The sequence below is a fragment of the Hydrogenophaga sp. FW305-3-2-15-A-LB1 genome (assembly GCF_058787875.1).
Genome location: NZ_JBYTAE010000024.1, coordinates 1 through 54011 on the forward strand (window position 1 = coordinate 1; position 54011 = coordinate 54011).

General features: G+C 68.6%; 58 protein-coding genes and 3 tRNA genes. 16 read left to right on the forward strand and 45 right to left on the reverse strand.

Annotated features, from left to right (window positions below; translation table 11 throughout):
- The first annotated feature begins 81 nt into the window (after positions 1–81).
- A complete protein-coding gene (gene proX, locus AC3WPZ_RS09380) occupies positions 82–1050 on the forward strand; it encodes a glycine betaine/L-proline ABC transporter substrate-binding protein ProX (RefSeq protein WP_492439329.1) in 969 nt (322 codons plus the stop codon).
- A 50-nt stretch (positions 1051–1100) separates the two neighbouring features.
- Here proX and gltS read toward each other — a convergent pair whose 3' ends face one another.
- Positions 1101–2330, reverse strand: a complete 1230-nt coding sequence (gltS, locus tag AC3WPZ_RS09385; RefSeq protein ID WP_382325301.1) for a sodium/glutamate symporter — start codon at positions 2328–2330, stop codon at positions 1101–1103.
- A gap of 16 nt (positions 2331–2346) precedes the next feature.
- Positions 2347–3744 carry a class II fumarate hydratase gene (gene fumC, locus AC3WPZ_RS09390; RefSeq protein WP_382325303.1) on the reverse strand — a complete coding sequence of 466 codons (1398 nt, stop codon included), beginning with the start codon at positions 3742–3744 and terminating at the stop codon, positions 2347–2349.
- A 151-nt stretch (positions 3745–3895) separates the two neighbouring features.
- On the opposite strand from fumC, the gene AC3WPZ_RS09395 reads away from it, so the two are divergent.
- Complete coding sequence (locus tag AC3WPZ_RS09395) at positions 3896–5449, forward strand: fumarate hydratase (RefSeq protein WP_444686751.1); 1554 nt, start codon at positions 3896–3898, stop codon at positions 5447–5449.
- On the forward strand, positions 5446–6246 hold the full coding sequence (gene murI, locus AC3WPZ_RS09400) for a glutamate racemase (RefSeq protein ID WP_444686752.1): 801 nt from the start codon (positions 5446–5448) through the stop codon (positions 6244–6246). Before AC3WPZ_RS09395 ends, murI begins: the two co-directional genes overlap by 4 nt.
- Here murI and AC3WPZ_RS09405 read toward each other — a convergent pair.
- The 4 genes from AC3WPZ_RS09405 to AC3WPZ_RS09420 form a co-directional block, all read right to left on the reverse strand.
- Entirely contained in the window at positions 6243–7541 is a 1299-nt protein-coding gene (locus AC3WPZ_RS09405; RefSeq protein WP_444686753.1) for an MFS transporter, read from the reverse strand. The two genes, murI and AC3WPZ_RS09405, sit on opposite strands and share 4 nt — an antisense overlap.
- 67 nt (positions 7542–7608) lie before the next feature.
- The gene (locus AC3WPZ_RS09410) at positions 7609–8229 is read right to left on the reverse strand and encodes a DUF6806 family protein (RefSeq protein ID WP_382157245.1); all 621 of its coding nucleotides are present in this window, start codon (positions 8227–8229) and stop codon (positions 7609–7611) included.
- Positions 8230–8271: 42 nt separating this feature from the next.
- Positions 8272–8356: transfer RNA gene (locus AC3WPZ_RS09415), tRNA-Leu, on the reverse strand.
- 117 nt (positions 8357–8473) lie between these two features.
- On the reverse strand, positions 8474–10030 hold the full coding sequence (locus AC3WPZ_RS09420; protein ID WP_382325309.1) for a methyl-accepting chemotaxis protein: 1557 nt from the start codon (positions 10028–10030) through the stop codon (positions 8474–8476).
- Here AC3WPZ_RS09420 and AC3WPZ_RS09425 point away from each other — a divergent pair.
- The 9 genes from AC3WPZ_RS09425 (at position 10020) to AC3WPZ_RS09465 (ending at position 17006) form a co-directional block, all read left to right on the forward strand.
- A complete protein-coding gene (locus AC3WPZ_RS09425; RefSeq protein WP_382157231.1) occupies positions 10020–10259 on the forward strand; it encodes a hypothetical protein in 240 nt (79 codons plus the stop codon). The two genes, AC3WPZ_RS09420 and AC3WPZ_RS09425, sit on opposite strands and share 11 nt — an antisense overlap.
- 78 nt (positions 10260–10337) lie before the next feature.
- The gene (fliE, locus tag AC3WPZ_RS09430; protein ID WP_444686755.1) at positions 10338–10649 is read left to right on the forward strand and encodes a flagellar hook-basal body complex protein FliE; all 312 of its coding nucleotides are present in this window, start codon (positions 10338–10340) and stop codon (positions 10647–10649) included.
- Between the two features lie 5 nt (positions 10650–10654).
- Positions 10655–11539, forward strand: a complete 885-nt coding sequence (locus AC3WPZ_RS09435; RefSeq protein WP_444686756.1) for a FliM/FliN family flagellar motor C-terminal domain-containing protein — start codon at positions 10655–10657, stop codon at positions 11537–11539.
- A 6-nt stretch (positions 11540–11545) separates the two neighbouring features.
- Positions 11546–11932, forward strand: coding sequence for a FliM/FliN family flagellar motor switch protein (locus AC3WPZ_RS09440; RefSeq protein WP_382325314.1), 387 nt, complete (start codon positions 11546–11548; stop codon positions 11930–11932).
- Positions 11929–12711, forward strand: coding sequence for a flagellar type III secretion system pore protein FliP (fliP, locus tag AC3WPZ_RS09445; RefSeq protein ID WP_382325316.1), 783 nt, complete (start codon positions 11929–11931; stop codon positions 12709–12711). The genes AC3WPZ_RS09440 and fliP overlap by 4 nt, the downstream gene beginning before the upstream one ends.
- Before the next feature lie 12 nt (positions 12712–12723).
- On the forward strand, positions 12724–12993 hold the full coding sequence (gene fliQ, locus AC3WPZ_RS09450; RefSeq protein WP_382325318.1) for a flagellar biosynthesis protein FliQ: 270 nt from the start codon (positions 12724–12726) through the stop codon (positions 12991–12993).
- Between the two features lie 10 nt (positions 12994–13003).
- Complete coding sequence (gene fliR / locus AC3WPZ_RS09455) at positions 13004–13777, forward strand: flagellar biosynthetic protein FliR (RefSeq protein ID WP_444686757.1); 774 nt, start codon at positions 13004–13006, stop codon at positions 13775–13777.
- A gap of 3 nt (positions 13778–13780) precedes the next feature.
- Positions 13781–14905, forward strand: coding sequence for an EscU/YscU/HrcU family type III secretion system export apparatus switch protein (locus AC3WPZ_RS09460; RefSeq protein WP_444686758.1), 1125 nt, complete (start codon positions 13781–13783; stop codon positions 14903–14905).
- A gap of 13 nt (positions 14906–14918) precedes the next feature.
- Positions 14919–17006: a flagellar biosynthesis protein FlhA gene (locus AC3WPZ_RS09465; protein WP_444686759.1), complete on the forward strand. Its 2088-nt coding sequence runs from the start codon at positions 14919–14921 to the stop codon at positions 17004–17006.
- Positions 17007–17013: 7 nt separating this feature from the next.
- On the opposite strand, the gene AC3WPZ_RS09470 is transcribed toward AC3WPZ_RS09465, so the two are convergent.
- Positions 17014–17976 carry a hypothetical protein gene (locus AC3WPZ_RS09470; RefSeq protein WP_444686760.1) on the reverse strand — a complete coding sequence of 321 codons (963 nt, stop codon included), beginning with the start codon at positions 17974–17976 and terminating at the stop codon, positions 17014–17016.
- A 122-nt stretch (positions 17977–18098) separates the two neighbouring features.
- Positions 18099–18983, reverse strand: a complete 885-nt coding sequence (locus tag AC3WPZ_RS09475) for a flagellin N-terminal helical domain-containing protein (protein ID WP_444686761.1) — start codon at positions 18981–18983, stop codon at positions 18099–18101.
- A 201-nt stretch (positions 18984–19184) separates the two neighbouring features.
- Between AC3WPZ_RS09475 and AC3WPZ_RS09480 the strand changes: the two genes are divergently transcribed.
- Positions 19185–19595 (forward strand): DUF7684 family protein, encoded by a 411-nt coding sequence (locus AC3WPZ_RS09480; RefSeq protein ID WP_382325326.1) that lies wholly within the window; start codon positions 19185–19187, stop codon positions 19593–19595.
- Between the two features lie 14 nt (positions 19596–19609).
- Here the strand turns inward: AC3WPZ_RS09480 and AC3WPZ_RS09485 are convergent, their stop codons facing one another.
- From AC3WPZ_RS09485 to flgB, 12 genes are read right to left on the reverse strand one after another with little or no spacing between them, the layout of a single operon-like run.
- The gene (locus AC3WPZ_RS09485; protein WP_444686762.1) at positions 19610–20686 is read right to left on the reverse strand and encodes a hypothetical protein; all 1077 of its coding nucleotides are present in this window, start codon (positions 20684–20686) and stop codon (positions 19610–19612) included.
- 14 nt (positions 20687–20700) lie between these two features.
- Complete coding sequence (flgL, locus tag AC3WPZ_RS09490; RefSeq protein WP_492439321.1) at positions 20701–21612, reverse strand: flagellar hook-associated protein FlgL; 912 nt, start codon at positions 21610–21612, stop codon at positions 20701–20703.
- 13 nt (positions 21613–21625) lie between these two features.
- On the reverse strand, positions 21626–23002 hold the full coding sequence (gene flgK, locus AC3WPZ_RS09495) for a flagellar hook-associated protein FlgK (RefSeq protein WP_444686764.1): 1377 nt from the start codon (positions 23000–23002) through the stop codon (positions 21626–21628).
- A gap of 3 nt (positions 23003–23005) precedes the next feature.
- Positions 23006–23404 carry a rod-binding protein gene (locus AC3WPZ_RS09500; RefSeq protein ID WP_382325332.1) on the reverse strand — a complete coding sequence of 133 codons (399 nt, stop codon included), beginning with the start codon at positions 23402–23404 and terminating at the stop codon, positions 23006–23008.
- Positions 23405–23416: 12 nt separating this feature from the next.
- Complete coding sequence (locus tag AC3WPZ_RS09505) at positions 23417–24559, reverse strand: flagellar basal body P-ring protein FlgI (RefSeq protein WP_444686766.1); 1143 nt, start codon at positions 24557–24559, stop codon at positions 23417–23419.
- 10 nt (positions 24560–24569) lie between these two features.
- Positions 24570–25232 carry a flagellar basal body L-ring protein FlgH gene (gene flgH, locus AC3WPZ_RS09510; protein ID WP_382325334.1) on the reverse strand — a complete coding sequence of 221 codons (663 nt, stop codon included), beginning with the start codon at positions 25230–25232 and terminating at the stop codon, positions 24570–24572.
- Positions 25232–26020 carry a flagellar basal-body rod protein FlgG gene (gene flgG, locus AC3WPZ_RS09515; RefSeq protein ID WP_382325336.1) on the reverse strand — a complete coding sequence of 263 codons (789 nt, stop codon included), beginning with the start codon at positions 26018–26020 and terminating at the stop codon, positions 25232–25234. The genes flgH and flgG overlap by 1 nt, the downstream gene beginning before the upstream one ends.
- 43 nt (positions 26021–26063) lie before the next feature.
- The gene (locus AC3WPZ_RS09520; protein ID WP_444686767.1) at positions 26064–26792 is read right to left on the reverse strand and encodes a flagellar basal body rod protein FlgF; all 729 of its coding nucleotides are present in this window, start codon (positions 26790–26792) and stop codon (positions 26064–26066) included.
- Between the two features lie 10 nt (positions 26793–26802).
- Positions 26803–27996, reverse strand: a complete 1194-nt coding sequence (locus tag AC3WPZ_RS09525) for a flagellar hook protein FlgE (protein WP_382157194.1) — start codon at positions 27994–27996, stop codon at positions 26803–26805.
- 17 nt (positions 27997–28013) lie between these two features.
- Positions 28014–28682, reverse strand: coding sequence for a flagellar hook capping FlgD N-terminal domain-containing protein (locus AC3WPZ_RS09530; RefSeq protein WP_382325340.1), 669 nt, complete (start codon positions 28680–28682; stop codon positions 28014–28016).
- Between the two features lie 2 nt (positions 28683–28684).
- Positions 28685–29104, reverse strand: a complete 420-nt coding sequence (gene flgC / locus AC3WPZ_RS09535; protein ID WP_382325342.1) for a flagellar basal body rod protein FlgC — start codon at positions 29102–29104, stop codon at positions 28685–28687.
- Between the two features lie 2 nt (positions 29105–29106).
- Complete coding sequence (flgB, locus tag AC3WPZ_RS09540; protein WP_382157188.1) at positions 29107–29469, reverse strand: flagellar basal body rod protein FlgB; 363 nt, start codon at positions 29467–29469, stop codon at positions 29107–29109.
- Between the two features lie 16 nt (positions 29470–29485).
- Between flgB and flgA the strand changes: the two genes are divergently transcribed.
- The gene (gene flgA, locus AC3WPZ_RS09545) at positions 29486–30160 is read left to right on the forward strand and encodes a flagellar basal body P-ring formation chaperone FlgA (protein WP_382325344.1); all 675 of its coding nucleotides are present in this window, start codon (positions 29486–29488) and stop codon (positions 30158–30160) included.
- A gap of 10 nt (positions 30161–30170) precedes the next feature.
- Here flgA and AC3WPZ_RS09550 read toward each other — a convergent pair whose 3' ends face one another.
- The 16 genes from AC3WPZ_RS09550 to fliF form a co-directional block, all read right to left on the reverse strand.
- Positions 30171–30896, reverse strand: a complete 726-nt coding sequence (locus AC3WPZ_RS09550) for a glycoside hydrolase family 73 protein (protein WP_382326502.1) — start codon at positions 30894–30896, stop codon at positions 30171–30173.
- Complete coding sequence (flgN, locus tag AC3WPZ_RS09555) at positions 30883–31308, reverse strand: flagellar export chaperone FlgN (protein ID WP_382157183.1); 426 nt, start codon at positions 31306–31308, stop codon at positions 30883–30885. The genes AC3WPZ_RS09550 and flgN overlap by 14 nt, the downstream gene beginning before the upstream one ends.
- On the reverse strand, positions 31305–31589 hold the full coding sequence (gene flgM, locus AC3WPZ_RS09560) for a flagellar biosynthesis anti-sigma factor FlgM (protein ID WP_492433463.1): 285 nt from the start codon (positions 31587–31589) through the stop codon (positions 31305–31307). Before flgM ends, flgN begins: the two co-directional genes overlap by 4 nt.
- Positions 31590–31641: 52 nt before the next feature.
- Positions 31642–32664, reverse strand: coding sequence for a flagellar motor protein MotB (locus AC3WPZ_RS09565; RefSeq protein WP_382325350.1), 1023 nt, complete (start codon positions 32662–32664; stop codon positions 31642–31644).
- Positions 32651–33571 (reverse strand): flagellar motor stator protein MotA, encoded by a 921-nt coding sequence (motA, locus tag AC3WPZ_RS09570; protein WP_382325352.1) that lies wholly within the window; start codon positions 33569–33571, stop codon positions 32651–32653. Before motA ends, AC3WPZ_RS09565 begins: the two co-directional genes overlap by 14 nt.
- Before the next feature lie 21 nt (positions 33572–33592).
- Positions 33593–34306, reverse strand: a complete 714-nt coding sequence (fliA, locus tag AC3WPZ_RS09575) for an RNA polymerase sigma factor FliA (RefSeq protein WP_382163946.1) — start codon at positions 34304–34306, stop codon at positions 33593–33595.
- A gap of 8 nt (positions 34307–34314) precedes the next feature.
- On the reverse strand, positions 34315–34767 hold the full coding sequence (locus AC3WPZ_RS09580) for a flagellar basal body protein (RefSeq protein ID WP_382325354.1): 453 nt from the start codon (positions 34765–34767) through the stop codon (positions 34315–34317).
- Positions 34768–34802: 35 nt separating this feature from the next.
- Positions 34803–35846, reverse strand: a complete 1044-nt coding sequence (locus AC3WPZ_RS09585; protein WP_382325356.1) for a flagellar hook-length control protein FliK — start codon at positions 35844–35846, stop codon at positions 34803–34805.
- On the reverse strand, positions 35843–36154 hold the full coding sequence (locus AC3WPZ_RS09590; RefSeq protein ID WP_382325358.1) for a hypothetical protein: 312 nt from the start codon (positions 36152–36154) through the stop codon (positions 35843–35845). Before AC3WPZ_RS09590 ends, AC3WPZ_RS09585 begins: the two co-directional genes overlap by 4 nt.
- Complete coding sequence (fliS, locus tag AC3WPZ_RS09595; RefSeq protein ID WP_382157173.1) at positions 36147–36533, reverse strand: flagellar export chaperone FliS; 387 nt, start codon at positions 36531–36533, stop codon at positions 36147–36149. The genes AC3WPZ_RS09590 and fliS overlap by 8 nt, the downstream gene beginning before the upstream one ends.
- Positions 36534–36576: 43 nt before the next feature.
- Complete coding sequence (fliD, locus tag AC3WPZ_RS09600) at positions 36577–37938, reverse strand: flagellar filament capping protein FliD (RefSeq protein WP_382157171.1); 1362 nt, start codon at positions 37936–37938, stop codon at positions 36577–36579.
- A gap of 89 nt (positions 37939–38027) precedes the next feature.
- Positions 38028–38462 carry a flagellar FliJ family protein gene (locus tag AC3WPZ_RS09605; RefSeq protein WP_492439324.1) on the reverse strand — a complete coding sequence of 145 codons (435 nt, stop codon included), beginning with the start codon at positions 38460–38462 and terminating at the stop codon, positions 38028–38030.
- The gene (fliI, locus tag AC3WPZ_RS09610; RefSeq protein WP_382325362.1) at positions 38459–39766 is read right to left on the reverse strand and encodes a flagellar protein export ATPase FliI; all 1308 of its coding nucleotides are present in this window, start codon (positions 39764–39766) and stop codon (positions 38459–38461) included. The genes AC3WPZ_RS09605 and fliI overlap by 4 nt, the downstream gene beginning before the upstream one ends.
- A complete protein-coding gene (gene fliH / locus AC3WPZ_RS09615; protein WP_382157165.1) occupies positions 39763–40473 on the reverse strand; it encodes a flagellar assembly protein FliH in 711 nt (236 codons plus the stop codon). The genes fliI and fliH overlap by 4 nt, the downstream gene beginning before the upstream one ends.
- Entirely contained in the window at positions 40470–41495 is a 1026-nt protein-coding gene (locus AC3WPZ_RS09620) for a FliG C-terminal domain-containing protein (RefSeq protein ID WP_444686776.1), read from the reverse strand. The genes fliH and AC3WPZ_RS09620 overlap by 4 nt, the downstream gene beginning before the upstream one ends.
- The gene (gene fliF, locus AC3WPZ_RS09625) at positions 41479–43167 is read right to left on the reverse strand and encodes a flagellar basal-body MS-ring/collar protein FliF (RefSeq protein ID WP_382157161.1); all 1689 of its coding nucleotides are present in this window, start codon (positions 43165–43167) and stop codon (positions 41479–41481) included. Before fliF ends, AC3WPZ_RS09620 begins: the two co-directional genes overlap by 17 nt.
- A 388-nt stretch (positions 43168–43555) precedes the next feature.
- On the opposite strand from fliF, the gene AC3WPZ_RS09630 reads away from it, so the two are divergent.
- Complete coding sequence (locus AC3WPZ_RS09630) at positions 43556–45175, forward strand: sensor histidine kinase (protein ID WP_382325370.1); 1620 nt, start codon at positions 43556–43558, stop codon at positions 45173–45175.
- 15 nt (positions 45176–45190) lie between these two features.
- On the opposite strand, the gene AC3WPZ_RS09635 is transcribed toward AC3WPZ_RS09630, so the two are convergent.
- The 5 genes from AC3WPZ_RS09635 to AC3WPZ_RS09655 form a co-directional block, all read right to left on the reverse strand.
- The gene (locus AC3WPZ_RS09635; RefSeq protein ID WP_382157157.1) at positions 45191–45634 is read right to left on the reverse strand and encodes a hypothetical protein; all 444 of its coding nucleotides are present in this window, start codon (positions 45632–45634) and stop codon (positions 45191–45193) included.
- Positions 45635–45997: 363 nt separating this feature from the next.
- Entirely contained in the window at positions 45998–46771 is a 774-nt protein-coding gene (locus tag AC3WPZ_RS09640; protein ID WP_382325372.1) for a hypothetical protein, read from the reverse strand.
- 19 nt (positions 46772–46790) lie between these two features.
- Positions 46791–47408 carry a hypothetical protein gene (locus AC3WPZ_RS09645; RefSeq protein ID WP_382325374.1) on the reverse strand — a complete coding sequence of 206 codons (618 nt, stop codon included), beginning with the start codon at positions 47406–47408 and terminating at the stop codon, positions 46791–46793.
- Between the two features lie 169 nt (positions 47409–47577).
- Complete coding sequence (locus tag AC3WPZ_RS09650) at positions 47578–48240, reverse strand: hypothetical protein (RefSeq protein ID WP_382157151.1); 663 nt, start codon at positions 48238–48240, stop codon at positions 47578–47580.
- 16 nt (positions 48241–48256) lie between these two features.
- A complete protein-coding gene (locus tag AC3WPZ_RS09655; RefSeq protein WP_291112465.1) occupies positions 48257–48844 on the reverse strand; it encodes a hypothetical protein in 588 nt (195 codons plus the stop codon).
- Positions 48845–49062: 218 nt separating this feature from the next.
- On the opposite strand from AC3WPZ_RS09655, the gene AC3WPZ_RS09660 reads away from it, so the two are divergent.
- Positions 49063–49734 (forward strand): hypothetical protein, encoded by a 672-nt coding sequence (locus AC3WPZ_RS09660; protein WP_444686782.1) that lies wholly within the window; start codon positions 49063–49065, stop codon positions 49732–49734.
- A 64-nt stretch (positions 49735–49798) separates the two neighbouring features.
- On the opposite strand, the gene AC3WPZ_RS09665 is transcribed toward AC3WPZ_RS09660, so the two are convergent.
- The 4 genes from AC3WPZ_RS09665 to clpX all read right to left on the reverse strand — a co-directional run bounded on the left by AC3WPZ_RS09665 (position 49799) and on the right by clpX (position 53918).
- A tRNA-Cys gene (locus tag AC3WPZ_RS09665) sits at positions 49799–49872 on the reverse strand.
- A 72-nt stretch (positions 49873–49944) separates the two neighbouring features.
- A tRNA-Gly gene (locus AC3WPZ_RS09670) sits at positions 49945–50020 on the reverse strand.
- Positions 50021–50131: 111 nt separating this feature from the next.
- A complete protein-coding gene (gene lon / locus AC3WPZ_RS09675; protein ID WP_382157147.1) occupies positions 50132–52564 on the reverse strand; it encodes an endopeptidase La in 2433 nt (810 codons plus the stop codon).
- Positions 52565–52652: 88 nt separating this feature from the next.
- The gene (gene clpX / locus AC3WPZ_RS09680) at positions 52653–53918 is read right to left on the reverse strand and encodes an ATP-dependent Clp protease ATP-binding subunit ClpX (RefSeq protein ID WP_382157145.1); all 1266 of its coding nucleotides are present in this window, start codon (positions 53916–53918) and stop codon (positions 52653–52655) included.
- Positions 53919–54011: the final 93 nt, after the last annotated feature.

Here is a 54011-nt window from a genome sequence, read left to right on the forward strand (position 1 = left end):
CTCCCACCCACCATCGAAAGGAAACCGATGACCTTCCCCACGCCCACCCCTCTGTGGCGCACCCTGCTCGGCGGCGGCCTCATGGCCCTCGCCCTCACGGGCCCGGCCCAGGCGCAGAACCTGCCCGGCAAAGGCATTGCCGTGCAGCCGCTGCAAAGCTCCATCGCCGAAGAGACCTTCCAGACCCTGCTGGTGTCGCGAGCGCTGGCCAAACTGGGTTACGACGTGAAGCCGATCAAGGAAGTGGAGTACCCGACCGCCCACGTGGCCATCGCCAACGGCGACGCCACCTTCATGGCCGACCACTGGGATCCGCTGCACGCGGACTTCTACAAGAACGCCGGCGGCGACGCCAAGCTCTACCGCCAGGGCGCCTACTCGCCCGGCGCGGCCCAGGGCTACCTGATCGACCGCAAGACCGCCGAGGCTCACAAGATCACGCGCGTGGACCAGCTCAAGGACCCGGCGATCGCCAAGCTGTTCGACCACAACGGCGACGGCAAGGCCGACCTGACCGGCTGCAACCCCGGCTGGGGCTGCGAGGCGGTGATCGAACACCACCTCGACGCCTACAAGCTGCGCGACACGGTGACGCACCAGCAGGGCAGCTACGCCGCGCTGATCGCCGACACCATCACGCGCCTCAAGCAGGGCCAGCCGGTGCTGTACTACACCTGGACGCCCTACTGGGTCAGCGGCGTGCTGCGCCCCGGCCAGGAAGTGGTGTGGCTGCAGGTGCCGTTCTCCTCACTGCCGGGGGAGCAAAGCAAGCTCGACACCCAGCTGCCCAACGGCCAGAACTACGGCTTCGTGCTCAACACGCAGCGCATCGTGGCCAACCGGCAGTTCACCGAGCAGAACCCGGCGGCCGCGCGGCTGTTCGAGGTGATGGCGCTGCCGGTGGCCGACATCAACGCCCAGAACCTGCGCATGCGCGAAGGCCAGAACAAGCCGCAGGACGTGGAGCGCCACACCGACGCCTGGATCAAGGCCCACCAGAAGACCTTTGACGGCTGGATCTCGCAGGCCCTGTCGGCTGCGAAACGCTAAGGCGCCGACACCCCCTGAAAAAGCCCGGCCTGCCGGGCTTTTTCATGCGCTCAACGCGCGAGCAAGCCGATCACCAGCGCGTTGGCGAGGTCGATGAAGAACCCGCACACCAGCGGCACCACGATGAAGGCCCGGGGCGCCGCGCCGTAGGCCCGCACCACCGCGCTCATGTTGGCGATGGCGGTGGCGGTCGAGCCCAGCGCGATGCCGCCGAAGCCCGAGCAGATGACGGCCGCTTCGTAGTCGCGCCCCATGAAGCGGAACACGACGAAAGCCGTGAACGCCACCGCGAGCAGCACCTGCAGCGTCATGGTCACGGCCATGAAGCCCAGCACCGGTTCCAGCTCCCACAGGCGCAGGCCCATGAGCGCCATGGTGAGGAACAGGCCGAGGCTCAGGTCGGAGATCAGCGCCACCCCCAGCCGCATGCTCGGCCAGTTCCACAGACGACCGCCTTCGGGGGCCAGCCACTGCCCGGCGCTGCGCAGGCCGATGCCCGCCATCAGGCAGCCCACGAAGGCCGGCAGGTGCAGCCCGGTGAGCGCGACCAGCTCGTTGACGCCCTGCCCCAGCATCAGGGCCAGGTTGAGCCAGAGCAAGGCCATCAGCACGCCGTGGTAGTCGAGCCGCAGGTGGGCTTCGTCCTGGTAGCGCGTGCCGACCTCCACGTCGGCCGCGCCCGAGGGCACGATGCGGTGGCGGCGCATCAACCACGCCGCCAGCGGCCCGCCCACCAGGCAGGCCGCGATCATGCCCACCATGTTGGCCGCCAGGCCCAGCTCGCCCGCGTTGGCGATGCCCAGGCGGTCGACGAAGTGCGGCGTCCAGGCCAGCGTGGTGCCGACCCCACCGGTGAGCGAGATCGAGCCGGCCATGAGGCCCGCGCGCGCGTCCATGCCGAACGCGCTGGCCGCCGCCATGCCGACCCCGTTCTGCAACAGCATGAAGCCGATGGCCAGCACCAGCAGCACCACCAGCGAGCGCCCGCCCTGGCGCAGCGTGCGCACGTCCGTGCCCAGGCCGATGGCGGCGAAGAAGTACAGCAGCAGCATGTCCCGCGCGCCGAGCTCGAACACCACCCGCACATCCAGCGTGTAGTACAGGGTGCAGACGACCAGCGCGCACACCACCCCACCCACCACGGCCTCCGGGATGTTGTAGCGCTGCAGCCAGGCGTGGCGCTGAGTGAGCCACTTGCCGACGAAGAGCAGCAGGATGGCGAGCGTGAAGCTGGCGAAAGGATCGACGAGGAAGCTGGTGCGCCAGGGGAACGGGATCATGGCGCCATGGTAGCGGTCAACGCCCCGTCATCTTCTCCGGCACCACCCACTGGTCGAACTGCTCGGCCGTCACGTGGCCCAGCGCCAGCGCGGCCTCGCGCAGCGTGGTGCCCTCCTTGTGCGCCTTCTTGGCGATCTGCGCGGCCTTGTCGTAGCCGATGTGCGTGTTCAGCGCGGTCACGAGCATGAGCGAGCGGTCCACCAGCTCGGTGATGCGGGCTCGGTTGGGCTCGATGCCCACGGCGCAGTGGTCGTTGAAGCTCTTCATGCCGTCGGCCAGCAGGCGCACGCTCTGCAGAAAGTTGTGCGCCACCATGGGGCGGAACACGTTGAGCTCGAAGTTGCCCGAGGCGCCGCCGAAGTTGATCGCCACGTCGTTGCCGAACACCTGTGCCGCCAGCATGGTCACGGCCTCGCTCTGGGTCGGGTTGACCTTGCCGGGCATGATGGACGAGCCGGGCTCGTTCTCGGGGATGCTGAGTTCGCCGATGCCGCTGCGCGGACCGCTGGCGAGCCAGCGCACGTCGTTGGCGATCTTCATGAGGCTGGCCGCGAGCGTCTTGAGCGCGCCGTGCGCGTGCACCAGGGCGTCGACGCTGGCCATGGCCTCGAACTTGTTGGGCGCGGTGACAAAGGGCAAGCCGGTGAGCCGGGCCAGCTCGGCCGCCACCTGCTCGGCATAGCCCTTGGGCGCGTTCAGGCCGGTGCCCACCGCCGTGCCGCCCAGCGCCAGTTCGCACAGGTGCGGCAGGGCCGCCCGCACATGCGCCTCGCCGTGCGCGAGCTGCGCCACCCAGCCCGAGAACTCCTGCCCCAGCGTGAGCGGCGTGGCGTCCTGCAGGTGGGTGCGGCCGATCTTGACGATGCCGTCGAAGTCGCGCGCCTTCTTCTCCAGCGTGCCGCGCAGCAGCGCCAGCGCCGGCAGCAGGCGGTGCGTGAGGGCTTCCACCGCCGCCACGTGCATGGCGGTCGGGAACACATCGTTGCTCGACTGGCTGCGGTTCACATCGTCGTTGGGGTGCACCAGGCGCCCTTCGCCGCGCTCGCCGCCCAGCAGCTCGCTGGCGCGGTTGGCCAGCACCTCGTTCACGTTCATGTTGGTCTGCGTGCCCGAGCCGGTCTGCCAGACCACCAGCGGGAACTCCACCTCGTGGCCGCCGGCGATCACCTCGTCGGCCGCTTTCGCGATGGCCTGGGTCTTTTTCTCGTCCTGCAGGCCCAGCGCGTGGTTGACCACGGCCGAGGCGCGCTTGACCTGCGCCAGGGCGCGGATCATCTCGCGCGGCTGGCGCTCGCCCGAGATGTCGAAGTTCTGCAGCGAGCGCTGCGTCTGGGCGCCCCAGAGGCGGTCGGCCGGGACGTCGATGGGACCGAAGGTGTCGCGTTCGGAGCGGGTGGCCGGGCGGGTGTTCATGGTGTGGCGTGACCTGTCAAAATAGAGGGCTGGAAAAGCCAAGCCCCAAGGCCCTCCAGCATAGCTCCAAATAAAAGCAATTCTCATCTGATGGCCACTTGACGCCTTGCCCCGGCCGCCGACGCGATTTGCCCCCTACGCCCACGACACCATGACGACCACCATCCGCCAGGCCGACCTCATCGAATCCATCGCGGCCGCGCTGCAGTACATCAGCTACTACCACCCGGCCGACTACATCGCCCACCTGGCCCGCGCCTACCAGCGCGAGCAGAGCGCCGCCGCGAAGGACGCGATCGCGCAGATCCTCACCAACAGCAAGATGAGCGCCACCGGCCAGCGCCCGATCTGCCAGGACACCGGCATCGTCAACGTGTTCCTCAAGGTCGGCATGAACGTGCGCTGGGAAGGCTTCACCGGCGGCCTGGAAGACGCCATCAACGAAGGCGTGCGCCGCGGCTACAACCACCCCGACAACACGCTGCGCGCCTCCGTCGTGGCCGACCCGCAGTTCGCCCGCAAGAACACCAAGGACAACACGCCCGCCGTGATCTTCACCGAGCTGGTGCCCGGCGACACCGTGGAAGTGACCGTGGCCGCCAAGGGCGGCGGCAGCGAGAACAAGAGCAAGATGATCATGCTCAACCCCGGCGACTCGGTGGTCGACTGGGTGCTCAAGACCGTGCCCACCATGGGCGCCGGCTGGTGCCCGCCGGGCATGCTGGGCATCGGCATCGGCGGCACGGCCGAGAAGGCGGTGCTGATGGCCAAGGAAAGCCTGATGGACGACATCGACATGTACGAGCTGCAGGCCAAGTCGGCCAAGGGCGAGAAGCTCGACCAGGTCGAGGAACTGCGCCTGGAGCTGTACGAGAAGGTCAACGCCCTGGGCATCGGCGCGCAAGGCCTGGGCGGCCTGACCACCGTGCTCGACGTCAAGATCAAGATGTACCCCACGCACGCGGCCAGCAAGCCCGTGGCCATGATCCCCAACTGCGCGGCCACGCGCCACGCGCACTTCGTGATGGACGGCAGCGGCCCGGTCTACCTGGACGCGCCGAGCCTGGACCTCTGGCCCAACGTGAACTGGGTGCCCGACACGCAGAAGAGCAAGCGCGTCGACCTCAACACGCTGACCAAGGAAGAAGTCGCCAGCTGGAAGCCCGGCGACACCCTGCTGCTCAACGGCAAGATGCTCACGGGCCGCGACGCGGCGCACAAGCGCATCAAGGACATGCTGGCCAAGGGCGAGAAACTGCCGGTGGACTTCACCAACCGCGTGATCTATTACGTCGGCCCGGTCGACCCGGTGCGCGACGAGGCCGTGGGCCCGGCCGGCCCCACCACCGCCACCCGCATGGACGGCTTCACCGAAATGATGCTGGCCGAGACCGGACTGATCGCGATGATCGGCAAGTCCGAGCGCGGCCCGGTCGCCATCGAGGCCATCAAGAAGCACAAGAGCGCCTACCTCATGGCCGTGGGCGGTGCGGCCTACCTGGTCTCCAAGGCCATCAAGACCGCGAAGGTGCTGGGTTTCGCCGACCTGGGCATGGAGGCCATCTACGAATTCGACGTGGTCGACATGCCCGTGACCGTGGCCGTGGACGCGGGCGGCACCAGCGCGCACATCACCGGCCCGGCCGAGTGGCAGAAGCGCATCGCCACCGGCGAGTTCAAGGGCATCGAGGTCGCCGCCGCTTGAAAACCGTCGGGGTGTTCGACAGCGGGGTCGGCGGCCTGAGCGTGCTGCGCGCCCTGCTCGCCGAGCTGCCGGGCACGCGCTTCGTCTACGCCGCCGACAGCGCGCACGCGCCCTACGGCGAGCGCACGGCGCAGGACGTGTCGGCGCGCACGCACCGCATCACCGCCCAGCTGCGCGAGCAGCACGGCATCGACGCCCTGGTGGTCGCCTGCAACACCGCCACGGCCCACGCCATCGACGACCTGCGCAAGGCCTACCCTGACATGCCCATCGTGGGCGTGGAACCTGCCCTCAAGCCCGCCGCCGCCCTGAGCCGCAGCGGCGGCATCGGCGTGCTGGCCACGCGCGGCACGCTCGAGAGCGCGCGTTTCGCCCAGCTGCGCGACCGGCTGATCGCCGCCGCGCCCCGTCCCCTGCGGTTCATCAGTCAGCCCTGCGATGGCCTGGCGGCGGCCATCGAGCGACACGAGCTGCCCACCATCGAGGCCTTGAGCACGCGCTATGTGCAAGAACTGCTGCAAGGCCCCCAAGGCGACCACCCCATCGACACCCTGGTGCTCGGTTGCACGCACTACCCGTTCGCGGCCGAGCTGCTGGGCCGCCTGTGCGGCCCCGATGTGACGCTGGTGGACACGGGCGCCCCCGTCGCGCGCCGCACCCGCGATGTGCTGGGCCTGCCCCTGCTCCCGGACGCGCCCACCGTGCCGCCCTTGCTGCTGTCCAGCGGCAACCCCTCGGCCCTGGCCCAGGCCGCCCAGCGCTGGCTGGGCCTGGCGGTCGAAGCGCGAAGCCTCTAGGCCTGCAGCGCGGCAGCGCGCCCGCGCTGCATGTTCACCGGCACCAGCAAGGCCAGGCCGATCACGAACAGCACCGCCGTGAAGCCGATGGCCAGGCGCTGGTTGCCCCCGGTCATCCAGGTGATGGCGCCATAGCTCAGCGGGCCGATGATGCTGGCCACCCGCGTGGCGAAGGTCCACAGGCCGAAGAACTCGGCCAGTTGCGCCGGTGGCGCCAGCATGCCGGCCATGGCACGGCCCGAAGACTGGCTCGCGCCCATGCACACGCCCGAGATGGCCGCGGCGTACCAGAAGCCGCCCTTGGTGGTGGTGAGCGCCGCGATGATGCAGGTCGCCACCCAGCCCACCAGCGTGATGCCCAGCGCCAGCTTGTGGCCCAGGCGGTCCTGCCAGTAGCCGAAGGCCAGAGCCCCGAGCGCGGCCGCGATGTTGAGCACGAAGATCAGCACCATGGTCTCCTGCTGCACGAAGCCGATCACCTGCTCCGCGTAGATCGCCGCCAGGGTGATGGCCACCGCCACGCCGCCCTGGTAGGCCGCCACGCAGGCCAGCAGCCACATGAAATCGCGGTAACGGCGCGCCTGCTGGAAGGTGCGGTGCAGCTGGCGCAGCGATTCGCGCCACCCCGCCGCGCCGGCGGGCCCGGTCTGGGGCTGGGCGCGCTCGCGCAGGAATCCGAGCGTGAACAGCGCCGCCACGGCGAACACCGCCGCCGTGATCCCCATCGTCACCGGCACGAACTGCTCGGCTTTCTGGCCCTGCGCCTGGGCCCAGAGCACATAGCCCAGGCTCAGCCCCAGCGCCAGCATGCCGCCCACGTAGCCCAGGCTCCAGCCCCAGCCGCTCACCCGCCCCATGGCCTCGGGTTTCGCCAGCTCGGGCAGGAACGCGGCAATGAGCGACTCGCCCCAGGCAAAGAACACGTTGGACACGACGATGAGCACCATGCCCAGCACCACCGCTCCCGGCCCCACCAGGCCCAGCGCGGCCGTGGCCAGCACACAGCCCAGCGTGGTCATCATGAGCAGCCGCTTCTTGGCCGCGTGGCGGTCCGCCCACGCGCCCATGGCGGGGATGGTGAACATCACGATCAGGTGCGAAATGCTGAGCGCCAGCGTCCAGGCGAAGGTCGCCCATTCGGCGCCACCGGCCACCGCCCCCACGAAATAGGCCGCGAACACCGCGGTGATCACCACCGTGGTGTAGCCGGAGTTCGCGAAGTCGAACATCGCCCAGCCGAACACCTCGCGCTTGCGCACGCCGGGATTCAGGGCATCGGTGGAGAAAAAGGCCATGGGGACTCCAGAGGGCGAGGCCAGGTGCTCGCGCTCTGAAGTCTATTACGCGGCCGTGACCGGGCCGTCAGTGCAGGTGGCGCGGCTTGCGCGGGCCACCGTGCGAGGGGCCGCCATGGCCGCGCGGCGGTTTGCCCAGCTGCATCGAATTCACCAGCGACTCGAAGCGCTGGTTGAAGAGCTTGTCGATCGCGCCCACGACGTCGCCCAGTTCGGCCTGGTCGAAGTGGCGCTCCATGACGTGCAGCACGTCCTGCACCAGCAGGTCGCGTTGCACCTGCATGATGGCGGCCGGCGTGGGGCCCACGAAGCACATCAGGAAGTCGTCGCGCGCTTCCTCGTCGGGCGCACCCTCTTCTTCGTCGTACTCGGCGTCGTAGAACGACACTTCCAGCGGTGCCCCGGCCGACGCGATGTCGTTCAGGCCCATGCAGGCCTCCTCGATCACCTGGCGGAAATCCTCGTCGCCCGGCACCGTCCAGCAGATCTGCAGCACATGGGCCTCGGCGTCGAAACGGATGCCCGGCTCGTCTTCGTAGCTGCTCTCGGCCGCCGCCGCCAGCGAGCGGGCGCCCGCGTACTGCCACAAGGGTTTGAGCGCATCCTGGATCTGGCCGTAGGCCACATCCTCGCGCAACGGCACGTCGCCGTGCACGTGGATCTCGAAGGGCGCGTTGTATCGGGTCATGGAAAACTCACTGTAGCGGCGAAACCGCAAAAAACCTAGAGGTGGTGCCTCGAAGCGGACTCGAACCGCTAAGTCTCGCGACGGGGGATTTTAAGTCCCCTGTGTTTACCAATTTCACCATCGAGGCCCAATGGCCAATTGTGGCAGGTTGAAAAACGCCGGCCCCGCCAACGCGGGGTTGGCGGGGCCGGCGCTCCCGCGAGGATTTCTTAAAAGTCGTTATCCATCAACCACTTAGCGGGCCTCAGACCTTGAACACCGCGACGATCTCCGCCAGCCGGCTGGCCTGGCTCTTGAGGCTGTCGGCCGCGGCGGCGCTTTCTTCCACCAGGGCGGCGTTCTGCTGCGTGACCTGATCGAGCTGGTTCACCGCGTCGCTGACCTGGCTGATGCCCTGCGACTGCTCCACGCCGGCCGCGCTGATCTCGGTGATCATGTCCGTCACGCGCTTGACCTGCGAGACGATGTTCTCCATGTTGCGGCCCGCGTCGTCGGCCAGCCGCGAGCCGGCTTCCACCTTCTCCACGCTCTCGTTGATCAGGAGCTTGATTTCCTTGGCCGCGCCCGCGCTGCGCTGCGCCAGGTTGCGCACCTCGCCAGCCACCACCGCGAAACCCCGGCCCTGCTCACCGGCGCGCGCCGCTTCCACCGCGGCGTTCAGCGCCAGGATGTTGGTCTGGAACGCGATGCCGTCGATCACGCCGATGATGTCGGCGATCTTCCTGGAACTCTCGGTGATGTCCTGCATGGTGCCCACCACCTGCCCCACCACGTCGCCGCCCTGCACGGCCGCCTCGCTGGCGGTCGTGGCCAGCTGGTTGGCCTGGCGCGCGGTCTCCGAGTTCTGGCGCACCGTGGAGGTGAGTTCTTCCATCGAGGCTGCGGTCTGTTCGAGGTTGCTCGCCTGTTCTTCGGTGCGCTGGCTCAGGTCGTTGTTGCCGATCGCGATCTGCGAGCTGCCGGTGGCGATCGACTCGGAGCTGGAGCGCACGTTGCTCACGATGTTGAGCAGGCTGGTGTTCATGGCCTTGAGCGCGTTCAGCAGTTGCCCGGTTTCGTCGGTGCTGGTGACTTCGATGCGCGAGGTCAGGTCGCCGGCGGCCACGGTCTCGGCCACGCGGACGGCCTCGTTCAGCGGCCGCGTGATGGAGCGGCTGATCACCAGGCCCAGCACCATGCCGATGCCCACGGCGGCGGCGATGAGGGCCAGCATCATCGTCAGGCTCGTTGCGTAAAGCTGGTCCGTCAGGTCGTTGGCCTTGCTGGCCGCGCCTTCCTTCATGCGGGAGAGTTCGGTGAACAGGTTGTCCACCTTGGTGGACTCGATGCGGGCGTCGTCCAGCGCCTTGGTCAACGCCTCGCTGCGGGTGGACAGCAGGGCGTCCTGCGCGGCCAGGCTGAGCGCGGTGTTCAGGTGCTGGCGGTAGGCGGCCAGCGAGGCTTCGGCCTCGGCAAACATGTCCTTGGCCTTGGGCGAATAGAACAGGGGCGCGGCCTTGTCCAGCAACTCGTCGGCGGCGGTCAGGCTCTTTTCCAGGGTCGCCTTGTGGGCCGCGCGCTCTTCCTCGGTGGTGGCCAGCATGAAGTTGGAGCGGGCGCGCCCGGCATAGATCAGGTTGATGTTGGCTTCCTTGATGTGGGAGAGGCCCATCAGCTCAAGGGTGTACATCTTGGTGGCCTCGTCGTTGATCTTCGACATGTTGAGGATGCCGATGCCGCCCACCAGGGCGCAGATGGTGCAGATGACGAGAAAGGCGGCGATCAGGCGAGGGCCGACCTTCAAAGACTGGATGAAATTCACGTTTTTCTCGGGGTTGATGGCCAGAGTCGGCCGGTGGATGCAGCGCCGTCAGCGCCGATATTCAGAAGTTGATCCGCCAACTATCGGCGCCGCTTCGGGCGTCTTGAGGAAAGAAAGCGCCTTCATCCGCCGTGCGGTCGCGGTGCATACCTTTCGCCTCATTCCCCGCGGAAAACGCGCCGTCGCTGGCGCCGCAGGAGGCTTCAACGCCGGGTTTTCAGCCTGTTGACCTGGGTCGGCCGCGCCCTCGCCCCTCGATACTTTCTTCACCCCAAGCCCTTACGCCACCGCGCCCATGAACAGCTCCATGCTTTTGAACATCCAGAGCAGCCTTGCGCAGATCAAGGCCAGTGAGTCGCACATCGCCGAGGCGTTGCCGCTCGGCGGGGGCCAGGGCGCCCGCTCGTTCACCGACCACATCGGCGGCCTGATCCGCTCGGTGGACGACAAGGGCCACGAGGCCCAGGCCATGGTGAGCGCGGTCGAGACGGGCCAGAGCGACAACCTGGTGGGCGCCATGCTCAAGAGCCAGGAAGCCTCGCTCAACTTTCAAATGATGATGCAGGTGCGCAACAAGGTCGTTTCGGGCCTGGACGACCTCATCAAGCTGCCGATCTGAGCCGCATGCCCGCGACCACGAAGATCATCGGGCCCGCCCGCGGGGCGCTCATGACGGTGATCGACACCTGCGAGCTGGGCCGCCCCGTTCACGTGCTCGACCGTTTTTGCCAGGTCCTCCACGCCGACCTGGCGGCCGCCGTGGAAAGCCTCTTCGCCACCCGCACCGCACCGGGCTTCCAGCTGGGGCGCATCGAGCATTCGCGCCGGGTCCATCCGCACAGGCCCCTGCGCTGGTTCCTGTTCGACACGGCCGCCGGCCGCCTGGGTTTCTCCATCGATCGCCAGGCCGCGCTCGCGCTGCTGGCCCGCCGCCTGGGCATGAGCAACTGGAGCCAGCTGGATCAGGAAATGCTGCAGCGCTCGGAGACCGCCACCGAACAGCGGCTCGCCGCGCAGGTGGGCAAGCGCCTCGTGCAGTGCCTCTCGGCGCGCCTGCTCAGCGGCTTGCAGGAGCGCGCCGCCACGGACACCGCACCGGCCGTGCTCGACACCGAGCGCCATGGCTTCGGCGGCCCCACCGATGCCCAGGCCCTGTTCCTGGGCTGCGACCTGCTCGACGCGCAGGGCCGCCCCATGGGCCGGCTGAACTGGGTGCTGGAAGACAGCGCCCTGGACGCCCTGCTGCGCGCCCTGGCGCCACCCCGGCGCAAGCCCGCGAAAAAACCCATCGACCCGACCACCCTGCGCCGGCAGCTGCCCATGCTGCTCGACGTGCGGTTGCTGGAGAAGCCGCTGTCGCTGGGCGACGTAATGGCGCTGCGGCCTGGCAGCGTGCTGCCGGTCGACCTCGGCCTGGCCACCGTGCGCATCCAGGACAGCCCGGTGCTCAAGGCCAGCGTGGTCGAGCACGGCGGCAAGCTCTGTCTAACCTCCCTCCAAGAAGTCTGAACCGCCATGGAAAACCTCACCGCGCCCCTCCCAGCCGACGCCGCCGGCGGCATCGACGAACTGCTGTCCTACATGGACGGCCCGGCCGAGAAACCCGCGGCGGAACCGGTGGCTTTCGAGGCCCCGGCGCCCCGGCTGGGCATGGGCAGCCTCATGCGCAAGATCCCGGTCACGCTCACGCTGGAGCTGGGTTCGACCCGGGTGTCGCTGGAAGACCTGGCGCACCTGAGCACCGACAGCGTGGTCGAACTCGATGCGCTGGCTGGCGAGCCGCTGACCATCAAGGTCAATGGCGTGTCCATCGGCAAGGCCGTGGTGGTGATCTCCGGCGAAAACTACGGCCTGAAAGTGGTCGAGATCTCCGACCTGAACCTGGACAGCCTGGCCGCATGACGCCACGCGCCCTTCGACCCGGCGCCCTGCTCCTGGGCGCCGTCACGCTGGCCGCGCTCACGGGGCTGGCGCCCACCGATGCGCTGGCGCAGGCGGGGAGTCAAGGGCTGCAGATCTTCAGCAGCAACACCAGCGGCGGCACCACCGACTACACGGTTCGCACGCAGATCCTGATCATCATGACGCTGCTGGGTCTGCTCCCGGCCATGATGCTCATGATGACCAGCTTCACCCGCTTCGTCATCGTGCTCTCGCTGCTGCGCCAGGCGCTGGGCCTGCAGCAGGGCCTGCCCAACCGCATCATCACCGGCATCGCGCTCATCCTCACCCTGCTGGTGATGCGGCCGGTGGGCGAGCGCATCTGGACCGATGCCCTGCAGCCCTACGACGAGGGCAGGATCACCCTGGCCCAGGCGCTGAAGAACGCCGAGGCGCCGCTCTCGCGCTTCATGCTCGCGCAGACCAGCAAGCCCGCGCTCGAACAGATCGCCACCCTGGCCGGCGCGCCGGCCGTCACCGACCCCGCGCTGCACCCCTTCACCGTCAAGCTCGCCGCCTTCGTGCTCAGCGAGCTCAAGACGGCTTTCATGATCGGCTGCATGCTGTTCATCCCCTTCCTGGTCATCGACCTGGTGGTCTCGTCCGTGCTGATGGCCATGGGCATGATGATGCTGTCCCCGCTGGTGATCTCCCTGCCGCTCAAGCTGCTGCTGTTCGTGCTGGTGGACGGCTGGACGCTGACGGTCAACACGCTGGTGACCAGCGTGCGCGCCATCTGAAGGGACTTCGTCGTGACCCCCGAAATCGCCGTCGAACTGGTCGCCGAGTGCCTGAAGCTGGTGGTGGTGCTGGTCACGCTGCTCATCGGCCCCAGCCTGGTCGTGGGCGTGGTGGTGAGCCTGTTCCAGGCCGCCACGCAGATCAACGAGCAGACGCTGAGCTTCCTGCCCCGCCTGATCGTGACGCTGCTGGCCATCATCTTCATGGGGCAGTGGCTGGCGGGCAAGCTCATGGACTACTGCATCGCCATCTTCGAACGCGCCGCGCAGCTGGCGATCTGACGTGAGCCCCATGGAGCCGGTCTTCGGTCAACTGCTGGCCACGCTGCTGGCGATGTGGTGGCCTTTCGTGCGGCTGCTGGCCATGCTGTCCTTCATGCCGGTGGTGGGCGAGAACATGGTGCCGATCACCGTGCGCGTGCTGCTGGCGCTGGCGCTGGCCGTGGTGCTGCTGCCGGTGGCGCAGCCCCCAGTGCCGATCACCCCCTTCTCCCTGCTCGGCATCGTCACCACCATCGAGCAGGTGGTGATCGGCCTGATCATCGGCCTGTGTTTCCAGCTCATCATGGCGGTCTTCACCCTGCTGGGCTTCATGGCCTCGTCGCAGATGGGCCTGTCCATGGCGGTCATGAACGACCCCATGAGCGGCGTGTCCTCCGACGTGGTCTCCACCCTGCTCTACGTCATGAGCATCCTGGTGTTCTTCGCCGTCGAAGGCCACCTGGTCTTCAATGGCGTGATGGGGTCGAGCTTCAAGTCCTGGCCGGTGGGCGGCGGCATCCCGCAGGTGGCGCTGGAGATGCTGCCGCTGCAGGTGGCCTGGGTCTTCTCGGCCGCCCTGCTGCTGGCCCTGCCGGTGATCTTCTCGGCGCTGGTGGTGCAGATCGGCTTCGGCCTGCTCAACCGCATCGCGCCGGCCTTCAACCTGTTCTCGCTCGGTTTCTCGCTGATCATCGTGTTCGGCCTGTTCATGCTCTCCGGCCTGGTGCGCTACATCCCCGAGCAGTACGTTCGCCTGACCTCGCGCGTGCTGGGCATGCTCGAACAGATGATGGTGGCGAGGTAAGCCATGGCCGAGCAGGACACCGGGGAAAAGACCGAAGACGCCAGCGCGCAGAAGCTGCGCAAGGCGCGCGAGAAGGGCCAGGTCGCCCGCTCCAAGGACGTGGCCACCGCCGTGGGTCTGGTCTGCAGCCTGCAGCTCATCGTCATCATGGCGCCCTCGTACCTGGCGGATTTCAAGCACCTGTTCGGCCTGGGCTTCGTGATGCTCGACGGCGAGGCCGCGCTGGACAACATGTGGTCCAACGCCTTCAAGCCGGCGATCCTGCTGGTGGGCAAGATGGTGCTGCCCCTGGCGCTCATCCCCATCATCGTGGCCGCGTTCACGCTGTTCCCCAGTGGCTGGGTGCTCAGCACCGACCAGTTCATGCCCAAGCTGGAACGGCTGAACCCGCTGAGCTACTTCAGCCGCATCACCAAGCCCAAGCACCTGATCGACTGGGCCACCACCGCCGCCAAGGCGGCCTGCCTGGGTGGCGTGCTCTGGCACACCGCGAGTTCCACGCGCCCGGCCTTCCTGCGGCTGCAGGGCCTGCCGCTGCACGAGGCGCTGGCGCAGGCCATGGGCCTGGCGATCACCGGCATCTTCACCCTGTGCAGCGTGTTCGTGGTGTTCGCGCTGATCGACCTGCCGCTGCAGCGCTTCGTCTTCCTGCGCGAACAGCGCATGAGCAAGCGCGACCTGAAGGAAGAGCACAAGACCAGCGAAGGCCGGCCCGAGGTGCGCCAGCGCATCCGCCAGCTGCAGCAGCAGATCGCCAAGCGCAGCGTGCGCAAGATCGTGCCCACCGCCGACGTGGTGATCGTCAACCCCACGCACTACGCGGTGGCCCTGAAGTACGACACGCAGAAGGCCGAAGCGCCCTATGTGATCGCCAAGGGCGTGGACGAGCTCGCGCTCTACATCCGCGCCCTGGCCACCGAGCACAAGGTGGAGGTGCTGGAACTGCCGCCGCTGGCGCGCGCCATCTACAACACCAGCCAGGTTAAGCAGCAGATCCCGGCCGCGCTGTACCAGGCCGTGGCGCTCGTGCTGCGCTATGTGCTCCAGCTGCGCGCCTACCGCGAAGGCGGCCGCAAGGCGCAGCCCGCGCTGCCCGCCGACCTCCACGTCCCCGCCCACCTGACCTGACACCAAGCCCGCCATGAACGTCCTCAAGTCACTCTGGTCCGACCTGCAGCGCATGCGCTACGCCGCGCCGCTCTTCCTGCTGGCGATGCTGACGATGGTGATCCTGCCGTTGCCACCGCTGCTGCTGGACGTGCTGTTCACGTTCAACATCGTGCTCTCGCTGATCGTGATCCTGGTCGCGGTCAACAGCCGCCGGCCGCTGGACTTCTCCATCTTCCCCACCGTCATCCTGGGCGCCACGCTGTTGCGCCTGATGCTCAACGTGGCCTCGACGCGGGTGGTGCTGCTCAACGGCCACCAGGGCACGGACGCGGCCGGCAAGGTGGTCGAGGCCTTCGGCCACGTGGTGATCGGCGGCAACTTCGTGGTCGGCCTGGTGGTGTTCGTGATCCTGATGATCATCAACTTCCTGGTGGTCACCAAGGGCGCCGAGCGCATCTCGGAGGTGTCGGCGCGCTTCACGCTGGACGCCCTGCCCGGCAAGCAGATGGCGATCGACGCCGACCTCAACGCCGGCCTCATCAACCAGGAAGGCGCGCAGGCGCGCCGCAAGGAAGTGGCCGGCGAGGCCGACTTCTACGGCGCCATGGACGGCGCCTCCAAGTTCGTCAAGGGCGACGCCATCGCCGGCATCCTGATCCTGCTGATCAACCTCATCGGCGGCGTGCTCATCGGCAGCTTCATGCACGGCCTCTCGCTGGGCGAGTCGTTCAAGCTGTTCGCGCTGCTGACCATCGGCGACGGCCTGGTCGCGCAGATCCCGGCGCTGCTGCTCTCCGCCGCGGCCGCAATCATCGTCACCCGCGCCAGCGAGTCGGGCGACATCGAAAAGCAGATCACCGGCCAGCTGCTGGCCTCGCCCGGCGTGCTGTACGGCGCGGCCGGTCTGATGGCCCTGCTGGGCGCCATCCCGGGCATGCCCACCTTCATCTTCTTCGCCTTCGCCGGCGTGCTCGGCTACGTGGCGTGGCGCATGGGGTCGCGCGTGGTGGTGGCCCCGCCGGACCCCAGCGCCCAGGTGCAGGTGGCCCTGCTGACCGAGAGCCAGCCCGAGATCGACTGGAAGAGCCTGCCGGTGGTGGAGCCGGTGGCCGTGTCGGTGGGCTACAAGCTGGTGGGCCTGATCGACCCCGGGCAAGGCGCCGTGCTCGCCAAGCGCCTCAAGGGCGTGCGACAGACCCTGAGCGAAGGCATGGGCGTGGTGCTTCCGCCCATCGGCGCGCGCGACGACCTCGGCCTCAAGCCCAACTTCTACTCGGTGCTCATGCACGGCACGGTGCTGGCGCAGGCCGAGGTGTTCGCCGACCGGCTCATGGCCATCCCGGGGCCCCAGGTGTACGGCGACATCGACGGCATCCCCGGCGCCGACCCCTCCTTTCGCATGCCGGTGATCTGGATCGAGCCGGCGCAGAAGGCGCACGCCCTGGGCATGGGCTACCAGGTGGTGGACGTGCCCACGGTGATCGCCACGCACGTGACCAAGCTGATGCGCGAGAACCTCGGCGAACTGTTCCAGCACGACGACGTCAACGCGCTGATGGAGCGCCTGGCCTCGCTCGCGCCCAAGCTGTCGGCCGCGCTGGACAAGGCCTTCACCCACAGCATGCTGCTCAAGGTGTTCCGCACGCTGCTGGCCGAGAACGTCTCGCTCAAGGACATCGTGCCCGTGGCCACCACCCTGCTGGAGAACGCGGAGCAGACCAAGGACCCGCTGCTGCTGGCCGCCGAGGTGCGCTGCACGCTGCGCCGCCAGATCGTCGGCGCGCTGTGCGGCCAGACCGGCGAGATCAAGGCCTTCAACATGGGCGGCGAGCTGGAGAACCTGCTGCTGGGCGCGCTCAACCAGGCGCGCAGCGCCGGCAAGGTCGCGCTGGACAACTTCCCGATCGACCCCAACCTGCTTAACCAGCTGCAGTCCCACATGCCCATCGCGCGCGAGCAGATGAAGCAGATGGCGGCCACGCCGCTGCTGCTGGTGATGCCCCAGGTGCGCCCCCTGCTGGCGCGCTACGCGCGGCTGTTCGCACCGGGCCTGCACGTGCTGTCCTACAACGAGGTGCCCGAGCAGCGGGAAGTGGCCATCGTCGGCTCGCTCGGCTGAGCGGCCCTCAGGCCTGCGCGTCCGGCGGCAACGGCCAGTGCCGCGCCACACCACTCACCACCTCGGCCAGTGCGTGCAGCAACAGCGACGATGCGGGGTCGGGCCGGTAACTCAAGCCACCCGGTGGCAAGGGCGCGAGCGGCGTGCCCAGTTGCACCTTGACCAGCGGCGCGCCCAGGCGGCCCAGGGCCGCGGCCAGCTCCGGCATCAGCTCGCGCAGCAAGGGCAGCACCTGCGCTTGTCGCGGAATCAGGGCCATGGCCAGGCCACCGCCCAGCCACAACAGCTGAACCGTGATCGGGCCAGCCTGCGGCAGGGTCAGGGCCACCTCCAGGCCGGCGGGCCCCTCCTCGCGCGGCCGGGGCTTGCGGCGCTCCCACAGCGGCGCGGCGGCCACGCGCAGCGCCACGCTCAGGCCGCCCCAGGCGTACAGGTGAAAACTCCAGTGGCCGGGTTCGCCGCGCTCCGACGGCGGCGCACCGGGCGCCGTGTGCGGGCCGGGCAGCGCCAGCGGCGGCCGCTCCAGCAGCGCCAGCCCTTGCAGGCCCAGGTCCATGTGGCGCGAGGTGAGGATGACGCGCCATGCGGCGGCCAGTTCGGTGGGCGACGGCAGCTTCCACTGGTAGGCCCGCAGGGCCGCCTGGTCCAGGCGCATCGCGGGCAGTTCGTCGGGTGATGCGGGGGCGCCCGGCACGCCGGGCCGGGGCGCGACGAACTCGAGTTCGAGCGAAGGCTCGGTCGCCAGAACCCGCATCCACACCATGTCGCCCACCGAAAGACCCTGGGCCCAGGCGCCTTGCGGAGGCAGGCGCAGCGTGGCGCCGCGATCGCGCCGCAGCGTCACGCCATGCTCGTCCCGCCCCTCGTAGCGCAGGGCGATGTGCTCGCCCACGGCCGGCCGCGGCGCACCATCCCGGGCGGGCTGGCGCTGCGGCGCGAGGCTCGCGGCGGTGACACGATCGATGTTCATGGAGGCCTCCGTCCACCCACCCAGGTTCAGGCGCCTTGCGCGTGAAATGAAAAAAAGCCAGCCGAGTCACCGGCTGGCTTTGTCGTCTCGAGCCGCCGTGGAGGGCGGCCGAAGTCGCCGGTTTACTGCATCAGCGACATGACCAGCTGGGACATGCTCGACGACTGCTTGAGCATCGAGGTGCTGGCTTGCATCAGCATCTGGTTCTTGGTCATGTTGGCCGTTTCAGCGGCGTAGTCCACGTCCATGATGCGGCCCTTGGAGGCGTCGGTCTGGGTGCGCTGGTTGCCCAGGTTGTTGTAGACGCTTTCCAGGCGGTTGGAAGAAGCACCCAGCTGGGCGCGCACGGCACCGATGGAGTCCAGCACGTCGGCCAGGTCGTCGATCGCGGTGTTGGCGGCGGCGGCGGTGGCGATTTCGGTGCCAGGGGTGCCGGCGGTCACGCCCGCGGTGTAGGAAGCCACCACGGCGTCGAGGTCGGTGCCCAGGTCGCCCAGGGCATCGGTCACGTCCACTTCCATGGTTTCGGCGGTCGTCGCGCCGATCTGGAAGGTCACGGCGGCGGCGCCGAGCTTGCCACCGTCGCCGGCCTTGTTGAACAGGGCTTCACCGGCGAACGAGCTGTTCGTCATGATGTTGCCGAGTTCTTCGCCGAGCTGGTCGAATTCGGACTGCAGGGCGTCGCGGTCTTCCTGGGTGGCCGAACCGTTGGCGGCTTCGGTGGCCAGGTCCTTCATGCGGGTGACGATGTTCGTCATTTCCTTGAACGCGCCTTCGGCGGTCTGCATCATCGAGATGCCGTTCTGCGTGTTGCGCATCGCCACGGCCATGCCGCGCGACTGGGCGTTCATGCGGGTGGCGATCTGCAGGCCGGCGGCATCGTCCATGGCGGAGTTGATGCGGAAACCCGTGCCCAGGCGGGACATGGAGGTCGTCAGGGTCTTCTGCGTGGCGCCGAGGGCGTTCTGGGTGCTCAGCGAAGCGTAGTTGGTGTGCAGGCTCAACATGGTGGGTACTCCTTGATCGGTTGGGGCGCCGGGTATCGACGACCTCACCTTCACAGAGCGACCTGCTCGAGCGGGTCCTTAAATGCGGAGGCTGATTTTTTTCTGAATCAGGACAGCGAGGTGCCCAGCTAGCATGTCGCCCATCGGCCCAAAGCACGCATCGAGATGACCTCTCCAGACATCCACCCTCCACAACGCCCAGTGACCTACCTGCTGCTCCCTCCTGGGGAGAGGCATCCTGAGATCGCGCATCTCGCGCCGTTTCAAGCCGTTGTGATCGTGGATGCGGAGGTGGACAGCCATTGGCAGAACGCCACGAGCGCATGGCTCGTCCGATCAGGCTGCCTCTACATGATGGCGTGGGGTCGTGAATGCAGCAGTTGGGACGATTCGGTCGACTGGGCGTATATCGACGACTGCCCCGGTGAAGCGACACCGGATCACCGATTGGTCGTCACCACTTGGCATGAGAAAGAGTCTCTGAAGGAAACGTTCTGGTTCAGCAAGCGCTGCGCCATTCACCCCACCGTGGACCTGAAGAACACGCTGCTTCTGCACATTGCCGTTGAGTCGCAGGAAACCAAGCTGCTGAAAATCTATGCCAACGCCTAGCGCCTGCGCCCGCTTCACCCCAGCAACGCCATGACCCGCGCGCGGTTCACGCCCGCCAAAGCCGGCGCCACATCGGCATAGGTCTCGAAGCGCATCGATTGCGTGCGCGCCAGGAAGGCCTGGGCCGCGCGCTCCACCGACTCGGCCGGGATCTCCGCCGAGGCGGCGCTGGCCTCGGCCGAGGCCAGCGCCAGCGCGCCAGCCACCTGGGCTTGCGTGAAGCCCACGCGGTCCAGCGCGTGGATCACGCGCTGCAGCGCACCGCGAATTTCGTGCGGCTCCACCGGTGCCTGTTCGTACAGCGCCGCCGGCAGGGCCGGTGCTTCGGTGTGGGTGCGCACGCGCTGGGGGACGCCGTCGGCGAAGCGGTGTCCCTCGCCCTTGATGGTGATGCGGTCCTGCACCTTGTCCCAGGTGGCTTCCGGCGCGCTGAACACGGGTTCGCCCCGGTCGTCGATGTGCACGCGCACATCGGCCGTGGCCAGGGCGTGGTCGAGCCGGCGCAGGTTGCTGTTCACCCCTTGTTCGGGGTCGATGGTCACGGTCAGCGGGCCGGCCAGGTTGGACGGCAGGCCGATGCTGAGCACCTCGCGCGCGCCTTGCGACAGCGCGGCCGCGTCGATGCCCCGGATGCGAAACGCCTGGCGCGCCGCGCCATGGCCCTGGTACTGCAGTTGCGGGTCGATGGCGGCGCTGGTGGCCGCGGCGCGCTGGCGCCAGAGTGTCTGCAGGCCTTGTCGCGCCGAGGCGAGTTCGCCCTCGCGCTGGTGGGCCGTGGCCGGGTCGGCCAGGTTCTCGCTGTAGCCGGACTTGAGGGTGTGCAGGCCGGCCGACAACTGGCCGAGGTAGGCCTTGGACATCTGGGCCGCGGCCACCTGCCCATGCCGTTCGCCGTCCCAGGGGCTGAAGGCGGACGCTGATTTCGCCGCCTCGCCGGTCGTGGCGCGCAGGGGACGAGCGCTGGCCGCTCCGGGCACCGCTGCGGCCGGGGCCGTGGCACCCGCCGCCGGCCGGCCGATGGCGAGCGCGGTGCCGGAGGCGCGTTCGTTGCCACCCGTGGATCGAAGGGCCGGGAGCGTGTTGACCTGCATGGGTGAGCGGTCGATCAGAGCACGTTGAACAGCGAAAGCGCCGACACCTTGGCGTAGGCCTTCTGCGTGGCCTGCAGCGCGGTGGTGTAGCCGGCAAGGTGCACGGCGGCCTCGGCGTAGTCGAGCTTGCCCAGCGCGAGCACGGCGTGGTCGTTGGACAGGCTCACGTTGGCCAGCGAGGTGTCCTGCGAGTCCAGCGTGGTGAGCGCGCCGCCGATGCGCGCGATGCGCGAGTTCACGCTGTTGAAGGTGTTGTCGAGCAGGTCCGTGGTGGCCTTGAGGCGGGCCCGCACGGCCGGGTCGTTGACGGTGACGCCCGGCGTCTGGAAGTCCTGGATGGTGAGGTCGAGCTGGTTCAGGAAGGCGGCCATCTCGTCCAGCGGCACGTTGGCCGCCTGCGTGATGCCGTTGCCCACCACCACCTGTTGCAGGTCGGTGTTGCCGGTGAAGCTGTAGCGCGCGCCAGGCGCGGCGGCCGGGTCGAGCGTGATGGAGGCCGTGTTCGAGGCGGTGCCCGAAAACAGGTAGCGGCCTTCCTGGTCGCGGGTGTTGGCGGTGGCGAAGATGCTGTCGCGCAGCGAGATGAGCTGCGTGGCCATGGCCCGCACGTCTTCGGAGGTGTTGGTGCCGTCGGCAGCCCATATCTGCAGGTCGCGCATCTGCAGCATGTCGCGGCTCATGCTGTCGAGCAGCACCTCGCTGTGCCGCAGGCGCCCGCCCAGGGCGCCGATGTTGTCGCGGTACTGGTCCAGCGCGGCCTGCTCGCGCGCGAGCCGGCCCAGCCGCACGCTGGCGATGGGGTCGTCCGAGGGCACCAGCAGGCGCTCGCCGGTGGCCATCTGCTGCATGAGTTGCTCGACCTTGAACGACGCCATCTGCAGCGAGGTGCTCATGGTGGTGTGGTACTGGGTGCTGGCGATGCGCATGGTCTCTTCTCCTTCAGCCGAACATGGCCAGCGTGGTGTCGAACAGCTCGTTGGAGACGGCCAGCACCTTCATGTTGGCCTGATACATCTGCTGGTACTGCACGATGTTGATCGCCTCCTCGTCGGTGTTCACACCGCTGGTGGACTTCCAGCTTTCCTCGGCCTGGTTGCGCACCGTCTTGGCGGTGTCGTGGGCCGCGCGCGCCTGCTGGTTCTGCGTGCCCAGGCGCCCGACGATCTGGGTGTAGATGTCGCCCAGGCGCACCGTGCCCAGCGAAGGCACCGTCAGCGGCTGGTCGCGCAGGCCGATGAGGGCCTGCAGGTTGTCGCTGTTGCCGGGTTTGGTCGGGTCCAAGGAGAACGCCAGGTCTTCGCCCAGCAGGCCGTCGACCACCTTGAGCAGGCCGGTGGAGGCGGCGTCGAACTGGAACAGGTCGGTGCCCGGCGTGCCGTCCATGGCGAAGCCGGCGGCCATCTGGGTGTTCACCCGCGTGGCAATGGCTTCGGCCAGCGCGGCCACGTCATCGATCACCGGCTTGAGCACCGTGCGCTCGAATTCGTCCAGCCCACCGAGCTGGCCGCCGAGGTTGCCGCTGGTGACGGTGAAGGACTCGCTGGCGAAGGCCAGTTTCAGGGTCTGCGAGCCGTCGGGGTTGTTGACGGTGGAGAGCGTGGCGGCCAGGGAGCCGGCCACCAGCGGCACGCCGCTGCGCAGGGACACGCTGGCGCTGCCGTCGGCCTGCTCGACCACCTGCAGGCCCACCAGGTTGGACAGCGCGTCGATCTTGAGGTCGCGCGTGTCCATCAGGCTGGAGGGGTTGATGCCGGTGGCGCGCGTGGCCGCGATCTTCTCGTTGAGGTCGGCGATCTCCGCGCTCAGCGAATTCACCTGCGCCACCGAGGCGGTGCGCTGCTGCGCGACCGAGGCGCGCTGGTTGTTGAGCACCTGGTTGAGGTTGTTGAAGCGCTGGGCCAGCGCCTCGGCCGAGGTGATCACCTGCTGGCGCAGGGGCGCGGAGGTGGGGTCGACGCTGGCGGCGTTGAGGGCGTTGAAGAACAGGTCCAGCCCGCTGTTGAGGCTGGAGCCGTCGTCGCCCATCACCTGCTCGAGCTGGCGCATGTAGGGCTGCGAGGTGTTGTAGCGGCCCAGTTCGGAATTGGCCTGCCACATCTGCATGCTTTTGTAGCCGTCGCTGAAGCGCAGCAGCGCGGGCACCGAGACGCCGCCACCGGTGGCGGCCACGCCGCCCTTGAACGGGCCGACCGCCGCGAACAGCGCGCCCTGCCGGGTGAAGCCCGGCGTCATCACGTTGGCGATGTTGTGGCTGGCCGCGGCCAGCGCGGTCTGGGCGGCCAGTGCGCCGGTCAGCGCGGTGTAGTGGATGGTCATGGGTCAGGGCTCCGGCGGTGTGGCGGCCCCGCGCACGGTCGGGGCCTTCTCGTGGATAGCGACCGAAGCGGGCGGCGCCTTAAGCGCGGCCTGCATCGGCGCCACGGCGGGCGCGGGCAGCAGCTGGCGCAGGATCACGTCGGCGATGCCGAAGGCGCGCTGGCGGGCCATGGTGTCGGCCACCACGTTGTCGGCCAGGTCCAGCATGTCCTGGTTGATCTTGTTGTTGAACGGGCTGTCTTCGCTCGCCAGGGCCTGCGTGGAGCGGCGCATGGCCTTGAGGTTCTGCGCGATGAAGAAGGCCTCGAATTTTTCCGCGGCATCGACCGCCTTGGCGCGCAGCACCGGGTCGATGTCGGCCGGCTGCCCGGCGCCGGGGGCCGAAGGTCCAATGGCTTGCATGGTGGGCTCGCCTCAGATGACGACGAGTTCGCCGTCGATGGCACCGGCCTGGTCCAGCGCCTGCAGGATGGCCATGATGTCGTCGGGCGAAGCGCCGGTGCTGTTGATGGTGTCGATGATGCCTTTGAGGCTGGTGCCCGGCGGCCAGCTGAACATGCGGCCGCTGCCCTGCTCCACCGCCACGCTCGATTGCGGCACCACCTTGGTCTCGCCACGGCCGAAAGGCGCGGGCTGGCTCACCAGGGGTTGTTCGCCGATCACCACCTTGAGCGAGCCGTGCGACACCGCCGCCGGCCGCACGCGCACGCCGTCGGCGATCACCACGGTGCCGGTGCGCGAGTTGAAGACCACCTTGGGCGTTTCCGTGCCCACGGCCACCGGCAGCGCCTGCAGCATGGCCACGAAGGCCACGCGCTGGGTCGGGTTCGCGGGGGCGACCACGTCCACGCTGGTGGCGTTGCGCGTGGTGGCGAGCGTGCCGAACTTGCGGTTGATGGCCTCGACGATGTTGGTGGCGGTCTGGAAGTGCGGGCGCTTGAGGCTCAGCGTGACGGTCTCTCGGGTGTCGAAGTCGCTTTCGATCTCGCGCTCCACCGTGGCGCCGTTGGGCACGCGGCCGGCGGTGGGCGTGTTCACGGTGACGCTGGACCCGCTGGCGCCCTGCGCCGAGAGGCCGCCCACCACCACATTGCCCTGGGCCAGCGCGTAGACCTCGCCATCCGCACCGCGCAGGGGCGAGAGCAGCAGCACGCCGCCGCGCAGGCTCTTGGCATCGCCCATCGAGGACACGGTCACGTCGATGCTCTGGCCCTTGCGGTAACCCGGCGGGAACACCGCGCTGACCATCACGGTCGCCACGTTGCGCGCCTTGGTGTTGCTGCGTTCGGGCAGCTTGACGCCGAACTGCTTGAGCATGTTCTCCACCGTCTGGCCCGAGAAGCGGATCTGGCTGCTGTCGCCCGACCCCTGCAGGCCTACCACCAGGCCGTAGCCGATCAGCTGGTTCTCGCGCATGCCTTCGACGTCGACCAGGCTGTGCAGCGGCCGGGCCGGCGCGCCCGGCGCCTGCGCCTGCGCCGGCAGCGCGAGGGCCAGCAGGGCGGCGCCCAGGGCCAGGGCGGCGCAGCAGCGCGCGCGGATCGGGGCAAGGTTCATGGCAGGCATCTCAGAAAGGCATCCAGGGGCTGGTGAAGAAGCGGGTGAGCCAGCCCGGGCTGTTGGCATCGGCCAGCGTGCCGGTGCCGGAATAGGCGATGCGCGCGTTCGCGATGCGCTGGGACGACACGCGGTTGGTAGCGTCGATGTCCTCGGCGCGCACGAAGCCGCTGAGACGGATGAACTCCTCGCCCTGGTTGAGCCACAGGCTCTTCTCGCCCGAGACGCGCAGCAGGCCGTTGGCCATCACCTCGTGCACCACCACGGTGATCGCGCCTTCCAGCGCGTTCTGCTGCGTGCTGCTGGAGCCGCCGGAGAACTCGCGGTCGGCCGAGAGGCCCACGCTGGTGTCGAGCACCTTGCCGGCGATGGTCAGGGGCTGCACGCTCGCGCTGCTGCGCTTGTCCAGACTGGTGCCCGAGCGCTTGCTGGCCTGCGTGGTCTCGGCCAGGATCACCGTGAGCACGTCGCCGGAGCGGAAGGCGCGGCTGTCGTTGGTCAGCACCCAGGCGGACTGGGGGTTGAACAAGCCACCCGACTGGCCCTTGCGCGCCATGGGCTGCACCGGGGGCATGGGCGCGTCGGCCAGCGGCGGTGCCACCGGCGGCACGATGGCCGCGCAGCCACCGAGCCCGGTGGCCGCCGCCAGGGTGAGGACGGCCAGCGCGCGCATCAGCGCACCGCCTGGGCCAGGTTCTGCAGCATGCCGTCGGCGGCGGACAGCACCTTGGTGTTCATCTCGTAGGTGCGCTGGGCCGAGATCATTTCCACCATTTCCTCGACCACCTGCACGTTGGAGCCTTCCAGCGCGCCCTGCTTGAGCTTGCCGAAGGCCTCTTCGCCGGGCACGCCTTCGGTGGGCACGCCGCTGGCGGTGGTTTCCTGGAACAGGTTGTCGCCCAGCGCCACCAGGCCGGCCGGGTTCACGAAGCCCGCGAGCGTGATCTGGCCCAGTTCGGTGAGTTCGGTCTCGCCCGCGATCTTGGCGCTGACCACGCCGTTTTCGCCGATGACGATGGACTGCGCGTTGGCCGGGATGGTGATGTCCGGCACGATGGGGTAGCCCTGCGCGGTCACGAGCCGGCCTTCGGGGCTGGGCTGCAATTGGCCGGCGCGCGTGTAGGCGGTGTCGCCGTTGGCCAGCTCCACCTGCAGGAAACCCTGGCCGACGATGGCCACGTCCAGCTGCTGGCCGGTGGTCTGCAGGCTGCCGGTGGTGAAGACCTTCTGCGTGCCGACCACGCGCGTGCCATTGCCCAGCTGCACGCCGGTGGGCGCGTTGGTGTTCTCGTCGCGCGCGGCGCCGGGCTGGCGCTCCACCTGGTAGAACAGGTCTTCGAACATCACGCGGTCGCGCTTGAAGCCCACGGTGTTGACGTTGGCGAGGTTGTTGGCGATGGCCTGCAGCTTGGCGTCCTGCGCCTGCACGCCGGTCTTGCTGACCCACATGGCGGGATTCATGGTGTGTTTCCTGGTTGGTTGAACGGGGGGGGGCGCGGCAGGCTCAGCCGCGCAGCAGGCGGTTGCCCGCCTCGGACATGCGCTCGGCCGAGCCGAACAGCTTCATCTGCACCTCGAAATCGCGGCTCAGCGTCATGGTGGCCACCATCTCCTCGACGGCGGACACGTTGCTGCCCTCCAGGTGGCCCGAGCGCATGGTCACGGTGTCGTCAGCCGGCAATGGCTGGCCGTCGCGCGCCACGATCAGGCCGGCTTCGTTCTTCGTGACCTCGCCGCCCAGCGGCCGCACGGTCTTGATGCGGTCCACCGGCTGCAAGTCCTCCTGGCCCGGCGGCTGGATCGAGACCGTGCCGTCGCCCGCGATGTCCACGCGCGTGAAGGCCGGCAACACGATGGGGCCGCCATCGCCGACGACGGGGCGCCCGTTCACCGTCAGCGTGCCGTCGGCATCCACGGTGAACTGGCCCGAACGGGTGTAGGCCTCCTGCGCGCCACGGTGCTGCACCGCGAAGTAGCCCTCGCCCGTGACGGCCACGTCCAGCTCGCGGCCGGTGGACTTGAGCACACCGTGGCGCGCGCTCACGCCGTCGGCGTTGAGCTGGCTCATGTGGCGGTCGTCGTAGCCGTAGCCGGGGGTCGCGAGCGCGGTGCTGAAGGCCACGTCGGCCCGGAAGCCGGGCGTGTCCGCGTTGGCCAGGTTGTTGGCGCGCACCTGCTGCTCGCGCAGCGTGCGCTCCGCGCCGCTCATGGCCGTGTAGATCAGGGCATCCATGGCAAGGGGCTCAGACGGCCTGCATCAGGGCCTGGGTCATGGCCTGCTGGGTGGAGAACACCTTGGTGTTGGCCTGGTAGTTGCGCTGCGCGGTCATCAGGCCCACCAGTTCACCGGTCATGTCGACGTTGGACTGCTCCAGCGAGCCGGGGCTGATGGTGCCGGCCTGGCCCGCGCCGGGCACGTCGTACAGCGGCTCGCCGCTGGCGTTGGAGACGGCCCAGCTGGTGTCGCTCACCGGCACCAGGCCGTCTTCGTTGGGGAAGTTGGCCAGGGCGATGGTGCCCACGCGCTGCTTCAGGCCGTTGCTGTACTGGGCCAGCACCGAGCCATCCTTGTCGAGCGCCACGCCCACGAAGGAGCCCGAGGCGTAGCCGTTGCTGGCGTTGACGGTGGTGGTGGCTTGGCCCGCGAACTGCGTCGTGCCGTTGTAGTTCACGGCCAGCGCGATCGGCGCCACCGTGGCCGGCACCGGCAGGTTCTTGGTCACCGGCGTGGCCGGGGTCAGCAGCTGGCCGGCGGTGCTGAACTGCAGCACGGTCTGCGAGCCCGCGGGCAAGGCCGCGCCGTTGAAGGTGTAGTGCACCGTGACTTCGTTCGGGTTGGTCTTCACGAAGTACTGCGTCACCGTGTGCTTGGTGCCTTGCGAGTCGTAGACCACCGAGACCATGGAACCGTTGTACGACTGCGGGTCGGTCGGCGAGAACGGCGCCACGGCCGGGTTGGGCCAGTCGGCCGAGAGGTTGCCCACGTAGTCGAGCGTGCTGCTGGCCTGCGCCGGCAACTGCCCTTTTTCGATCTGCATGTCGCCCAGGGCGCCGAGCGCGGTGCTGCCCGGCACGGCGGCGTAGCCCTGCACGCGGCGGCCGAAGCTGTCGGTGACGTAGCCGTCCTTGTCGGCGCCGAAGATGCCCACGCGGGTGAACAGGGTCTCGCCGTTGGTGTCCTTGGTGACGAAGAAGCCCTTGCCCTGGATCGCGGCGTCCATGCTGCGGCCGGTGTTGAGCGCGCCGCCGCTGGTGCCTATGGTCTGCGACATGGAGCCGACCTCCACACCGATGGCCTGGCCATCGGCGTACATCGAGGCGAAGTTGGCGCGGCTGGACTTGAAGCCGTAGGTGCCGGCGTTGGCGATGTTGTTGCTGATCGCTTCCAGCTGGGTGTTGATGGCGTTGACGCCGCCGAGGGCAATGTTGAAGCTCATGGAAGGAGGTCCTTAAATCAACTGTTGGAGGTCTTCGGGCGGCCGAAAAAGCCGGTGATGGCATGGGAAGGCACGTCCCCCAGGTGCGCCACCTGAAGCAGCACACCGCCGGTGGGCGAGAGCTTCACGCTGGTGAGTTCGCTCTGGATCTCCACATCGGGGGACACGCCTTCGCCGCCATCGATGGCGATGTCGTAGCTGCCACCCGGCAGGCCCAGCGCCTGGGGGTCCACTGAAAAATACACGGTGCCGGCGCTCTGGGCACCCAGCTCTACGCGGTGTTTCTGACCATCTGGCGCCGTGAGCACCACCGCCAGGTTGGAATTCGCGGCGTCGAGCTCGAAACTGCCCGAGACCTTCTCGGTGCCGAGGATCACCGACTCGGTGACCACGGACACCTGGCTGCCCACCTGGGCGCCGAGCGAGAGCACCTGCAGGCTCTCCAGCATGGAGGCGCTGTTGCGCGTCTGCGCCACCACGTTCTGCATGGCTTCGGTCTGGCTGAGCTGCGTGAGCTGGTTGACGAACTCGGCCGGGTCGCTGGGCTCCAGCGGGTTCTGGTTGCGCACCTGCGCCACCAGCAGCTTGAGGAACATGTCCTTGGTGCCGGCGTCCGCGTTCGCGGCCACCGGCGCTTCGGCGGCGGTCTGCGCCGACTTCTGGGTCAGATCGGTGATGGCTTCCATAGTCAGGACTCTCCCAGCCGCAGCACGGCCATCTGCATCTGGCGGGTGCGGGTCAGCACCTCGACGCTGGTTTCAAAGGCGCGCGAGGCCGACATCATGTCGGTCATCTCGGCCACGGGGTTCACGTTGGGCAGGTAGATGTCGCCGGCCTCGTTGGCCAGCGGGTGGTCGGGCTGGTGCATGCGGCGCAGCGGCTCGTCGCTCTGGATCACGTCGAGCACCTGCACGCTGGCGCCGGGCGTGGCGCCGTTGCCGCCGTTGTCGTAAATCGTGGCGAAGACCGGCTTGCGCGCGCGGTAGGTGTCGCCCTCCACGCCCGAGGCGGCCTCGGCGTTGGCGAGGTTGCTGGCGATGGTGTTGAGGCGCACAGTCTGGGCCGACATGGCCGAGCCCGCGATGCGGCTGATGCTTTCGAACGACATGTTTACTGCCCCGCGATGGCCTGCGCCAGGCCCTTGAATTTCATCTGGACGAAGGTCAGGCTGGTCTGGAAACCGACCGCGTTCTGCGCGAAAGCCGCCTGCTCGACGCCCAATTCCACGGTGTTACCATCCGCCGAAGGGTGGTGCGGCACGCGGTACATCAGCTCGCCGCCATCGCCCGTTTCAAGCCCCTCCCCGCCTTCGCTCATCACCCGTTCCAGGCTGGCGGCGAAGTCGATGTCGCGGGCCTGGTAGCCCGGGGTGTTCACGTTGGCGAGGTTGGAGGCCAGCACCTTGGTCCGCTCCGCCCGCAACTGCAGTGCGTCGGCATGCACCGCGATCACTTGCCCGATATCGATACCCATGCGCAGTCCTTTCTGTTTGAAGTTGCTTGTCTGGTTCGGCGCCCTGCCCGCGCTCGCGGTGGCGGCGCCCGTGCTGCCGCAGGTCGAGCAGGCGGTGCGCGCGCACTGGCTTGCCCACGCCGAAGACCTGGGCTGGAAAGCCCCTGAAGTGAGCGTGAAGCTGGGCAGCCGCGCGCCCGCGAATCTGCAGTGCGCCAGCCCGGTCGCGGTGGACCTGGGCGACGCCCGCCACCCGACCCGCATGCCGCTCAAGGTGAGCTGCCCGGACACACCGGGCTGGACGCACGAGTTCGTGGCGCGCGTGGCGCTCGAGGCCGAGGTGCTGGTCAGCGCCGGGGCGATCGCCGCCGGCAAGGCACTCACCGCCGCGGACGTGCGGCCCGAGCGGCGCGATGTGACGCAGATGGCCGATGCCCTGGGCATCGTCGAGAACGCGGTGGGGCAGTCGAGCCGGCGCGCGCTGCGCGAAGGCCAGGTGCTGCAGGCGCGCCTGCTGAACAAGGCCGTGCTGGTCAAGCGCGGGGCGGCCGTGCGCATCGTCGCGCGCCAGGGCGGCGTGTCGGTGGAGAACGCGGGCGAGAGCCTGCAGGCCGGCTCGCTCGGCGAGCTGGTGCGGGTGCGCAACACCGCGTCGGGCAAGACGCTGAGCGCGCGCGTCGTCGACGAGGGCGTGGTCGAACCCGCCGAATAGCGCTGGCGCCTCATCGGTTGGCTCCCTGGATCTGACGGGCCACCTGCTCCAGCTTGCCGGCGTAGGCCGGGTCGGTGGCATAGCCGCCCGCCGCCAGGCCCTGGGCGAAGGCCCGCGCGTCCTGGCCCGCGTTGACCGCGCCCCGGTAGCGCGGGTTGTCGCGCAGCAGGCGCGTGTAGTCCTGGAAGGCCTCGCCCGGATCGGCGTAGGCGCGGAAGCGCTCGGTGGTCTTGTGGGCCTCGCCCTCGCTGAACTCGGTGGTGAGCGCGTCGGTGGTGCCGCCCTTCCAGCCGCCCGTGGCCTTGAGGCCGAACAGGTTGTGCGTGTCGCTGCCGTCGGCCGCGCGCAGCGGTTGCCGGCCCCAGCCCGATTCGAGCGCCGCGTGGGCCGCGACCAGTTCGGGCGCCACGCCCAGCGCACGGCCAGCGCTTTCGGCCCAGGGCGCGATGCGGTTGAGAAAGGCGGCGCGTTCGGCCTCGGGCACCCCCTCGCCCGAAGCAGGGCGGACGCCCGGCGCCTCGACGGTGGCCATCCGCAGGCGCAGCGACGCGGCCTCGGGCGTGAGCCCGCCCGGCAGGCTGGCGCCCGAGCCCTGGGCGATGAAGCGGCGCACCTCGCCGTCCACCGAGCGCATGAGCGCGCTGAAGCCACCCGCGCCCGCGCGCGGCAGCGGCGCCATGCCGTCCATCGCCATGGCGGGCGACACCGCCGCGAAGCGCGCGTCAGGCAGGCGCATAGGTGTGCACCTCGTCGTTGAGCACGCGCTGCATGATCTCGTACTGGCCCATCAGCAGGTCGCAGTTGCGCGCGTTGAGGCGCTGGCACTCGGTCACCATCGCCTGCAGGTCGGTGTACCACTGCTTCACGGTGGCGCGCACGCCGTGCGGCAAGGCCTGCTGCACCATCTCGTAGGCCGCGTGGCCGTCGGCGCCGCTGATGCGCCGCGCCAGCGCGAGCCGTTCGTGGCCGCGTTGGGTGATGCGCTCGGTCAGTGCCGAAATGGATTCGCAGACGGCCGCCACGCGCACGGGGTCGTGGCGCAGCGCGGCGTCGAACTGCGCCTGCAGCAGGTCGCGCATGGCCTGGAAGTCGGTCTGGTCGTCGCGCACCAGCTCCAGGAAGGCCACGCACTCGCGCCGCACGCTCACGGCCGGCTCCCGTGGTAGCGCGTGATGAGGCTGGCGAGCTTGCCGGCGTCGAAGCGGATCTCGCCGCGCGCCAGGGCTTCGCGGATCTCGGCGACGCGGGCCGTGTCCACGTCCGACATGCCGCGCAGCGCGTCCATGGCGGGCTGCATGACGCCCGAGGCCAGCGCGGCCGGCGCGGTGGCCACCGAGGGCGCGCCGGCGCTGGCCGCCTCGGTGCGGGGCGCGTCGGCGGCGCGCGCCGCGGCGGCAGGCTCGGTGCCGGGGTTGCCGGAAATTCTCATGCGATCTCCTCGCGTTCGTCGGGTTTGCATTCGCCTGCGGCCTGAAGGGCGTTCATGGGGTGACGGGGGGGTGGTTGGCGCCGCGGTCCATCACCTGCTGCAGGCCGGGGATGCCCTGGCTGGCCTTGAGCAGGGACGCGCGCAGCGCCGCGAGCACGTCCAGGCTGGGCATCTCGGTCTGCACGCCGGGCACCAGTGGGTGCTGGTCCGTGGGCGCGCCGAACATGGCGGCGATGGCCCCGCTCTGGCCTTCGGTGAGCACGAGCAATTCGATGCGCCGGTTCACGCTGGCGTGAGCGTCCCCGGTTTCGAAGGGCGCGCGATCGGCCATGCCGACCACCTGCAACACGTTGCGCGCGGGCATGCCGCCATCCATCAGGTGCGCGCGCGCGGCGGCGGCGCGGTCGCTCGAGAGCGTCCAGTTCGATGCGGTGTGCGGGCCCGCGCCGGCATAGGGCCTGGCATCGGTGTGGCCGACGATGAGCATGCTGTTTTCGATCTTCGCGAACAGCGGGCCCATGCGCCGCAGCATGTCCTTGAATTTCGCGCCGGGCGTCGCGCTGCCGAGCTGGAACATGCCTTCGCGGTCGGTGTCGTGCAGCATGATGCGCAGCCCGTAGGGCGTGACGATGGTCTGCAGGTTGGCCTGCAGGCCCGCTTGCTCGCTCATCAGCTTGAGCAGCTCGGCCAGGTCCTGCAGCTGCGCGGGCGTTTCGTAGCGCACGCGCTGGCCCGGTTCGCGCGGCTGCACCTCGCCCACCTGCTCGCCCGCCATCGGGCCACCGCCCGACCCCCTGGCCGGCATGGGAAAACGCTCGATCAGGCTGCCGCGCGGCCCACCCACGGTTTCGACGCGCGGGCCGCGACCTTCGTTGACCACGTGCCCGCCGCTGGCGGTCATCAGGCCGCTGAGCTCTTCCTTGTCGCGCGCGGCGAGCACCCACAGCACCATGAACAGGCACATGAGCGCGAGCACGAAATCGGCGAAGGCCACCTTCCAGGCCCCGCCGTGCGCCTCTTCGTCGTGGCGCCGCGAGGCGCGCTTGACGATGGTGGCGTGGTCAAGCTTGGACACGGCGATCCCCCGCGCGTCGATTGAACTCTTGCTTGGGCTCCTCTTCGCGGCCCTCCAGCGCGTTGATCCAGGACTCCAGCTTGGAGAAGCTGGGCTTGATGTTGAGCTGCACCAGGCGGCGCCCGGCGTCGATCGCCAGCAGCGCGACCTTGCCCGACACATGGGTGACCAGCACCACCTTGACGGCTTCCATGTGCGACATCTCCTCCTTCACCAGCTGCTTCATCATGTTGCTGATGGGGTCGAGCACGGCGTAGCACAGGAAGATGCCGATGAAGGTGCCGACCATGGCCGCGGCCACCTTGGCCGCGATCTCGCCCGCGCCGGCACCGGCGCCCACCGAGTTCATCGCCATCACGATGCCCAGCACGGCGGCCAGGATGCCGAAGCCGGGCATGGCCTCGGCGATCTTGTGCAGCGACTTCGCCGGCTGGTTCAGTTCCTCGTGGATGGTCTCGAGCTCCTGCTCCAGCACGCCCTCCAGCTCGTGGGCGTTGATCTTGCCGATGGCCATCAGGCGGAAGTTGTCGACGATGAAGTGCAGCAGCTTGGGTTCGTCGAGCACCAGCGGGTACTTCATGAAGATCGCGCTCTTGTGCGGCTCTTCCACGTGGGCGTCCAGGGCCTTGATGCCGCCGGCGGCCGTCTGCAGCAGCTCGTACATCAGCAGCAGCAGCTGGCGCTGGAACTCCTCGCCCTGCTTGCGCGAGCCGACCAGCTTGCGCAGCTGGATGCCCATCTCGCTGAGCACGTGCCGTGGGTTGCCGACGATGATGGCGCCCAGGCCGGCGCCGCCGATGATCAGCAGTTCCACCGGTTCCCAGACCACCGCGAGGTCTCCGCCGCCCAGCAGGAAGCCGCCGAAGACGGTGAGGAGGATGACAAGGGCGCCGACGAAGAGTTGCATGGCTGGGCTTTGAAAAATCGGTCAGTCGGTCTGCAGGACGGTTTTCATCTTCTGCAGGGCGGCCTTGTTGATCTGGCAGATGCGGGCTTCGGTCAAGCCCAGCACCGCCGCGATCTCCTTGAGGCTCAGTTCGTATTCGTAGTAGAGCTGAATGACGCGCTGTTCACGCTCGCTCAACGTGCCCAAAGCCTGCTGTAGGCTTCGTTTGAGCACCAGTTCGGCTTCTGGCGAGCGCTGGGCGGACGCCTCGTTGGACAGCGCGTCGAACATGTCGTCGAAGCTGGCCAGGGTCTCGGCGTTGCTGTCCTGCTGGTAGGCCAGGTAGGCCTCGGGGCTGATGTCCAGCCCGGCCAGCACCTCGGCCTCGGTGGGTTCGCGCCCCATGCGCTTCGTGAGTTCGCGCACCTCGGTCTTGAGGCGAAAGCTCTCCTGGCGCACCGAGCGCGGCCGCCAGTCCTGGCGGCGCAGCTCGTCCAGGATGGCGCCGCGCACCCGCAGGCTGGCGAAGGCGGGGAAACGGTCGTCGGGCTCGCCGTAGCGGCGCAGGGCCTCGAGCAGGCCCATGAGGCCGATCTGCATCATGTCGTCGCGGTCCATGGTGCCACCGACCTGCGAGCTGAGCTGGCGCACGGTGCGCCGCACCAGCGGCGTGAACGCCAGCAGGTGCTTCTGCTCGTCCGCCGCGCCGAGCTCGGCCGCGGCCACGCTGGCCATTTCGGTGTAACCGCCGTACATGCCGTCGCTCACTCGATGATGAGCTTGCCGATCATCACTTCACCGAAAGGCATGGTCCGCGCCTCGGCCTTGAAGCTCTCCACATAGGCCTTCTGCACATGGTCGGAGAGCGCGGGGATGGTGAGCATGCCGGCCTGTTCGAGCGTGAACTCGGAGAGCGAGCGGACCGCGATCGAGCGCAGCTTGGGCAGTTGCTGCTTGGTCTGCGCCTCGTCGGCCACGGGGGTCTTGAACACCAGGTCCACCGCGAGGTAGTTGGTCAGCGGGCCGCCTTCGCGCCCGCGCAGCATCACGATGACCTTGTCCAGCGTGACGTAGCGGTACTCGCGCTTGTCGGGCGCCGGAGCGCCGGCCACGGCCGGCTTGGCCGGGCGCAGCAGCCAGTAGGCCGCCGCGCCGCCGCCCGCGGCGGTGAGCAGCGCGACGCCGACGACGAGGGAGATCAGTTGGACTTTTTTCATGCGGGCAGGCTCGGTGGCGGTCGGTCGGTGGCGCTTCAGGCCAGGGTGAAGGCGCGCCGGTCGGCCTTCGATTCACTCAGCAGGCCCTGGCCGGGCCGGTCTTCCTGCTGCGGTGGGTGTTGGCGTTCGCGGTGCGGGGAGCGGCCGTCGGCGAGCGCGCGGTCTTCGAACACCTGCACCGTGACGGGGCTGCCCTGCTTGTGCGTGAGTTCCTGCCGCAGGCCTTCGCCCATGGCCTGCAGCTGGCGCACCACGTCGTGGTGGGACGCGCTGAGCTGCACCTGCAGCTGGCCGGCCTCCTGGCGCAGCACGATTTCGATGCGGCCCAGGGCCGGCGGCTCCAGCCGGATGCGCGCCTGCTCGATGCCTTGCGAGGCCTGCACCTGCAGCCGATCGCCCAGCGCCTGCGCGAGCGGGCGCTGCCACAGGTCGGGCTCGGCGGCGGACAGGCGCACGCTGTCGCCTTCGAGCACGAAGGCGTTGCCCGTGGCCGGCGCGGTCGCGGCGGCGGGGCCGGCCTGCACCGGCGGCAGTTCGAAGCGCGGCGCGCGCGCGCCGGCATCGGCCGTGGTGCTGCCCTGCCCGGCCGGTGCGGCCGCCGGCAACGGCGCCGAGGCATCGGACACGGCGGGGTCGGCGGGCACGGGCACCGCCGCAAGGGACGTCGGGGGTGCCGGGCTGGTATGGAACAGGGCCACGGGCGCGGCGCCCGGCGGCGGCGCGGCGGGCGCGGCCTGCGAGGAGCGCAGCGCCAGCTGCAGCGCGCGCTCCACACCCACCGTCCACTGCACCGTGGCCAGGGCGGCGGACAGCATCGCCTCCGTGGGTTCGGCCGGGCCGTCGTCGCGCGCCTGTTCACCGTCGTCATCGGCCGCCGGCTCTTCATCGAGCAGGCCGATCTCGGTGGGGAGCGTGGGGTCGGCGGCGTCGATGGGTTCCGCGCCTTCGCCCACGGCCAACAGGTCGGCGAAATCGCCCGGCGGCGCGGCCTGTCCATCGGCCGGCGGCGCGATCGGCGCGGCACCGATCGGTGCGGACGCGGCGGGGGCGAGGTTGAGGACGGGGGATGCGGCGTTCATGGCAAGACCTCCTGCAGGTCGGTGCTCAGGGCGTAGGCGGTCCAGCCGGTGCGCTGGTCGCACAGCGCCTGAAGGCGCTCGTGGGCCTGGGCATGGGCCTGCGCGCAGGCGGTGCGCGCGGCCTCGTGCGCCTGGCGCAGCGCGTGGTGCGCGGCCTGCTCCGGCGCGCTCAGGGCCGCCACGGCGGGCAGGCGGGCGAGCAGCGCGGCGAGCTGTTGATCGGTGCGGGCCAGCGCGGCCCAGTCGGCGGCCTGCGTCTCGTGGCGCAGGCGCGCCGCCAGGTCCAGGAACGCTTGGCGCTTATCCATGGTGGGCCTGCATGCCTTCCCAGCCTTCCTGCAGCGTGCGCAGCAGCCGGCCCACTTCGTCGACCATGCCCACGTCGAGCCGGACCCCGGCCTCGTGCAGGCGGCGGGCGCAGTAGTCGTAGACCTCCGCGACCTGCGCGACCACCTCGCCACCGGCGTCCGTGTCCAGCGAGCTGGACAGGCCATTGAGCATGCCGACGCATTTGTCGAGGCTGCGCGCCTTGGCCTCGAAGCGGCTGCCTTCGATGTGGGCGCGCGCGCGCGCCAGCTCGTCCTGCAGGCCGTTCATCAGGATGAGCACCAGCTGCACGGACGAGGCCTGTGCGGTCTGGGCGCCCAGGTCGACCTGGGCGTAGCTCTCGTATGCGTCGTATGTCAAGGAAGTCCTCGTCGGGGGTAGTGACGGGCGGTGCGGTCGGTCCTCAGGCGGTGGCCGAGGTGGACGATCCGAACATGCCCGAGGTCTGGTTGAGCTGGCCCATCAGGGATTGAAGTTGGGTGAACTGCAGCAGGTAGCGCTCGTAGGACATCGCGAACTGCTCGTCCAGGCGCGCCTGGCGGTTGGTGATGTCGCGCTGCAGGGTCTGCACCGAGTCCTGGCGGCGCTTGATCTGGCCGTTGCCCGAGTCGAGCCAGGTCTTGAGGTAGGTGTTCATCGAGCCCAGCAAGCCCGAGGGCGCCGACAGGCTGGACGAGCCGAAGGCCTTGTCCAGCGCGTCGGGCTTGACGTCCAGCGTCTTCTTCAGCTTGGCCGCGTCGAAGGTCAGCGCGCCCTGGCGGTCGGTGGAGATGCCCAGTTCGGACAGGCGCACACCGCCGAAGTCCTGGCGCACGATGTCGTTGAGGCGGGTGCGCAGCGCGCGAACGCTGCTGTCGCTGGCGAAGACGCCGCGCGAGGCCGCGTTGATGTCGGTCTTGGTGAGGTCGTTGATGATGCCTTGCAAGGTGTTGAAGGCGGTCACGAAGCTGCGCACGTTGTCGGCGGTGCCGGCCTCGTCGGCGGCCACGGTCAGCGTGGCGGGGGCGTCGCCCGTGGACATGGCGCGGGTGAGGCTGAGGGTCACGCCGTCGATGGCGGTCACGGTGTTGCTGGCCTGCTGGATGCGCACGCCCGTGCCCTGGTCGCCCAGCCACACCACCGCGTCGCGCGCCTGCGCCAGCTCGTTGGGCGTGGCGCTCAGGGCGTCCTTGAGGGCCCCGGCGGGCAGGCCGCTGGCGTCGACGGTGATCGCGCCGTCCTCGCCGCTGGCGCCGGACGAGAGGATCAGCTGGGACCCGTTGCCGGTGTTGACCACCTGGGCCGTCACCTTGCCCGCGTTGCCCGAGGCCTGGTTGATGGCGCGCGCGATCTCGGTCTGCGAGATGGTGCCGTTGCCATCGGCGTCGGCCATCAGCAGGTTGACGTTGAAGCTGCTGCCGTCGGCCTGCTGGATCACCAGCGGCCCGCCGGTGGCCACCGGCACGGCGGGCAGGTCGGCGAAGGCGATCTGGTGGTTGGAGGCCACGGCCTCCACGAAGAAGCTGTAGGTGCCGGGCTGGGCCGTGGCGGAGGCGGTGCCCGTGGCGCCGGAACTGCCGGCGACGGTCGCGCTGTTCTTGACCAGGCCCTTCTTGCCCGAGAGCGCGTCCATCGCGGTGTTGAACGCCGCGAGGGCCGAGCGCAGGCGGGTGTAGCCCGCGTTGGTGGCATCGGCGCTCTTGCTGTCGCGCGTGATGATGTCCTGCGTGCCCTGCGTGTAGATGGTGGCGAGCTGGGTCGCCATCTGGGTCGGGTTGATGTCCATGGTTGCTCCTGATCAGGCAGGAAAAGCCCCGCCCATGCCCGGTAAGGCGACCGGGAGCAGCGGTTTTTGAAGGGGGCAGGCCATTTTTTTCACCGTTCGGTGCGGCGCCAGACCGTCAGGGCCACGTCGTCGAGCTGTTTTCGCGCCCGCACCTCCCCGGCCAGGCGCCATTCGCTCTCGCGCTTGTGCAGCACCTGGGCCACACCTTCGCGCTGGCGAAAGGCGGCGTGCAGGGCCACGCGGGTGGCCTCCACCTCGGCGCTGTGGCGCTCCAGGCTGCGCTGCTGCTCCTGCGCCAGGCCCATCACCGACTGCTTGTAGGCCGCGCAGTTGGCGGCCAGCAGGAAGGGCTGGGCGCCCGAAGGCCCGGCGGCGTCGCAGATGGCGTGCAGCCGATCCACGCTGCGCTGCATGCGCTCGCGCACCGACTGCTGGCGGCTCAGCTCGGCGCCGATGCGCTCCTGCTCGCGCTCGCGCGCGGTGACTAGGTGGCCAAGGGTGACGAGATGGGTGGGTGGGTTCATGCCATCAGCTCGCTCAGGTCGCGCAGGCAGTCCGTCAGGGGGGCGCTCTCCTTCACCCCCTGGTGCAGGTAGGCCTCGATGCGCGGGTACAGGCTCACGGCGCGGTCCGCCTGCGGGTCGGCGCCGGGCACGTAGGCGCCCATGGGCAGCAGGTCGCGCACCTGCTGGTAACTGGAGAGCAGCGCCTTCATGGTGCGCGCGGCGGCGCTGTGCGCCGGCTCGGCCACCAGCGACATGCAGCGGCTGATGGACTGGCCGATGTCGATCGCCGGGTAGTGGCCGCGCTCGGCCAGGGCGCGCGAGAGCACGATGTGGCCGTCCAGGATGGCGCGCGCGGTGTCCACCACCGGGTCCTGCTGGTCGTCGCCCTCGGCGAGCACGGTGTAGATGGCGGACATGCTGCCCTCGCCTTCGCCGTTGCCCGCGCTCTCCACCAGCTGCGGCAGCGCGCTGAACACGGAAGGCGGGTAACCGCGCGTGGCCGGCGGCTCACCGAGCGAGAGCGCCACCTCGCGCTGCGCCATGGCGTAGCGGGTGAGCGAGTCCAGCAGCAGCAGCACGTTCTGGCCCCGGTCGCGGTAGTGCGCGGCGATGGAGTGGCACAGCTCGGTGGCGCGCAGGCGCATCAGCGGCGACTCGTCGGCCGGCGCCACCACGACCACCGCGCGGCGCAGGCCGGCGGGGCCGAGGGAGAGGTCGATGAACTCGCGCACCTCGCGGCCGCGTTCACCGATGAGGCCGACCACCACCACGTCGGCCACGGTCTGGCGCGTGATGAGGCCCAGCAGCACGCTCTTGCCCACGCCGCTGCCGGCCATCAGGCCCACACGCTGGCCACGGCCGAGCGTGAGCAGGCCGTTGATGGCGCGCACGCCCACGTCCAGCGGCTCGTGCACGGGCCGCTTGCGCAGCGGGTCCACGCGCGGCGGCTGGCTGCCCAGCCGGTGCTCGCCACCGAGGCGGCCCAGGCCGTCCATGGGTTCGCCCAGGCCGTTGACGATGCGGCCCAGCCAGGACGGGCCGATCAGCAGTTCGCTGTCCGACGCCATCGGCAGCACGCGCGCGCCGGCGCTCAGGCCATCGGTTTTCTTGAAAGGCATGACCGAGGTCATCTCGTCGCGAAAGCCCACCACCTGCGCCTCGACCCAGTCGCCCGGCCCCACCTCGATGCGGCAGCGCTGGCCGATGCGCAGCTGGCAGCCCTTGACGTGCAGCAGCATGCCCGCCGCGCCCACCAGCCGCCCCGTGGGCACGGAGACCGGCACCTCGGTGAGTTCGACGGACTTCAGGCGCTCGGCGATCATGCGGCGAGCTCCGTGGCGGGCGCCGGCTCGGCGGCGAGGGGTTCGGTGTCGAGCAGCTGCGCGCCGATCTGCTCCATGCAGGCCTGCAGCCGGTGGCGGCAGCCCGCGTCGGCCTCCTGGCCGCCGCAGTGCACGCGGCACTCGCCGGCGTCGAGGCGGCTGTCGGCCATGAGCTTCCAGGCGCGGGCGCGCACGGGGTCGAGATCGCGGATGCGCTCCAGGTCTTCCGGGTTGAGGAACACCTCGATCTCGCCGGTGGCCGGCGGCATGGTCTTGAGCGACTCTTCCACCAGCGCCAGCAACTGCGTGGGCTGCAGCGTGAGCTCGGCGCGGATCACCTGGCGGGCCACCTTGCCCACGAGATCGACGACCTCGCTGCGCAAGGCCTTCTGGTAGTCGTCCTGGGCCTGGTGCAGGGCCGCGAGCGCGGCGTCCACCGGCGCGGCATAGGCCTGCCAGCGGGCCAGCACGGCCGCGCGGGCCTCGGCCTGTCCTTCGTCGCGGCCCTCGCGCAGGCCCTGCAGGCGGCCTTCGGCCACGCCGCGCTCCACCCCGCTGTCATGGCCCTCGCGGTAGCCCCGGTCCATGCCCTGCTGGAAGCCTTCGGCCCATGCCGCCTGCGCGCTCTCGGCGTCGCCGGGCGACACCGCCTGGGCCGGCGTGAAGCGGCTCAGCGGCGGGAACCGGTGCGGCCGGTAGGTCTTCATGCGACCACCGCCTCCGCGAACAGCTGGATCTGGATCTCGTCGCTGTCCACCAGCGCCTTGACCTCGCGCATGATCTCGGCGCGCGCCTGCTCGACGCGGCTGAGCGGCACCGGCCCGGTGCGGCGCAGCGTGTCTTCGAAGGCCTGCGCCTGGCGCCGCGGCATGGCCTGCAGCACCTTGCGGCGCACCTCGGGGTCCGCGCCCTTGAGCGCCACGGCCCACAGGTCCAGCGGCGAGGCTTCGATGATGCGAGTGATGACGTCCTCGGTCTGGCGCGAGAGGATGAAGAAGTCGTACATGCTGACCTCGATCTGCGCCACCACGGCCGGGTCGCGCGCCCGCATCTGCTCGACCACCTTCTGGCGGTTGCCGGGCATGCGGTTGATGATCTCGGCGGCCTGGCGCACGCCCTCCACCGTGGCGCTCTGGGTTTCCAGGCTCGCCAGGTAGGCGTCGACCAGCACCTCGAGCTCGCGCAGGATGTCGTGCTCCACGTGGCCGAGCTGGGCGATCTGCATCAGCACCAGGTCGCGGTTGTCCTCGGGCAGGCGCTCGATGACCTCGCTGGCCAGGGCCGAGGGCAGGAAGGCGAGGAAGACCGCCTGCATGTGTTCGTGCTCGGCCGCGATGCGGTCGGCGATCCAGCGCGACGAGGCCCACTGCAGCCGTGCCATCTTCGGCCGGATGGCGTCGCCATAGATGCGGGTGAGCACGCTGCTGGCGATGTTCGCGCCCAGCGCCATGTCGAGCGAACTCTTGAGGTAGGCGCGCGAGGCGCCGTGCACGCCGCTTTGTTCGCGGTAGTCGTCGAAGAAGTGCTGCAGCGCGGTGCGCGCCATGTCCACCTTGATCCCGCTCATGCGCGACATGACCTGGGTGACATCCAGCAGCTCCTCGCGCGAGAGGTGCTGCAACACGGCCGCGGCCGGTTGCTCGCCCATGCTCAGGAGCACGATGGCGGCCTGTTCGGTGGACGAGAGCGAGCCGGCATCGGCCCCTTCGAGATCAGGTGATGGCGGCATTTTTCTGAACCCACTGTTTGACAACTTCGGCGACGCGCTCCGGCTCCTTCTGGGCCAGCACCTTCAAGTGATTGACCAGCACCTCCACCGGCGAGCCGGGCGGTGGCAGGTCGTAGTCGGCGAGCAGCGGCACCATCGCGCCCGAGTTCGCCGCCTGGGCCTTGTGGGGCAGCGCCGCGACGGCCGGCGCCGGGTTCGCGAGCGCGGGCGACTCGGCGGCGGCGGCACCCGCCCCGCCCTCCAGCGCGATCAGATCGGTCATGCCGACTTCGGCCGGCGGCTTGTGGCGCTCGCGCAGGATGCGCAGCAGCGGGCGCGCCAGCAGGAAGTAGCACAGCAGCGCGCCCAGCACGTACAGGCCCCAGGTCACGAACTCGAACACGGTCTCGCGTTCCTCGTACCAGGGCACGGCGGGCGCGGCGCCCGGGAACGCGAGCGAGGAGACCACGAGCTGGTCGCCCCGCTCGGCGTTGATGCCCAGGCCGCCGCGCAGCAGGCCCTCCATGCGCGCGATGTCCTGCGGGGCCCAGCCGGTGGCGGCCGCGCCGGGCGCGGCGCCGTCGTTGAGCACCACGGCCACGCTGAGTTTCTTGAGCTGGCCGCGCGCGCGCTGGATGGTGGTGACGCTGCGGTCGTAGGCGAACTGCCGGGTGACGGCGCTGCGCTCGGCGGTGTTGGGCGCCGCGTTCGCGTCGGGCGCCGGCGTGGCCGGGCGGTTGCTGAGCGAGCCCGGCACACCCAGGGCCACGCGGTCGCGGTTGCTCTCCTCGCGCGAGGCTTCGTTGGTGACCTTGGGCGCGTCGCCGTAGCGCTCCTGGGTTTCCTGCACGCGGTCCTGACCGAGTTCGACCGCCACGCTCACGTTGTAGTTGCCCGCGCCCAGCAGCGGCTGCAGCAGCTGGTGCGCGTTCTGCAGGATGTCGTTCTGCGCCTTGCGCACCGCCTCGTCGGCGAAGCTGCCCTGGTCGATGCCGTCCTTCACATCGACGCGCGCGGAGAGCAGGCGGCCGGCCTGATCGACCACGCTCACGCGGGACGGGTCCAGGTTGGACACGCTGCCGGCCACCAGCTGGATGATGGAGGCGATCTGTTCGTTGCCCAGCGTGCGCCCCGGGTGCAGGCTCAACACCACCGAGGCGGTGCTCTTGTCCTGGGCGTTGAGCACGAAGGTCGAGGAGCGCGCCACGGACAGGTGGACGCGGGCCGAGCGCACGGCGTCCATCGAGGTGATGCTCTGCACCAGCTCGCCTTCCAGGCCGCGGCGGAAGCGGATGTCCTGCACGAACTGCGTGACGCCCAGCGGGTCGTTCTTGTCCATCAGTTCCAGCCCTTCGGGCAGGCGCGCGGTGACGCCCTTGGCCGCCAGCAGCATGCGGGCGCGGCCGAGGTCGGAGGACGAGACCAGCACCTGGCCCGACTCGGGGTGCAGCCGGTAGGCGATGCCCTCGGCATCCAGCGCGGCCATCATGTCCGACACCGGCACCTGCTCGCGCGCACCGAACACCGGCTTGTAGCTGGCCTGGTCGTTCCACAGGAACATCATCACCAGGGCCGTGATGCCGATCGCCAGCAGCACGACCGGCAGCAGGCGGGACACCAGTTCAGGACGCAAGGCGCCGCCCAAGGCTTTCCCCGAGGGCAGCTTGTCGCGCATGAGCCTGAGTGCATTCATTCGATGGGTCCTGTTGGGGTACCGGTGGATTCTTGGCTCTCGCCCCCCCTCGACCACTTCGCTCTTTGAGTCCAAATCCCCCCGTAGGTCCGGCCTCGCGCGGCGCGACATCGGCAAACGACTGCTTTCGAACTAAAGCGCGGCGCCATGCCACACATGCCCGGCCCTGTGTGGATGGTGCCCTCCATTGGGGGCCGCCCAAGCGTGTCAATTTGCTCGGAATGGGCGGAAAAATTTGAGGACGTTTGACGCAGGACGCAACGCCGAGTCGCACAGCCGCCACAGGCTGCTGGTATGGTTGACGCCGCACGCGCCGCCCCATCTCCGGGCGTTGGCTGGTGTGCAAGGCTGCGCACGGCAGCGCCACCGACAGAAAGCACCTCTCCCCATGCCCACCCTTGAACCGTCCGCGCCCCCCTCGACCCAGGCCGCAGAAAAGGCCTCCCGCGCCCTGACGATCGAGCGGCTGCAGGAACAGGCGGCGCTGGCGCGTTCGATTGCCGACCGCTTGCCATGGCAACTCGCGCACTTCGATCTCGATCTGCGCTGCCGCTTTGGCAACCAGGCCTTCTGCGACGGCCTGCGCATCGACCCTTCGGCGCTGGAAGGCCGGCCGTTCCAGGACTGTTTTCCCCAGGATGCCCTGCCCGCCCTGCTGCCGCGCTTCATGCAGGCCCTGGGTGGCGAGAAACAGCTGCGGCTCACGGAGCAGTCCACACCGGGAGGTGCCCACACCTTCACCGAGACCTCGTTCACGCCCGACGTGCACGACGGCGTGGTCCGGGGGGTCTTCGTCGAAACGAAGGAGGTCGCCGGGCGAGCGCGCGTGGACGACCTCGCGCAGAACAAGCGCCGCTTCGACCTCATGGCCGATGCGCTGCAGGACTCCTGCATCTACTTCCTCGACCCGGTGGGGCGCATCACCGAATGGAGCGAGAGCGCGCACCGCCTGCACGGCTTTTCCCGGGAACAGGTGGGGAACATGCACCTGGCCGACATGGCCGCGCCGCGCGTCGGTGAAGAGGCGGAGATCGGCATCGACGACACCATCCGGCTGGCCATCGATCGCGGCCAATGGGAAACCCGTGGCTGGCTCAAGCGCGCCGGTGCGGAGGCGTTCTGGGGCCAGACCCTGATCACAGCCCTGCGCGGCGACAACGGCGAGCTGGAAGGGTTGTCCTGCATCACGCGCGACATGACCGCGATGAAAGACCTGGACCGGGTCATGAACGACCTCAACGCCGAACTGGACCGGCGCGTGACCCAGCGGGTGCGCCAGCACACCGTGCCGAACAAGGACCTGGACATCTTCACCCACTCCATCACGCACGATCTGCGTGGGCCGGTGCGGCACATCAACACCTTCGCCGGCCTCATCGCCGAGGAACTGGGCGAGAACGCCAGCGAAGAGATCCGGCATTTCCGCGATGCCATGAAGCGGGCCTCGCAGCGCCTGAACGCGATGATCGAGAACCTGCTGACCTACTCGCGCATCGGCCGCATCGACCTGCACCCCGAGCGGCTGGCGATGACGAACGTGCTCGAAGGTGTGGTCTCGCGCCTGCGGCAGGCCGCCCCCGATCGCCAGATCCAGTGGGAGATCCAGCCCGATCTGCCGATGGTGGTGGCCGACGCGGCGATGGTGAACGACCTGTTCACGCGGCTGCTGGACAACGCCATGAAGTTCACGCGCAAGGTCGAGCCGGCCGAGATCCAGATCGGCTGCCGCACGGAGAGCGACGGCACCTGCCTGTTCTTCATCGTGGACAACGGAGCCGGCTTCGACGTCGCCAAGGCCAGCAACCTGTTCCTCATGTTCCAGCGCCAGCACCACTCGCTGGACTTCGAGGGCTACGGCGCGGGCCTGGCCCTGTGCCAGCGCATCGTGCAGCGCCACAACGGCCGCATCTGGCTCGACAGCACGCCGGGCCACGGCTGCGCGGTCTACTTCACGCTGCCCGTGGAAACGGCGATGGCGGCGTCCGGCCTGGCCGCGCTCGGGTGCTGATCGCGCGGGCGGCGCTCAGCCGCCCGACAGGCGCGCCAGCCAGCGGCGCAGCAGGTGCGCCCTGCGCTGGCGCCGGCGGCCGATGTCGAGCAGGCGGATGGCGGCGGCCCGGCATTCGGCCAGGTAGCGCTCGCGCTGCGGAATCTCCCAGTCCGGCTCGTTGAGGGCCTTGTTGCGCACGGCCGCGAGATAACGCAGCCGCCGGTCCAGCCGGGCCGGCACCGGGTGGCGCACGCTGTCGAGCTTGGAGTGGATGCCCCGGCCCTTGCCACCGAAGTCGCGCGCCAGCACCGAGTCGATCACCGCGGTGATGTCCAGCACGTCCTGCATGGCTTTCATGTGCGGGGTCTTGACCGTGTGCTGGTACATGGGGATGACGTCGCCAGCGCGGTCATCCGGATGAATGTCGCCCCGCGGGCGAAAACCGGGTGTGGCGGAAGACACGAGGGATGGGTTCATGGTGCACAGACTCCAGCAAACGGTTCCACGGTTCGGGCATCGGGGGCGGCAGGCTCGCGGCCCATGGCGTTCTCCTCCGCCAGAACCGCCAGGCACTTCACACAGGACACCGGCTCGCCCGAGCGGGCTTGCCATCGATGGAAGATGCCGCTGGGCCGCGCACCACACAGCGCCTTGCCATCGGGCGGGGAGTGCTCGGACCACAGATGAACGACCACCCCCAGATCGACACCGGGACCGGCCCCGACGGCGCTGAGCCTGGCGGGCACGGCGGTGGCCGCGGGCGCCGATGCCCGATCGGCGGCACTGCGCGGGCAAGGGATGTTCAGGGGGTACAACAAGGTTCGCTCCCGGGTGTTCGGCTCACAACCACACGCTCCTGCGCCCGCTCTCCATCGCCTCCTGGTTCTGCAGCTCTCTCACGGCGGCCCGCACGAGGATGTGATCGAAGGCCTTGAGAATCTCGCTGGTGCTGGTGAAGGCCTCGCTGGAGGGCATGGCGGTGGGCACATCGCGGGCTTGCCGCGGGTTGCCAGACTGGGAGGGGCCCTTGCCCGTGATGTGCGCATGCCGCAATGCGGCCCGCACGACCTCTTCGCCGGAGACACGTTGCCAGCGGTCCGACCGGCGCAGGTGGGTCACGCCCTGCCCCGCCGCGTTGCAACTGTGAACGACCAGGGGATCGTCCGGCAGGCGCGGTGCGAACGCGAGGTGCACGATGCTGTTGTGCGCGACCTCCTCGTCGGTGAGGCTGGCGGTCTGGGCCCATGGAACGGGCGCCAGCCGAAAGAGCATGTCGGCCAGTGAGCCGCCCAGACCCGCGGTGCTCAGGGTGTCGAACACCGACAGGGCGAACGGCCGAGGCTCGTGGGGGTCTCCGGAGCGCAGTTCGCCCCAGGCGCTGGTTTCGGTGAAATCGAGCGAGCCAGGGCCCGAGTCGGCATCGAGCTGCGAATGCGCGTGGACCACGCGAAGCATCACGGCAGGCCCCTGCCGTGGCGCATGCTCGCGCTCCTGCAGCACCTGGATGATGCTGGAGAGCAGGTACTTGTGGCACGCGAAACAGGACGCCGGGTTGTGCCGCGGCGCGCGCCGTGCGCTCAGTCCGTACAGGTGGGCGTGGTCATCGCTGTGCATGGGCAACCGGTGCTCGCCATCACCCCTGGGCCGCGTGTTTCATGAGGTAGCCGGTGTCGATGGGGTCCGACACCCGAACGACCATGTGCGTGCGGATGCCCACGATGGTGACCTCGGCGGGCAAGGGATCGGACACCTCGGCGACCAGTGTGTCGATGCCATGGCGCACCGCCCAGGCCTGCAGCGGCTCCGAAAAATGCCGCCAGCGCTGGACCATGCCGAACCGGTCCACACCGGAGATGGAGACGCGCGCCACATCCTTCGCGTGCATGGTCAGGCCGTAGAGGTAGACCCCCACGAAGCGGCCGGTGAAGGTCTCGCCGTTGCCGACGGCCACCTCGGAGCGTTTGACCGCTTCCCCGATGGCACGCACCAGAAGGGAGGAGCCGTCCTCGGACGGCCAACAGGGTGTGATGAAGGACGCCAGCCTGAGCGTGGCCTCCTTGAGGTTGGGTTGCTGCGCCCAGCAGGAAAGGCCGAACCCCTCATAAGGCTGGCCGGCCAGCGCATCGTGGATCCACTGCTCGGGCCCACCCGACTCCAGGACCTGCAAGGGCCAGTAGGCGGTGCCTCCACCGCCCTGGACCGCCTTGCCCTGGCGGGTGCGCGCCGCGTTGAGCGAAAAGATCTGCGTCATGTCGAGCCGCGCGCGCGGGAAGGCGCGGACGCGTCATGCGCTGAGCGGATCGGCCAGGACCGCGACGGGAGGGATGAGAGCCACGTTTCAAGCATCCGGGTATTTTTCTACCCAATGCCTCGGCGACCGCCCGGTCTACGGTGCCGTTTTGCCCCGTAGAGGGAAGGTGTCAGCCAAACTTCGGCATCTGGTTGCGCGATTGGCGGTACGCGGCGATGCGGGCCTGCACCTCGGCGCGCGCTTCGTCCATGCGAAGGTCCTGCGTGGCGCAGGCGGGGCAATGCGCGGGGCCCTGGTGCTGCTTGACCACCGGGTGCTTGGTATTGCAGGCGCCGCACTGCCGGACTTCGATCTCGCGGCTTTGCAGCCCCTCGACCAGCAACGCATAGGTCTCGAACGTGATGCGCTGGCTGTCGCCCACGGGCGGCACCGTCCGGCGGTACTTGTTGTAGACCTCGATCATCTTGTCCAGCGCCTTGCCGAAATTCGTCTCGACCACGGCGTACTCGCCAATGCCGCGCGATCCGAAATGCAGGGCCATCAGGTACGAGGCCTCGAAGCGCTCCGCCGCGCTGTCGAGGAAGGTCTTGGCCGTAGTGGTTTGTCCCAGGCCTCTGGGCCGCTTGACCTTGATACCGTACTGCCCAAGACGGCGGTCCATCTCCTCCTTGATCCGCTGCTCGCTCACGTCGGTGCCCAGCAGCTTGACGATCAGCTTGGTGCGCGAGGTCAACTCGATCAGGGCCTCGAATCGCTCGTCCGATACCTGGTCCTCGAAGAGGACGCGTTTGTGTCCAGAAGAAGCAAGGGCTCGGCCTGCGGTGTTGATCATGGTGATGTCCCTGGTTTCAGTGAATGCGGTTCTTCGAACGCCGGCTCATGACCATGAACTGCGTTTTCTGCGAAGAGGTCAGGTCGCGCGTGGCGGCGGCCTCGAAGTAGTGGTCACTGGCCACCGGAAACATCACCAGGCCCGGGTTGGCCGAGATGTCCCAGAGTTCGTGCGGTCCGAAGCGGCGGACGTGCACGGCTTCGCTCATCGAAAGATCGAACAGCACGCAGGCCTCGTCGAACGAAGTCTTGATGCTGTCGACGCGCACCGCCAGCGCCATGAAGGCCTCCTGGCGATTGGCGGCCTCGAATTCACCCGGCTGCACCAGCGACGCCGATGTCGTGGGCAGCAGCCCCGTGTGGATCATCATGGAAAACAGCGGATGCGAGCAGTCCGCCAGCTTGATGACTTCATCCTCGCTCAGCAGGGCCAGCAGCTCCAGCAGGTTGCGCTGCCCCGGGAACCAGCGTGCGATGACACGTGGGTCGACCAGCTCGGAACTGCGCGCGATGTGCCAACGCCGGGCCAGCGCCTTGAGGTTTTCGGCGCGAATGGCCCTTTCATAGGTGGGCAGGTGCAGATTGCCTTGAATCCGCGAGTCCATCAGCGCTGTCATCATCTGTGTACATTCCCCTGTCTGTTCTCGAGCTGCGTCGCCAACGCGCCCGAAAGGCGCATTGTGTTACTCCCAGCCAGCCGGTTGGCGTCTACCATGGCACCAGGCCATTTGCGACGCCCACACCCCAACGCCCAGCCCTCATGCCAAGTCTTGAACCTCTGTCTATCGGCGATCTTTCCGCGCGCTTTAGGGCTCGATTGAGAATGAGCCTGGATCGCCTGGGCTTTCCAGGCGCCATGCGTGAAAAAAGTCGCGAACTGGCTTTCAGGCTCGGGGTGGACGAAAGCCTGGCCTCGGCCTTCCTCACAGGCGATGTGCTCCCGGACTACGAGGCCCTGCTCACCCTTTGCGCGCTGACCCAGCAATCACCCGGCTACTTCCTCGACCCCAGCGCCGACGCGCTGCCCCAGGGCACCCGGGTCGTCCCGGCCATCGGCCCGGGCGAGGACCTGGCCATCTGCCTGCCCGAAGACATGGCCGGTGGGCGCGCCACCCAGGATGCCGAGCTTTGCTATTACCGCGCCCGCAGGGACATGGGCTTCGGCGTGAGGGCCGGCGACTGCATCCTGGCGGGGTTCGTGCCGATGGAGCCGGCCTCGATGCAGAAGGACCGCATCTACCTCATCGGCTGCGAGACCGGCTTCGATCTGCGCCGCTGCGTCGTGCAAACGCCCGTGCGGGCAGCCTTCACCAGCTTCGACGGCAAGTCCGCCCAGACCATCAAGCCGCACGTCGCGGCGGTGGGGCAGGAACGGCCGAGCTTCCGCGCCGAAGGCCTGGGTGACGAGGTGCATGCCTTCGCGGAAGTGATCGGCCTGCTGCGAGGTGCGCAGAACCTGCCACTCGAACCCAACGCCCTGGACTTCCAGGGCTGAGCCGCGGCGAGCAGACGAAAAAAAGCTCGCCATGGGCGAGCTGGATGTTTCGATCAGGTATTTTTGGAGGCGCGATCCGGAGTCGAACCGGACTAACCGGATTTGCAATCCGGGGCATAACCGCTTTGCTATCGCGCCGTCAGGACCGGCATCAAAGACACCGATCTCAAACTCCGACAAAAAAGGGAAGCAGAGCTTCCCTTTTGAATTTGGAGCGGGAAACGAGATTCGAACTCGCGACCTCAACCTTGGCAAGGTTGCGCTCTACCAACTGAGCTATTCCCGCATTTCTTACCACCTGCTGCTGCATCTGCTATTGCGTTTGCCGCTGCATTTCGGTAAGCCATGATTCTAACCCGAAAAAAGGGGCTCTTTCAAGTCCCCCGAAATTTTTTGATCAATGTTTCACCGCGTCGGGAGACGCCGTCGGCTTGCTCACGCTGGCCGCCGCGATCTGGGCCGCGACCTCTTCTTCGGTGAGTGGCACGGGCTGGCGTTCGAGCGCGATGGCGAGGACCTTGTCGATCCATTTCACCGGCACGATCTCCAGGCCCTGCTTCACGTTGTCGGGAATCTCGGCGAGGTCCTTCACGTTCTCTTCCGGGATGATCACGGTCTTGATGCCGCCACGCAAAGCGGCCAGCAGCTTTTCCTTCAGGCCACCGATCGCCGTGACTTCACCGCGCAGCGTGATCTCACCCGTCATGGCCACATCGGCGCGCACGGGAATGCCCGTGAGCGACGAGACCAGCGCGGTCGTCATGGCCGCACCGGCGCTCGGGCCGTCCTTGGGCGTGGCGCCATCGGGCACGTGGATGTGGATGTCGCGCTTGTCGAACTGCTCGTCCTTGATGCCCAGCATGCGGGCGCGGCTGCGCACCACGGTGCGGGCCGCTTCCACCGATTCCTTCATCACATCGCCGAGCGAACCCGTGCGCGTGATCACGCCCTTGCCCGGCATGATGGCCACTTCGATGGTCAGCAGATCGCCGCCCACTTCCGTCCACGCCAGACCGACCACCTGGCCCACCTGGTTCTGCGCCTCGGCACGGCCGTAGCTGTACTTGCGCACGCCCAGGAATTCGCTGAGGTTGTCGGCGCTCACCACCACGGTGGGCGTGTACTTCTTGAGCAGCAGGCCCTTGACCACCTTGCGGCAGATCTTGGAGAGCTCGCGTTCGAGCGAACGCACACCGGCTTCGCGGGTGTAGTAGCGCACGATGTCGCGCACGGCGTCGTCGCGCACGTCCAGCTCGCCTTCGCGGATGCCGTTGTTCTTGAGTTGCTTGGGCAACAGGTAGCGGATCGCGATGTTGGTCTTCTCGTCTTCCGTGTAGCCCGAGAGGCGGATCACCTCCATGCGGTCCAGCAGGGCCGGCGGAATGTTCATCGAGTTCGATGTGGCGACGAACATCACGTCGGACAGGTCGAAGTCGACTTCGATGTAGTGGTCACCGAAGGTGTGGTTCTGCTCGGGGTCCAGCACCTCCAGCAGCGCGCTCGAAGGATCGCCGCGGAAGTCCGTGCCCAGCTTGTCGATCTCGTCGAGCAGGAACAGCGGGTTGCGCGTGCCGACCTTGTTCAGGCTCTGCAGCACCTTGCCCGGCATGGCACCGATGTAGGTGCGGCGGTGGCCGCGGATCTCGGCTTCGTCGCGCATGCCGCCCAGCGCCATGCGCACGTACTTGCGGCCCGTGGCCTTGGCCACCGACTGCCCCAGCGAGGTCTTGCCGACACCGGGTGGGCCGACCAGGCACAGGATGGGCGCCTTGACCTTGTCCACGCGCTGTTGCACCGCGAGGTACTCGAGGATGCGGTCCTTGACCTTCTCCAGGCCGTAGTGGTCTTCGTTCAGCACCGCCTCGGCATGCGCGAGGTCGTGCTTGATCTTGGTCTTCTTGCTCCAGGGCAGGCCGACCAGCGCATCGATGTAGTTGCGCACCACGGTGGCCTCGGCCGACATGGGCGACATCAGCTTGAGCTTCTTGAACTCGGCATCGGCCTTCTTGCGCGCTTCCGCGGGCATCTTGGCGGCCTTGATCTTCTTCTCGATCTCTTCGATGTCGGCGCCCTCTTCGCCTTCGCCGAGTTCCTTCTGGATCGCCTTGACCTGCTCGTTCAGGTAAAAGTCGCGCTGGTTCTTTTCCATCTGGCGCTTCACGCGCCCGCGGATCTTCTTGTCGACGTTGAGGATGTCGACCTCGCGCTCGAGCTGTTCGAACAGGTTCTCCAGCCGCTTGTTGACCGGATCGAGGTCCAGCACCACCTGCTTGGACTCGAGCTTGAGCGGCAGGTGCGCGGCGATCGTGTCGGCCAGGCGGCCCGGGTCGTCGATGCTGGAGATCGAGGTGAGGATCTCCGAAGGGATCTTCTTGTTGAGCTTGACGTACTGGTCGAACTGCTGCATCACGGCGCGGCGCAGTGCTTCGAGTTCGTTGGACTGGGTGTCGGCCCGCTCCACGGCCGGGTCGACCGGGCTCACGCTGGCGATGAAATGGCTTTCTCCATCGCGGATGGTCAGCACCTTGGCGCGCTGCACACCTTCGACCAGCACCTTGACGGTGCCGTCAGGCAGCTTGAGCATCTGCAGGATGGTGGCGACGCAGCCCATTTCGAACATGTCGTCGGTCGACGGCTCGTCCTTGGCGGCGGCCTTCTGGGCCACGAGCATGATGCGGCGCTCGGCCTCCATCGCGGACTCCAGCGCCTTGATGCTCTTGGGCCGGCCCACGAACAGCGGGATGACCATGTGCGGGAACACCACCACATCGCGCAAAGGCAGGAGTGGCAGTTCGACCGGCGTGCTGGGAAGGGGGGTCTGTCCGGACATTTCAACCTCGACTAAAACGGGTAAATGGGGTCGGTGCGAGCGATCTCAACCGGACGCATCCGTGACGGGGTTGGTCGAAGCCGGCGCGTCAAGCCTGCTTGGCCGCCTCGCGGTACACCAGCAAGGGCGGCTTGTTTTCCTCGATGGTCGACTCGTCGACCACCACCTTCTCCACATTGCTCATGCCAGGCAGATCGAACATGGTGTCGATCAGCGCGTTTTCCAGGATCGAGCGCAGGCCTCGCGCGCCCGTCTTGCGGGCCAGGGCCTTGCGGGCGATCGCCTTGAGCGCGGCGGGCCGCACTTCGAGCTCGGCACCTTCCATCGCCAGCAGGCGGGAGAACTGCTTGACGACCGCGTTCTTGGGCTCGGTGAGAATTTCGACCAGCGCGTCTTCACTGAGTTCCGACAGCGCGGCGATCACCGGCACACGGCCCACCAGCTCGGGGATGAGGCCGAACTTGATCAGGTCTTCGGGCTCGATTTCCTTGAAGGATTCGGTGATGCTGCGCTGCTTCTTGCTCTTGACCACGGCGCCGAAGCCGATGCCGGAGGCCTCGGTGCGGTTCTCGATGATCTTCTCCAGGCCGGCAAACGCGCCGCCGCAGATGAACAGGATGTTGGTGGTGTCGACCTGCAGGAAGTCCTGGTTGGGGTGCTTGCGCCCGCCCTGCGGCGGCACCGAGGCCATCGTGCCTTCGATCAGCTTGAGCAAGGCCTGCTGCACACCCTCACCCGATACGTCGCGGGTGATGGAGGGGTTGTCGGACTTGCGCGTGATCTTGTCGATCTCGTCGATGTAGACGATGCCCTGCTGGGCGCGCTCGACGTCGTAGTTGCAGCTCTGCAGCAGCTTGGCGACGATGTTTTCCACGTCTTCGCCCACGTAACCGGCTTCGGTCAGCGTGGTGGCGTCGGCCATCACGAACGGCACGTTGAGCATGCGCGCCATGGTCTGGGCCAGCAGCGTCTTGCCCGAGCCGGTGGGTCCGATCAGGAGAATGTTGCTCTTGGCCAGCTCGACGTCGTCCTTGCGGGCGGCGACCTTGTGGCGCAGGCGCTTGTAGTGGTTGTAGACGGCCACGGCCAGCGCGCGCTTGGCGTTCTGCTGCCCGATGACGTAGTTGTCCAGGTTGGCCTTGAGCTGGGCCGGCGTGGGCACGTCGTCGCCCGAGGCCTTGACGGATTCGAGGCCGGGCAACTCGTCACGGATGATGTCGTTGCACAGGTCGATGCATTCGTCGCAGATGAACACCGAGGGGCCGGCGATCAGCTTCTTGACCTCGTGCTGGCTCTTGCCGCAGAACGAGCAGTAGAGCGCTTTTTCACTGGAGGCGGCTTTTTTGTCGGCCATAGGTCTGGGGGCTCGGATGAAGCGGTAACAACAATGATAGTTCAAGCCCCATAGGGGCCAAACGGGGGAAAAGCGCCGGTTTTGGCACCGTCT

Bases quoted from the DNA above. Each gene is read 5' to 3' on its own strand.
- proX (WP_492439329.1), top strand. From the start codon at position 82: ATGGCCCTCGCCCTCACGGGCCCGGCCCAGGCGCAGAACCTGCCCGGC.
- gltS (WP_382325301.1), bottom strand. From the start codon at position 2,330: ATGATCCCGTTCCCCTGGCGCACCAGCTTCCTCGTCGATCCTTTCGCC.
- fumC (WP_382325303.1), bottom strand. From the start codon at position 3,744: ATGAACACCCGCCCGGCCACCCGCTCCGAACGCGACACCTTCGGTCCC.
- AC3WPZ_RS09395 (WP_444686751.1), top strand. From the start codon at position 3,896: ATGACGACCACCATCCGCCAGGCCGACCTCATCGAATCCATCGCGGCC.
- AC3WPZ_RS09405 (WP_444686753.1), bottom strand. From the start codon at position 7,541: ATGGCCTTTTTCTCCACCGATGCCCTGAATCCCGGCGTGCGCAAGCGC.
- AC3WPZ_RS09410 (WP_382157245.1), bottom strand. From the start codon at position 8,229: ATGACCCGATACAACGCGCCCTTCGAGATCCACGTGCACGGCGACGTG.
- AC3WPZ_RS09425 (WP_382157231.1), top strand. From the start codon at position 10,020: ATGAAATTCACGTTTTTCTCGGGGTTGATGGCCAGAGTCGGCCGGTGG.
- fliE (WP_444686755.1), top strand. From the start codon at position 10,338: ATGCTTTTGAACATCCAGAGCAGCCTTGCGCAGATCAAGGCCAGTGAG.
- AC3WPZ_RS09435 (WP_444686756.1), top strand. From the start codon at position 10,655: ATGCCCGCGACCACGAAGATCATCGGGCCCGCCCGCGGGGCGCTCATG.
- AC3WPZ_RS09440 (WP_382325314.1), top strand. From the start codon at position 11,546: ATGGAAAACCTCACCGCGCCCCTCCCAGCCGACGCCGCCGGCGGCATC.
- fliP (WP_382325316.1), top strand. From the start codon at position 11,929: ATGACGCCACGCGCCCTTCGACCCGGCGCCCTGCTCCTGGGCGCCGTC.
- fliR (WP_444686757.1), top strand. From the start codon at position 13,004: ATGGAGCCGGTCTTCGGTCAACTGCTGGCCACGCTGCTGGCGATGTGG.
- AC3WPZ_RS09460 (WP_444686758.1), top strand. From the start codon at position 13,781: ATGGCCGAGCAGGACACCGGGGAAAAGACCGAAGACGCCAGCGCGCAG.
- AC3WPZ_RS09465 (WP_444686759.1), top strand. From the start codon at position 14,919: ATGAACGTCCTCAAGTCACTCTGGTCCGACCTGCAGCGCATGCGCTAC.
- AC3WPZ_RS09470 (WP_444686760.1), bottom strand. From the start codon at position 17,976: ATGAACATCGATCGTGTCACCGCCGCGAGCCTCGCGCCGCAGCGCCAG.
- AC3WPZ_RS09475 (WP_444686761.1), bottom strand. From the start codon at position 18,983: ATGTTGAGCCTGCACACCAACTACGCTTCGCTGAGCACCCAGAACGCC.
- AC3WPZ_RS09485 (WP_444686762.1), bottom strand. From the start codon at position 20,686: ATGCAGGTCAACACGCTCCCGGCCCTTCGATCCACGGGTGGCAACGAA.
- flgL (WP_492439321.1), bottom strand. From the start codon at position 21,612: ATGCGCATCGCCAGCACCCAGTACCACACCACCATGAGCACCTCGCTG.
- flgK (WP_444686764.1), bottom strand. From the start codon at position 23,002: ATGACCATCCACTACACCGCGCTGACCGGCGCACTGGCCGCCCAGACC.
- AC3WPZ_RS09500 (WP_382325332.1), bottom strand. From the start codon at position 23,404: ATGCAAGCCATTGGACCTTCGGCCCCCGGCGCCGGGCAGCCGGCCGAC.
- AC3WPZ_RS09505 (WP_444686766.1), bottom strand. From the start codon at position 24,559: ATGAACCTTGCCCCGATCCGCGCGCGCTGCTGCGCCGCCCTGGCCCTG.
- flgH (WP_382325334.1), bottom strand. From the start codon at position 25,232: ATGCGCGCGCTGGCCGTCCTCACCCTGGCGGCGGCCACCGGGCTCGGT.
- flgG (WP_382325336.1), bottom strand. From the start codon at position 26,020: ATGAATCCCGCCATGTGGGTCAGCAAGACCGGCGTGCAGGCGCAGGAC.
- AC3WPZ_RS09520 (WP_444686767.1), bottom strand. From the start codon at position 26,792: ATGGATGCCCTGATCTACACGGCCATGAGCGGCGCGGAGCGCACGCTG.
- AC3WPZ_RS09525 (WP_382157194.1), bottom strand. From the start codon at position 27,996: ATGAGCTTCAACATTGCCCTCGGCGGCGTCAACGCCATCAACACCCAG.
- AC3WPZ_RS09530 (WP_382325340.1), bottom strand. From the start codon at position 28,682: ATGGAAGCCATCACCGATCTGACCCAGAAGTCGGCGCAGACCGCCGCC.
- flgC (WP_382325342.1), bottom strand. From the start codon at position 29,104: ATGTCGTTCGAAAGCATCAGCCGCATCGCGGGCTCGGCCATGTCGGCC.
- flgB (WP_382157188.1), bottom strand. From the start codon at position 29,469: ATGGGTATCGATATCGGGCAAGTGATCGCGGTGCATGCCGACGCACTG.
- AC3WPZ_RS09550 (WP_382326502.1), bottom strand. From the start codon at position 30,896: ATGCGCCTGCCTGACGCGCGCTTCGCGGCGGTGTCGCCCGCCATGGCG.
- flgM (WP_492433463.1), bottom strand. From the start codon at position 31,589: ATGAGAATTTCCGGCAACCCCGGCACCGAGCCTGCCGCCGCGGCGCGC.
- motA (WP_382325352.1), bottom strand. From the start codon at position 33,571: ATGCAACTCTTCGTCGGCGCCCTTGTCATCCTCCTCACCGTCTTCGGC.
- fliA (WP_382163946.1), bottom strand. From the start codon at position 34,306: ATGTACGGCGGTTACACCGAAATGGCCAGCGTGGCCGCGGCCGAGCTC.
- AC3WPZ_RS09580 (WP_382325354.1), bottom strand. From the start codon at position 34,767: ATGAAAAAAGTCCAACTGATCTCCCTCGTCGTCGGCGTCGCGCTGCTC.
- AC3WPZ_RS09585 (WP_382325356.1), bottom strand. From the start codon at position 35,846: ATGAACGCCGCATCCCCCGTCCTCAACCTCGCCCCCGCCGCGTCCGCA.
- AC3WPZ_RS09590 (WP_382325358.1), bottom strand. From the start codon at position 36,154: ATGGATAAGCGCCAAGCGTTCCTGGACCTGGCGGCGCGCCTGCGCCAC.
- fliD (WP_382157171.1), bottom strand. From the start codon at position 37,938: ATGGACATCAACCCGACCCAGATGGCGACCCAGCTCGCCACCATCTAC.
- AC3WPZ_RS09605 (WP_492439324.1), bottom strand. From the start codon at position 38,462: ATGAACCCACCCACCCATCTCGTCACCCTTGGCCACCTAGTCACCGCG.
- fliI (WP_382325362.1), bottom strand. From the start codon at position 39,766: ATGATCGCCGAGCGCCTGAAGTCCGTCGAACTCACCGAGGTGCCGGTC.
- fliH (WP_382157165.1), bottom strand. From the start codon at position 40,473: ATGAAGACCTACCGGCCGCACCGGTTCCCGCCGCTGAGCCGCTTCACG.
- AC3WPZ_RS09620 (WP_444686776.1), bottom strand. From the start codon at position 41,495: ATGCCGCCATCACCTGATCTCGAAGGGGCCGATGCCGGCTCGCTCTCG.
- fliF (WP_382157161.1), bottom strand. From the start codon at position 43,167: ATGAATGCACTCAGGCTCATGCGCGACAAGCTGCCCTCGGGGAAAGCC.
- AC3WPZ_RS09630 (WP_382325370.1), top strand. From the start codon at position 43,556: ATGCCCACCCTTGAACCGTCCGCGCCCCCCTCGACCCAGGCCGCAGAA.
- AC3WPZ_RS09635 (WP_382157157.1), bottom strand. From the start codon at position 45,634: ATGAACCCATCCCTCGTGTCTTCCGCCACACCCGGTTTTCGCCCGCGG.
- AC3WPZ_RS09640 (WP_382325372.1), bottom strand. From the start codon at position 46,771: ATGCACAGCGATGACCACGCCCACCTGTACGGACTGAGCGCACGGCGC.
- AC3WPZ_RS09645 (WP_382325374.1), bottom strand. From the start codon at position 47,408: ATGACGCAGATCTTTTCGCTCAACGCGGCGCGCACCCGCCAGGGCAAG.
- AC3WPZ_RS09650 (WP_382157151.1), bottom strand. From the start codon at position 48,240: ATGATCAACACCGCAGGCCGAGCCCTTGCTTCTTCTGGACACAAACGC.
- AC3WPZ_RS09655 (WP_291112465.1), bottom strand. From the start codon at position 48,844: ATGGACTCGCGGATTCAAGGCAATCTGCACCTGCCCACCTATGAAAGG.
- AC3WPZ_RS09660 (WP_444686782.1), top strand. From the start codon at position 49,063: ATGAGCCTGGATCGCCTGGGCTTTCCAGGCGCCATGCGTGAAAAAAGT.
- lon (WP_382157147.1), bottom strand. From the start codon at position 52,564: ATGTCCGGACAGACCCCCCTTCCCAGCACGCCGGTCGAACTGCCACTC.
- clpX (WP_382157145.1), bottom strand. From the start codon at position 53,918: ATGGCCGACAAAAAAGCCGCCTCCAGTGAAAAAGCGCTCTACTGCTCG.